We start from the raw sequence: 48,625 nt of genomic DNA, 5'->3' as shown, positions 1-48,625 counted from the left end.
CCGCCAGGTGCGCGACACCGAGTTCGCCGTCGTCCGCGCCGGCCTGAACTACAAGTTCGGCTCGTACTAAGCCGACACTTCGGGTCTCGAGACGGAGAAGCCCGGCCGCAAGGCCGGGCTTCTTTCGTTTGGGGCTTCACCCTGTGAGGCGCTCGCGCGGATGCGGGACTCCCGCCCGCGAAACGAAAAAGCCCGGCTTCGCGCCGGGCCCTTTGCATTTCAGGACCACGCCGCAGCCGCCGAGTCGGCGACCAGGCGAGCCAAGGGCTCAGGCGCTGGCCTGGATCCAGCGGGACAGATCGCCCTTCGGTGCTGCGCCGACCTTCTGGCTCGCGAGCTGGCCGCCCTTGAAGATCAGCAGTGTCGGGATCGAGCGGATGCCGTACTGGGCGGCGATTCCCGGGTTCTCGTCGACGTTGACCTTCGCGATCTTCACTTTGCCCTGGAGATCCGCCGAGATCTCCTCAAGGGCCGGGCCGATCTGGCGGCAGGGGCCGCACCACTCGGCCCAGAAATCCACTACGACCGGCTCCGCGGACTGGAGAACGTCCTGCTCGAAGCTCGCGTCGGTCACTTTCACCGTCGCCATGGGGAAACTTCCTTTCCGGTTCCGCGCCTGCGGACCCACCTCTTCGCCGTCATCGCGCCGCGAGACTGTGCGCTGTCGACCAGACTTGGCGATCGCGCGGGGAACGGTCAAGGCATCCCGCACCGTAAGCAGGGCTGACCTCCATCCGGAACGGGGATTGTCCACGGCCCCCACGCCAGCCCACGCCCAAGCGATCCGCACCGTCCCAACCCTCGTCAAAGCGTGTCCGTCGCCCCATGTCCCTCTCGTCCCTGCCCCGGCGGGCCGATCGGCCCGCCGACGGGGCTCGATCCGAAGCCGGTCCCGGGACCGGCATGGAGGAACATCCGACGTGAAGCGCACCCCGTATCGCCTGCTCGCCACCGCAGCCCTCCTCAGCCTCGGCACAGCCGTCCATGGGCAGGAGCCGGCAGGGACCGAACCCAGGCAGCCCCGGGTGGGCGGCGATGCCTTTGCGGCACCCACCAGCCCGGCGACCGGCAACAGCCCGGCGGAGACGGAAGCACCGAACGCGCCTTACAAACCCCTCCTGCCGAACCAGACCCGGGCCCCGAAGCCCGAGGTCGCCACCAAGGTGAAGACCGAGGTGGTGGCCAAGGGCCTCGACAGCCCCTGGGCGATGGAGTTCCTGCCGGACGGCCGGATGCTCGTGACCGAGAAGGCTGGCAAGCTGCGGATCGTCGCCAAGGACGGCACGCCCGGTCCGGCGATTCCGGGGGTGCCGAAGGTCGACGCGCGGGGTCAGGGCGGTCTGCTGGACGTCGCCCTCAGCCCGAGCTTCCCGGCCGACCGGCGGATCTATCTCAGCTATTCGGAGCCGCGCGAGAAGGGCAACGGCACCAGCGTGCTCCGCGCCAAGCTGATCGAGGAGAACGGCGTCGCCCGTCTCGACGAGGTCAAGGTGATCTTCCGGCAGATGCCGACCTATGACGGCGACAAGCATTTCGGCTCGCGCCTCGTGTTCGCGCCCGACGGCAAGCTGTTCGTCACGGTGGGCGAGCGCTCCGACAAGGCCACCCGTGTCCAGGCGCAGGATCTCACCAGCGGGCTCGGCAAGGTGTTCCGCATCGACACCGACGGGAATGCGCCCAAGGACAACCCGTTCTCGGGCGGCGAGAAGGCCAAGCCCGAGATCTGGTCCTATGGACACCGGAACGTCCAGGCGGCCGCCCTCGACCCGCAGGGCCGGCTCTGGACCGCCGAGCATGGCCCGAAGGGCGGCGACGAGCTCAACCGGCCTCGCCCGGGCGTGAATTACGGCTGGCCCGAGGTCACCTACGGCCTGGAATACAGCGGCGAGAAGATCGGCGAGGGCAGAACCCAGGCAGGCGGGACCGCGCAACCGGTCTATTACTGGGATCCGGTGATCGGGCCCTCGGGGATGGCCCTCTATACCGGTGACGCCTTCCCGGACTGGAAGGATGCCTTCCTCATCGGTGGCCTCGTCAGCGAGGGCCTCGTCGTGGTGAAGCTCGACGGCGACAAGGTCGTGACCGAAGAGCGTATTCCCCTGCAGGCCCGCATTCGGGATGTCCGGGTCGGCAGCGAGGGTGCGGTCTACGCCGTCACCGAGGGAGCGGACGGCAAGATCCTGAAGCTGACTCCCGGCAGCTGAGCCCCCATCTCAGCCCGGCGGCATGGCCGCCGGCCTCAAGGTGACGGGATCAGGCGGAACCGCACCCGCTCCAGGGTCCGCCCGAAAGCAGCGGACTCGTCCAGGGCGCGCGCCAGGACAAGCCCTCCTTGGATCGCCGCGATGGCCTCCTCGGCGAGGTCGGCCGCCGCCTCCGGGCCGCGTCCGCTCCGCCGCAACGCAGCGGCCAGGGCATCGCGCCAGGCCGCGAAGTATCCGGCGATGCGCGCGGCGAACCGATCACGTCCCCCCGTCAGGGCGAAGGCCCCGACGAGGCAGGCCCGGCCGCCGGAGCGAAAATAGGTGTCGGTTTCCGACAGCATCCGGGTGATCGCCGCACGCGGATCGGCCTCTTCGCGCAGCGGCGCGTAGATCCGGGTCTCGAACCATGCCTCGATCGCCGCGAGCACGGCCTCCGCCATCTCCGCCTTCCCCCCCGGGAAGGCGTGATAGAGGCTCCCCTTACCGAGACCGGTGCGTGCCCCGAGAAGCGCAAGGCTGGCGCCGTCGTAGCCGCGCTCCCGGAACACCTCGGCGAGGACCGGGATCGCGGCCGCCCGGGCACCCTCCCCCTGTCCCATGCCGAGATCCCTAGAGACCAAGCTCTGTCAGGCCCGGGTGATCCTCCGGACGCGGCGCGGAGCGGTCCCACCGGAACTTGCGCTCGGATTCGGGGATGGCGAGATCGTTGATGCTGGCATGACGGTCGCGCATCAGGCCGTTCGCGTCGAAGGCCCAGTTCTCGTTGCCGTAGGCGCGGAACCATTGCCCGGACGCATCGCGGAATTCGTAAGCGAACCGCACCGCGATCCGATCGCCGCCGTGAGCCCAGATTTCCTTAATCAGGCGATAATCCAGTTCGCGTGCCCACTTGCGCTGGAGAAAGGCGACGATGGCGGGGCGACCGGAAAAGAACTCCGCCCGGTTCCGCCAGCGGCTGTCCGGCGTGTAGGCGAGCGCGACCCTCTCGGGGTCGCAGCCGTTCCAGCCGTTCTCGGCGGCACGCACCTTCTGGATTGCGGTTTCCCGGGTGAAGGGCGGCAGCGGCGGACGCGCTTCGGACATGACGGCATCTCCCTCGTCCATGATCGACGCCTCGGCATCTGTACCGATCGGTACAAACGCCTGCACGAATCGTCAAGCGTGTCCGAGGATCGTGAGCCAGACGATAGTCGTGACGATCGCCAGCAGGGTCGAGAGCATCACGGCGGCGGCGACCACGCCGGTCTCGGTCTTATAGCGCGAGGCCAGCAGATAGGCGTTGATCCCCACGGGCATGGCCGCGAACAGGGTCGCCACGCCGGCATAGGCCGGCGGCATGGTGAAGACATGGAAGGCCAGCACCCAGACCGCGAGGGGATGAATTACGAGCTTCAGCCCGGTGATGACCATGGCGCTGGGCAGGTCGTGCAGGACCCGGTAGCGCACGAGCCCGGCTCCGAGGGCGATGAGCGCGCAGGTCGAGGCTGTCCGCGCCAGGGCGTCGACCAGGGACTTGACCATGCCGGTGGGGGCGAGCCCGAGCCCCTTGAGGGCGAGTCCGGCGATGAGCGCCAGGAAGATCGGATTGCGCAGGAGAACCAGGGCGAGACCGCGCAGGCGCCTCAGGATCGAGGCCTGCCCGTCCGCCTCGATCAGGAAGGTCGCGCAGCCCATCATGAGGGGCAGGTGCACTGCCAGCAGCATGAAGAGTGGGAAAGCCCCCTCCTCGCCATAGGCCTGGAGGATCATGGGCACGCCGATGAAGACGGTGTTCGACTGGCTGGAGGCGAAGCCGTGCAGGATCGCGCCGCGCCGCTCCACGCCCTTGCGGCGCAGGCTGAGGAGGGAGCCGACCAGCCAGGACAGCCCGGCGCCGCCGAAGTAGCTGACCCAGTAGGACGGCGTGATCTCGCCGGTCAGGCCCGGGCGCGTCAGCGTGGAGAGGATGAGGGCCGGAACAGCGATCGAAAAGACGTATTCCGACAGGCCGTCGCTGACCTTGTCGGACAGGAAGCCGGCCAGGGCCGCGATCCAGCCGATCAGGATCAGCCCGAAGATCGGGGCGACGAGCGACAGGATGGTCATCGAAGGCGAGCCGGTGCTCCAACGCGAACGGTCGCCGTACGCGCTGAGCGTGCGGCGACCGTTCGGGAACCTGGACGGAGGCGTTGTGGGGGACCGCCGGCGGTGCGAGCCGGAGTGATTCGATCCCGCCGAAGCCTCAGGCGGCGGCGGGGGCCTCGACTTCGGCGAGCTTCTTGTGCAGCTCGCGCTTGAGGAGGCGGGCCGTCTGCGACAGCTCGATCTCGCGGGCCTTGATCAGGAAGGCGTCGAGACCGCCACGGTGCTCGACCGAGCGCAGGGCGTGAGCGGTGACGCGCAGGCGCACCCGGCGCTTGAGCGCGTCCGACTGCAGCGTGACCTGGCACAGGTTCGGCAGGAACCGGCACTTGGTCTTGCGGTTCGAGTGGCTCACGAGGTGGCCGGTCTGCACGGCTTTGCCCGTGAGTTCGCAACGGCGCGACATTGTTCTATTTCCCGTCTCGTTCCGCATGTCCGACAGGCTGGCGGGAAACCAGAACCGCGTCGCGGCAAACGGCTTCTCGCACGCCAAGCCCGGTGGAGCGGCGTTCTCGTTGAAGGCGCGAGCCTATAGGGGACTGTGCCCCTTGGCGTCAAGGTCCGAGGCGATCTTTCGCGCCGTTCCGCGGACCGGCGGCCCGCGGCGTGCAAGCCTGGCTTTTCCGTGCCCAACGATGTGTTAACCATGAAGACGGACGATGCCGGCGAGATGTCTCCGGTCCGTTCGACCGGAGACCGACAGCCAACCCCGAGTCCCCAGCCATGTGCGGCACCCGCAAGCGCCCCGCCCCGCTCTCCCTCCTCGGCGCCAGCCTGCTGACGCTCGCGGCCCTGCTCGCCGCCCCGGCGGCGGAAGCCCGCGCCAAGGCCGGCCGGGCGGCCTCCAGGACGGCCGCCGCCGTCACCGTGGAGTACGACATCGCTCTGGCCGGCCTCACCATCGGGAACGCCCAGGTGGCCGGCGCCTTCGAGGGGTCCGGCTACCGGATGGACGTCTCGGCGCGCCTCACGGGCCTCGCCGGCGTGGTTACGGGCGGCATGGGCTCGGCCCGCGCCAGCGGCGCCATCGCGGCGGCGCCGCAGCCCAATACCTTCGCGATCGCCACCAAGACCACGAATTCCGGAATCGCCGTGCGCATGGCGCTCGCCCGTGGCACCGTCACCCAGGCGGAGATCACCCCGCCCCTCATCGACATGGGCGACCGGGTTCCGATCACCCCCGCCAACAAGCGCGGCGTCATCGATCCGGCGAGCGCCCTGATGATGCCCGTGCAGGGGCGCGCCGACCCGATGGACCCGGCTAACTGCAACCGGACCCTGCCGATCTTCGACGGTGCGACCCGGTTCGACGTCGTGCTGAGCTACGGCGAGACCCGCAGCGTGGCCAAGCCCGGCTACAGCGGTCCCGTCCTGGTCTGCAACGCGCGCTACACGCCCATCGCCGGCCACCGTCCGGATCGGCCGGGCGTGAAATTCATGGAGGACAACCGCGAGATGTCGGTCTGGCTCGCGCCGGTCGAGGGCACCCGCGTGCTCCTGCCCGTGCGCATCGCGGTCCGAACCACCGTCGGCACCAACATCATCGAGGCGACGCGCTGGACGCGGACCGGCGGACAGCAGGGCAGCACCACGGCGTCGGCGCCGGGCACTCCCGTCACGCAGGCCAGCCTGGCCCAGTGAGACGGTGCGCCGAATCGCGAATCGCCCGGCCCTGCGCGCTGGTCGCGCTGCTTGTCCTGACGGGCGGCGGGGCCTTGGCGCAGGCGAGCCTGTCCACGGGCCCGGATTGCGGCGGCGATGCCTATTCGTCGGCCCAGGTGATCGAGAACCGCCCGCCCCGGCGCGGCCCCCTCACGGCGGTGCCCGACACCCTCTGCCCCGATGTCGCACCGCAGGGGGGCCAGCCCCCCGTCGAGATCGGAATCTACCCGAGTCTCGGCACACCCGGCATGCCGCCACGGGATGGCAGGCGGGGCGATGGCGACCCATATGAGGCGCAGCCGCCACGGCAGCGCCGACCCTGACGGCGCCGCGGCGGTCTCCCCCGTTCCTGAGCCTGCCGGCCTCGCCGAAGGGACCGCCCCCACCTCATGATCCGCCCCTCCCTCTCCCCGCAGGCCCGCGCACGCGGCGTCACGGCGGTGCTCGGGCCGACCAATACCGGCAAGACCCATCTGGCCATCGAGCGCATGCTCGCCCATCCGACCGGCATGATCGGCCTGCCCCTCCGGCTGCTCGCGCGGGAGGTCTACCTGCGGGTCGTCGCCAAGGTGGGGGTCGACAAGGTCGCCCTCGTCACCGGCGAGGAGAAGATCAAGCCGGACCGACCGCGCTACTGGATCTCCACCATCGAGGCGATGCCGCGCGACCTCGACGTCGCCTTCGTGGCGATCGACGAGATCCAACTTGCCGCCGACATGGACCGGGGCCATGTCTTCACCGACCGCCTGCTGCACCAGCGCGGGCGGGAGGAGACCCTGCTCATCGGATCGTCGACGATGCTGCCGCTGGTGCAGTCGTTGATCCCCGGCGTCCACACGACGACGCGACCGCGCCTGTCGCAGCTCACCTTCGCGGGCGAGAAGAAGCTCGGCCGACTGCCCCGCCGCTCGGCCATCGTCGCCTTCTCGGCCGAGGAGGTCTACGCCATCGCGGAGCTGATCCGGCGCCAGCGCGGCGGCGCGGCGGTGGTGCTCGGCGCGCTCTCGCCGCGGACCCGCAACGCGCAGGTGGAGCTCTATCAGTCCGGCGACGTCGACTACCTCATCGCCACCGACGCGGTCGGCATGGGCCTCAACCTCGACGTGGACCACGTCGCGTTCGCGGCGAACTGGAAATACGATGGCACCCGCTTCCGCAAGCTGACCCCGCCCGAGATGGGACAGATCGCCGGCCGCGCCGGGCGCCACCTCTCGGACGGCACCTTCGGCTCGACCGGACGGTGTGCGCCCTTCGAGCCTGAGATGATCGAGGCGCTGGAGACTCACGACTTCGAGCCCCTGCGCGTCCTGCAATGGCGCAATCCCGACCTCGACTTCTCCTCCCTGAAGGCGCTGCAGGAAAGCCTGGACGAGCACCCGCGCGAGAAAGGTCTCACCCGCGCGCCCATGGGCGAGGACCAGTCGGCCCTCGAGATCCTGATGCGCGAGGACGACATCCGCGACCTCGCCAACAGCCCCGCCAACGTGCGCCGGCTCTGGGACGTCTGCGGCGTCCCAGACTACCGGAAGGTGCATCCGCAGACCCATGCCGACCTCGTCGCCCAACTGTTCCGCTTCCTCATGCGCGGCATGGCGGGGCGAATCCCCGACGACTGGTTCGCCAAGCACGTCGCCATGATCGACCGCACCGACGGCGACATCGACGCGCTGTCCCAGCGCATCGCGCAGGGGCGGACATGGACCTTCGTGGCGAACCGTCCGGATTGGCTCGTTGATCCAGTGCATTGGCAGGGCGAGACGCGTCGGGTAGAGGACAGGCTGTCTGACGCCCTGCACGAGCGCCTTGCGAGCCGTTTCGTCGATCGGCGCACCAGCGTCCTGATGCGGCGCCTGAGAGAGAATACGATGTTGGAAGCTGAGATCACCGCCGGCGGGGACGTCACCGTCGAGGGCCAGCATGTCGGCCATCTGCATGGCTTCCAGTTCGTTCCGGATCCCGGTGCGGAAGGACATGAGGCCAAGACTCTGCGCAGCGCGGCCGAGAAGGCGCTCGGCGGCGAGATCGAGGCCCGCGCCGAGCGGTTCTCGTCGGCCGCGGACGCCTCCCTCGTGCTGAGCCACGACGGCGTCATTCGCTGGACCGGCGATCCGGTGGCCAAGCTGACGCCGGGCGACAAGCTGTTCGAGCCGCATGTCCGCCTGCTCGCCGACGAGCAGCTGACCGGCCCGGCCCGCGACAAAGTCGAGGCCCGGCTCGTCGCCTGGCTCAAGGCCACCGTGGTGCGCCTCCTCGGCCCGCTGATGGAGATCGAGACCGCAGCGGACCTCACCGGTCTCGCCAAGGGCATCGGCTTCCAGGTGGTGGAGTCCCTGGGCGTGCTGGAGCGTGCCAAGGTGATGCAGGAAATGCGCACCCTCGACCAGGACGGACGCGGAGCCCTGCGCCGCCACGGCGTCCGCTTCGGCGCCTACCACATCTTCCTGCCGGCCCTGCTGAAGCCGGCGCCCCGGACCCTGGCGGCCCAGCTCTGGGCCCTGAAGAACGGCGGCCTCGACCAGCGCGGCCTCGACGAGATCGCCCATCTGGCAAGCTCCGGCCGGACTTCGATCAAGGTCGATCCCGAGATCGCCAAGGGCCTGTACCGCGCAGCCGGCTTCCGGGTCTGCGGCGAGCGCGCCGTGCGCGTGGACATCCTCGAGCGCCTCGCCGACCTGATCCGGCCGGCCATCGCCTACCGCCCCGGCACAACGCCGGGCGACGCCCCGATGGGCGCAGCCGACGGCGACGCCTTCGTGGCGACGGTGGGCATGACCTCCCTGGTCGGCTGCTCCGGCGAGGATTTCGCCTCGATCCTCAAATCCCTCGGCTACGCACCCGAGACCCGTCCAGGCCCGGCGATCACCGTGCCGCTGCTCCCGGCGGCGGCGACCCAGCCCATCGTTCCTTCCGCCGCGACCGCCAGCACCGACCCTATCGGCCCCGAGACGGCAGCCGACGAGAATGCTCCGGCCGAGGCCGCGGGCGAGATGGCGCCCGAGAGTGGGACCGACACGACTCCGGCCGGCGAGAGCGCGGCATCGGCCGAGATTGCCGAGCCCGAGATCGCCCCCGGCTCGACCGAGGATTCCGTTGTCGCCGACGCTCCCGAAGAGGCCGCCGTGGCCAGCCCGGCCCAGGAGACCTCGTCTCAGGACAGCCCGCCGCGGGACGATGCGGCCGACGCGTCCGCCGAATCTGCCGAATCTGCCGAAGAGGCTGCGCCACAACCCGTCGCCGACGCCGCGGCTGTCGCCGAGGCGACGGAACATCCGCTGGAGAACGCCGACTTCGCCCAGCTTGAGGACGCCTCCGCGGAGGCTCGGGCCGAGACGGCTGACGGCGAGACGCCGTCCGACGTTTCCGCGGCCGAGATCGCGACCGTCGAAGTCTGGCGGCTTCAGCGTCACCAGCGCCATGCCAACCCGCGTCAGAATCGTCCGCGTGGCCAGAGCCGCGACGGCGGCGCCCCGAACCGCGCCGCGGGCGAAGCGCGCCCCGACCATCGCCGTCCGGGCGGTGGAAGTGGCGAGGGCCGCGACCGTCCGCGCAGTGGCGCGCCTGGGGATCGGCCTGAGGGGGGACGCCGCGGCGGCCCCGGCGAGGGGCGTCCGGATGGGGGGCGGCCGCAGCGCCGCGAGCGCTTCGAGCCGGGCCGCACGCGACCCGAGCGTCGTGACGAACCACGGGCGGCGCCCCGCGACGAGCCGCGTCCGCAGCGGCGCGAGCGGGCTCCGGATCCGGATTCGCCGTTCGCCAAGCTCGCCGCCCTGAAGGCGCAGCTTGAGGCTGGGACCGACCGCAAGCGTTGAGGTGGAATGAAGCCGGGACGTCAGCGGCTCGACAAATGGCTGTGGTTCGCGCGCTTCGCGCGAACCCGATCGCTCGCGGCACGCCTCGTCACCGATGGCTATGTCCGGGTGAATGGAAAGCGGGTCGATGCGTCCGCCAGCGCCGTCGCCCTCGGCGATGTGGTGACGGTCGCCGCGGCGCACGCCACGGTGATCGCCCGGATCCTGGATCTCGGCGAGCGGCGCGGCCCGGCGCCGGAGGCCCAGCAACTCTATAGGATCGTGGGGAGCGACCTCGAATAGGCCGCCCGCCCGTGTCGCCCGCGCGACACCGGAGACACGGTGGTGCAGCAGGCCCGCCGACGCGCTTGTCAGCCCCTCGGACAGGGTCTAGAGCCAGCGCGACTCCATCTTGCCCATGCGACCCCGCATCACCGCCACCCCGCATTAAGGCATCCGTGCAACGATCTGCGCGAGCGACCATGCATCGGCATCGGGACGCTCCCGGCGATGCCCGGATCAAGGACTGAAGGCCCCATGACCTACGTCGTCACCGACAACTGCATCAAGTGCAAGTACATGGACTGCGTCGAGGTCTGTCCGGTGGACTGCTTCTACGAAGGCGAGAACATGCTCGTCATCCACCCCGACGAGTGCATCGATTGCGGCGTCTGCGAACCGGAATGCCCCGCTGAGGCGATCAAGCCCGACACCGAGCCGAAGCTCGAGACCTGGCTGAAGGTGAACGCGGACTACGCGCGGACCTGGCCGAACATCACACAGAAGAAGGACGCTCCGGCGGACGCCAAGACCTGGGACGGCGTTGCCGGCAAGTTCGAGGCGCATTTCTCGGCCAATCCCGGCACCGGCGACTGATCGCCGCGCGGGGGTTCGGTGCGGTTCGTCATGGACGACGCGCACCTTACGGAGCGTTCACGAAGAGGCTGTGGAGGGCTGGCCCGCGGTCGCCCATCCCATGGCCTGGCGCCGGCAATCCTTTGATTCGTCGGCTGGTTTGTGTTATGACAGATACCTGCCGTCGTTCGTGCCCGACGTGCTGCCTCCAGCCATCACTTGATGGGTCTCACACTCAGCTGTGGACTGGGGTCGCATGCGATCGATCGCTGAAGGCTCAGGGGCTTTCGGCGAACGCTCTCTCGTTGCGCGATCATCGGCGTGCCCGGGAACCGGCGGCTGTGCGTCACTGATGCAGATCCTTCGGACAAGGGGCTGAAGCCGGGTGACCCACCCCGGATTACAGGGTTCGGCGCGGCGTTCAAGGCCGCGCAATGTTCTGGAGGCGCTTCTCGCATGACCACAGCCAAGAAGACGACGGCAGGCCGCCAAGGCTTCAAGACCGGCGAAGCGGTCGTGTACCCAGCCCACGGTGTCGGTCGCATCACCGCCATCGAGGAGCAAGAGATCGCCGGCTATAAACTTGAGCTGTTCGTTGTGTCCTTCGAGAAGGACAAGATGGTCCTGCGCGTCCCCACCGCCAAGGCTAACAGCGTCGGCATGCGCAAGCTCGCCGAGCCGGATCTTGTGAAGAAGGCCCTGGATCTCCTCACCGGCCGCGCCCGGGTCAAGCGGACCATGTGGTCGCGTCGCGCCCAGGAATACGAGGCCAAGATCAACTCTGGCGACCTCCTCTCGGTCACCGAAGTGGTGCGCGACCTCTATCGCTCCGAGGCTCAGCCCGAGCAGTCCTACAGCGAGCGTCAGCTCTATGAGTCGGCCCTCGACCGGGTCGTGCGCGAGATCTCGTCGGTGAACCGCATCACCGAGACCGAGGCCCTGAAGCTCATCGAGCAGAGCCTTGCCAAGTCCCCGCGCCGCGCCAAGGGCGAGGCCGAGGCGGAAGGCGAAGCCGAGGGCGACGACCTGCAGGAAGAGGCGGCCTGACCACCAGCCCCATCATCCCGGACGCGGTCCGGGACACCTCGTTTCCCGAAGCCCGGCGCGCACGCGCCGGGCTTTTTTCATGGTCGAGACGGCGACGCATCGCACGCTCACGAGACCGTGTGAAGCAAGCCGCCTGCGGAACCATCCCGGCGACCTCGGGTTGTCGCGTTGCCAGGCACAGGTCCTCTGCCCGATTACCATCGGCGACGTCGACTTGTGGTCAGAAGCACACGTTTCATCGAGGCGGAGGCGGGAATGGCGGACATCGCAGGGATACGGCGGCAGTTCATACGCACGGCGATGGAGGCGCCCTTCCTTGCGCGGGATGAGGAACGGGGTCTCGCCGTCCGGTGGAAGGACGAGCGCGACGAGCGAGCCCTGCATGGGCTGATCTCGGCGCATATGCGTCTCGTCATCGCGATCGCCGGGCGCTTCCGGCACTACGGCCTTCCTATGGCCGACCTTGTCCAAGAGGGCCATGTGGGCCTGATGGAGGCGGCGGCCCGCTTCGAGCCCGAGCGCGAAGTTCGCTTCTCCACCTACGCCACGTGGTGGATCCGGGCCTCGATCCAGGACTACATCCTCCGCAACTGGTCCATCGTTCGCGGTGGCACGAGTTCCGCCCAGAAGGCGTTGTTCTTCAACCTGCGTCGCCTGCGCGCTCGCCTGATGCAGTCGACCGAAGAGCATGTCGGCGACGAGATCCACCGCCGCATCGCGACGGCCATCGGCGTGTCCCGGGAGGACGTGGCCCTGATGGACGCCCGGCTCTCGGGCCCCGACATGTCCCTGAACGCGCCGGTTGGCGAGGAGAGCGAAGCCTCCTCCGAGCGCATGGACTTCCTCGTCGACGGAGCCGCGCTTCCGGATGAGACGGTCTCCGCGACGGTGGACGGCGAGCGCCGTCTGATCTGGCTGAACGAGGCCCTGACTGTTCTGTCCGAACGCGAGCTGCGCATCCTCAAGGAGCGCCGTCTCGCCGAGGACCAAGCGACCCTCGAGGCCCTTGGTCATCGGCTCGGCATCTCGAAGGAGCGGGTCCGTCAGATCGAGAATCGCGCTCTTGAGAAGTTGCGACGCGCCCTGGCCGAGCGCTTTCCCCAGACTGGTGGCAACGTCTACGCTTGAGACGTTGTCGGCGCTTCGCGAAGCCCCGCGAAACGTGGGCTTTCGCGGGATGCGCGGACCAGCTTAAAGCACTGTCCACGCTCACCATGCGGGCCTGACTGGGGCAATGACCGCAGTTGGACGGATCGACTCATCGTGAATGATGTGGCGCACGGTGTCGCGGAGGCGGCGACGCCCGCCGCCCGGGATTGGAATAATGCCGTGCCTTGCCCCGGTGCCGGTACGGCAGTCTGGCGGATCGACCTCGCACTTCGCATGTCCCTTCCTCCCGAACAATCCGCTTGGCTCTCGCAGGAGGAGCAGGACCGCGCCGACCGTTTCCTGCGGGCCGAGGATCGTGCGCGCTTCGTCGAAAGCCACGCGGCGCTTCGCTTGATCCTCGCGGGATATGGGGATCGGCGGCCTCAGGACCTGATCTTCGCGCAGGAACCCGGCGGACGGCCGGTCCTGGCGTCACATCCTCGGGCAGGCCTCCACTTCAACCTGTCGCATTCGGGATCTCTTGCACTGGTGGGCATCTCCACGGCCACCCCGATCGGTGTCGACGTGGAGGCGATCAGGCCGGTTGGCGACCCGCTCACGATCGCGCGCGCTCATTTCCATCGGAACGAGATCGCGGCCCTGACACAGGTGCCGCAGTCCCGCCAGGGGCCGACGTTCTTTCGGCTCTGGACGCGGAAGGAGGCCGTGGTGAAGGCACTGGGCACCGGCCTGATGGGCGCGCTCGACGGCTTTGACGTCAGCGCCGGTGATCCTTCCGGCCCTGCCATCGCCTGGGAGGATATGGACCCCGTGGCCTCCGGATGGTCGCTCTCCGACCTCGACCTTGGACCGGAGGCGGCCGGTGCCGTCGCTATCCCGCTGCCCGGCCAGTCCTGCCACCGATACCACCTCCCGAAGGACTGGGCCGCGCGGGCTTGAGAACGGCCTCGTCCGACAATTTCCCGCAAGGAAGCGCTTGCGGCCCGGAGGAGGGCTCGCTATACGTCCGCTCGCCGGCCCACCAAGCCGGCGTTGTCGGAGTGTAGCGCAGTCTGGTAGCGCACCACGTTCGGGACGTGGGGGTCGCAGGTTCAAATCCTGCCACTCCGACCAAGTTTCCCCTCTGCAGGATGCCTTCCCGGGGCGCAGAGGTTTTCCCCGACCAAACATTCGACCAAACAATGGTCGCGTTCGCGCGCCCCGGCCTATGCCTCGCGGGCGGCCGGAACGTCGACGAGACGGCGGGTGTTCGGGGCGATGATCGACGGCCAATAGCCTTGTCCGGGCTGGCCCGTCATGGCGTGCGTGATGAAGCCCCGCAGCCGATCCACCTTCTCCTCGGGCCGAAGGCGAAGCTGCCCGGGGCGGACGCGCTCGGCCTCCTCGGGCCGGACGACGCGGCCGTCGAGCCTCTCCAGGATGGCGGTGACCTCGGCGTCGGTGGCGCGAGGCAGGGCCTCGCGGACGAAGGGCTCGATGGCGGTGGCGTCGACGGTGCGCATGGCGTGGTTCCTTGCCCGGCGCCTGGCGCCGGTGCGATGGGAGGAACCCGCTGGGGGTGCGTGAGGCTGACCGGCCGGAGCCGGTCCCCTATGCCCTCAATGTGCGCCCCGGCCCTGCAGGGGACAAGCCCCGGGTGTGTGCGGTTTTCGCACACACCTCCTCACGCCACCTTCTTCCGACCGCCGCGACCGCCCAGCGCCGCCCGCGCGCCCTCCATGTGGCTCGACGAATGGTGGCCGTACCGGCGCTCGATCATCTCGACTGTCATCCCGCAATAGCCCGCAAGCTCCCAGATATCGACGCCGGCCTGCATGCCCCAGGTGACCGCCGTGTGCCTGAGGCTGTGCCGGACGACGTCGTCCCCGAGGCCCTCCTCGTGCACCAGGTTGGCGAAGCTCTTCTTGGTGGAGCCGACCGGGCGCTTCTCGAACTCGACGACGTACCGGTGCCCGAGGACGTGGTGCCAGCGCCAGAGGTGGGCGACGAGGCTGTCCGGCATCCGCACCGTCGGGGCCTTCTTGTTCTCGGCCTCCTTCGTCCCGAGAGCCTTCCGGTGGAACACCGCGACGCGCTTGATCACCGCGACCGTCACCTTCCGCTCGTAGACCTGGCCGTCGACGGTCACGGACTCGGTGCGCTCCTCGGTCGTCGTCTCGGTCTTTAGCTCCATCCAAGGCTTGCCGATCTCGCGGACGAACGAGGCGCCACAAACCGGTCCCGACCGGGTGCCGGTCCGGAGCGCCACCAGGATGAACCTTGCCAGGTGTCTGGCCGGGCGCCGGGGCATGACGTAGGTCTCGCCCTTGCGGGGACCGGACCGGATCGTCTGAACCTCGCGCTTGCGCCACGCCCGGAGGAGGAGCCGTGCCGCCTCGTTCCGGGTCAGCCACCGGTCGCGCTCCTCGCCCTTGGGCGGCAGGGTCACCCGGACGGCGTCGCGCGTCAGGTTGTCGGCGATGCTCACGTTCACGGCCGCGCGCAGGTCCTCAAGCTCGCGCCGGGCGCCGCCGGCGGTGACGACGCGCGCCTTCGTCGGCTTCGAGTAGCCGGTGCGGGCGGGCTTGCCGTCCTTCCCGGTCCCGAGGCGGGCGTGGGTCTTCCATGGCGTCCCGACGCGGCTGGCCACGTAGGCGGCGCACGAGACGGTGTCCACGTCAGCCAGCGTGCTCTCGCCCCACCACTCCAGGAGGGCGTAGATCCGCTGCGCGAGCTCGTGATGGCGGGAGACGCCGCCCTTGAGCTCGCCCGTCACCGGGTCGGGGATGCCCTTCTTCGCGTCGAGGTACCGGCTGAGGACCTCCGCCAGCGTCACCTCGTGCGCCGGCCGGCCCTTCGTCATCGGGACGGCCTCGACGGCCTGGATCGCCAAGCTGTCCTTGTAGTCGGCTAACCGGCGGAGCGCTTCGCGTTCCGGACCTTCGCCAAGGCCGCAGTCAGTGCTAGCGACCTGCTTGCTCCGGTGCATGATGACCCAGACACCGGACCTATCGATGCCGTCGGTTCCGACGCGTCCGGGGCGGTACCACAGGTACGGCTCGCCTCGTCTCCCGACCCCGAGCTTTCGGGGGCCCTTTCGCTTCCTGACTGCCATCCGTCCCTCCAGGCCCGCAACTGCCGGCGGGTCACCTCGATAAGACGACCGCGACGCGTTGCCGGAAGCTCGCCCCGCCGGATCGCACCGCGGAGATCCGCGACGGAGTAGGCGGGGAAGCCCCACAAGCCTGCGCATTCAGGCGCCCAGACCGCCCGGTGGAGCGCCCACGGCACGTCGTCGCCCGAGGCGGCGACGAGCGTCTTGGCGCCCTCCGAGTGATCCGAGGCGACGTCCAGGGATGTGATCAGGGTGTAAGTCGCGGTCATCTCGGAGAGAATCGTCCAATGTTTGGTCGCGGGCAATCGGCATCGGCCGCCAGGGTTAAGATCGTGGCCCTGGCGGTCCCGGCGCCCGATCAGGCTGCCTGCAGGGCGGAGCCGGCGAGGCGCTGGGCGAACGTCCGGAACCGGAGAGCCTCAGGTTCCGAGTTGATGCCGTCCGCCTTCGCGGCGCACCATGTGGCGAGCGCGCCCGGATCGCACCGCAACGATGACCCGTAACCTTCGTGGGGGCATCCCTGGAAAACCCAGGCTCGGGGAACCCAATAGGTTTCGCCGAGGATCTCCGCGATCTGCTGCAGCGGCAGCGCCCTGGGCGTCACCGGGTCGATGGGGCCCATGCCGTCGGCGATGACCCGCGCCCTCAGGATGAGGCTCCCCCGCTCCTCGTCCGAGGCGACGTCCGGAAAGTCGGCGGCGACCTCGACGGCGAAACCATCCCCGCCGATACGGAGGGCGTGGACGAGCGTCGCCACATGGTCCGGCCGGGCGTCCGAGGCGACCTGCTCGGCGATGATGTCGTTTAGCTCGTTGCGTGTCATCACAGGTCCATGTCCTCGAATGCGGCGCTGTCCTCGGTGAGCGCGGCTGCGAGGACGGCCTGGGCGGCGCGCTCCCCCGCCACCCGGCCCCGGGTTTCTGTAAGAGTGACCGCCACCGCGCTGCGCCATCCGTCCTGGCGGTCCCTCGTCCAGTCGCGATGCACGTCGAGGAGCAGGCCGAACGCGTCCTTCAGCTTCGGCCACCGGGCCATGATGTCCGGGGGGACGTAGATCGTCGCCCATGACGCCGGGATGGAGATGCCGAAGTCGGCGTCCAGGATCGCCGACAGGTCGGCTGCGATGGCGGGCGCGAGGCGGTCGGCATGGCGCCGGGCTATCGTGGACGCGCGCTTGGCGGCGGTCCGCAGGCGCTTGTCCATGGTGGCCTGCGCATCCGGGGGCAGGCCGCGGATCTGGACCGCCTTGCCGCCGATGATGCCGTAGCGCGCCTGCCGGTCGGGCATCGTCCAGACTCGTTCGCCGTCAGGGCCGTCGTCCTCCAACAGGAGCCCGAGGTGCAGCCCCCACGCGATGTAGTTGCCGACTTTGTCGGTGGCGAATTCGATACTCCATTCCCGGGGCACGCGCAGGACGTCGGCCGCTGCCATCAGGTCCGCTCGGTTCAGGCCAGCACGGCCCTCGAACAGGTCGATGAGGTACCAGTTGACCTCGACGGGGTAGGCGCGCAGGTCCCGACCGTAGGCGCGGTTCTGGATCGCGCCATCCAGGATGAGGGGGAGCGAGGAACCGATGAGGTGACCGTACTCCGGCCGGGGTTTGAACCGGTTCCAGCGACGCGGCATCAGGCGTCTCCCCGAGCGAGGACGCGCATGCCGGCAACGATGAACTGGGCCTTCGCCAGGAGGGCATCCCTTTCGAAATCCGCGGTGATGTCCGGCATGTCGTTGAACTCCTCGATGGCGACATCCACGCCGTCGGCGAGAATGGCGCGGATGAGCGTCCCGAGGTTGTCCGGGCGCAGGTCGGGCGCCGCCTGTTCGGCGAGGTAGTCGACGACGCCCTGGGCGAGCTCGTCGACATCCATGTCGCGCGGCTCCTCGATGCCCATCATGGCGAACAGGCTGGCGTCGATCTCGCGCAGGGCGGCGGTTGCTTGGGCGGTCATGCGTCAGGTCCTCTCGTGAAGGGATGCGGCCGCGTCGGTTCGGACCCAGGTCAGCGCCTCCATCGGCGCCCGGGCGGCTGACCGGGCGAGGCGCACGGCCAGCACATGCCTGGAGTTGTCGAGGCGAGGGTGAACGGGCGCCGTCGGTGGTCGCGGCGCCATGCGCTGAGCCTTGAGCCGGTTCCGGCGGGCTCGCCCGGACAGGCCCGCGTCGCTCCAGATCCGGCTCACGGTGCTGGGCTGGATGTCATGCTCGGCCGCCAGGGCGTCGACGGCGATGTCCCCATCGTAGGCCGCGATGACGGCTCGCTCGCGCTGGCTGGGCATGGGCGTAGCCGGAGCGAGGCCGGCACAGAGATCCGGGAACACCGTGCCGATGGCGGTCCTAGGCAGCCCGACGAGGGACTCGCGAAGTGCGGTGTCGACCGGGGGGAGGACGTAGCGCCCCGTCGCTGGCTGATCCCCCACGAGGGCGAGGGCGCGGCGCAGGACCCCCCCGACGGCGAGCTCGTGCTCGCGCCGGCGTTCGATGTCCGCCTTGGCGTCCGTGTCGCCGTCCTTGGCCCGGATGCCCATCATCGTGGCCTGGGCACGCTCCTTCGTGGAGATGCGGACGTAGTCGAGGCCCCGCGCTGGAAATAGGCCCCTCGTCGAGTTGTGTGGCACGCCCGAGGCTCGCTCACCGCGGGCCATGCTGCCGAGAGCGTATGAGGCCTCGACGCAGACGGCGGCGTCGAGATCCGAGAATGCCCGGCGCGTCGAGGCCCTTTTGAGGACGACACCTTGAGCGGCGCGACCGGCCTGCGCGAGGCTGCAGAGTGTGCGCTTGTCGAGCCAGAACCATCTTCCGATGGCGGCTTCGAGCGAGTGGCTCTCCACTAGGGCGGCCACCTTCGCGGGAGTGGGGTCCTGGTACACCTTCTGATCGACCGAGCTCACGTGCGGCCTCCCACACGGACGATGCGGCGCTCCAGGCCCAACGCGTTCAGCAGCCGCGGCGAGGCGGGGCGGTTCCCGTTCCGGACGTCGAGCACGTATGCCGCGCTCACGCCGAGGCGGCGGGCGACTGCGCTGGCGGACCCCTCGGCGTCAATGGCCGCTCGCAGGATCTCGACGGGGTCCACCGCAACCTCCCGTCTCACGCGGGGTTGTCTGCAAGTCGTCATATCGGTCTCCAGGCTATCGCGACGAATCCGTCGGCGCTTGCCAAAAGACTCAGCCTACGAGCCCCGTATTGCCATGCGTCTCGATGCCGCGGCGCCAGTATGGGCCACCGTCAAAGACAGGCTCAGGAGGAGAAAAGAAGGATTGCTCATCTAATCCTTCGACTTTCGAAGGATTAAAGGGGCGTCGCACTACTTGCTATCGCGGGCGACTTCGGCATGCTTAGTCGATTGCCAATCGACGAAGGACACCCCCCCGCCGTGCTGACGCTCCTCCTCCTCCTCCTCGGCCTCGCCCTTGTCGCGGCGCAGGCCTACGCGACGGCCGCTCGGCCGCTCCCGGTCGCCGAGGCGATCCCCCTCACGGCGCTGGGCCTGACGTGGCGCCAGCAGCGGTCCGTCAAGACGAAGCATGGCGACCGCGTCCTCTGGCTGGGCCTCGGCGACCCGGCCATCTATCGCCGGGCATACAACTTGGCCCGTGCCCCCCTGCGCGACGCCGGATACTCGTGGGCGGACGACCGCTCGGATGTGCGCGAAGGCGACTGGACGCCCTGCTGCTGGGAGCCGGTTCCGTCCGATGAGGCCGCCGCCGAGCGGGCCATCGCCGCCGCCGAGGCCGCAATTGTCGCCGACGACGAAGGCAAGGCGCGTGTCCAGGCCTATCTGCGCCAGCGGGAGATCGAGGAGGCGGAGGCGAACGGGCCCGGCCGGCAGGCCGCCATCGAGGCCATGAAGGTGTCGCTCAACAAGCTCCATTGGGCTTGGCCCAAGGCGAAGCGGGAACTCGCCGTCGCGGTTCTGCAGCATCCCATGGGCGTCGGCGGGTATCCGCACCCGGACGTGGCGCACATGGCCCGGCAACTCGTCCGCCAGGTCGACAAGGCCATCGAAAAGGTCCGCGAGCGCCTCGCCCGAGATCCGGTCCACGACTGGTTGGCCCGGGCGCAGGAGCCAGGCGTGCTCCAGGCGGTCCACGTCGGCGTCAAGTTGCTCTGCGGCTACGACGAGGACCGCGCCTCGATCCGGAACGACAGCGGGTGGGGCAAGAGCCACACCCACGTGGGCCACGTCCTCGGCTCGCTGAAGGAGCTCTCAATCGTCGAGGGCAGCCAAGCGCTTGCCGCCGTGTGGAGGCACCGGCGCCAGCTTCCCCCCGCCCTGCGCGAGCAGATCTTCGGCACCTCGGAGGCCTGATCGTGTCGCAGTTGTCCATGATGCCCGCCATCGACGCGGCCCTGACGACCGGGTTCCCCTGCGGCTCCTGGTGGTGGCCCGCCTGGAAGGCAGGCGACCCGCTGCCCCCTGGCTGGCGCCCGCCCGTCCCCGGGGCGGACAACCCGAAGCCCCGCCTCCCGGCGGGGTCTCCTCCGGGCATCGCTTGCGATGGCGACGAGATCGACGTCGAGATCGCCAAGGCCCTCGACACGTGGGTGCCGGATGGGTTGGAGAGCCCCTTCATCGGCATCCACCAGACCCGGCGCCTCGCATGCGGAGGGGCATGGGCATGCCTTGAGGCGTTGGACGGCGGGCTGAGCCACGCCACGGTGCGGCACGGAGTCATCGAGTGGGGGCACGTCCCGGGGGCGGGGGCGCTCGTCGCGTGGGAGGGCACGACGGAATGGGCTCGCCTGCCGGCTGGGGAGGCCTGGGACGAGGAGGCCCAGGCCTGGGGGCCGCACTTGCACTGGTCGCTGACGTGGAAGCCGGGTGATGTCGTTCCGCCGGGCTATACTCCTCCCATCGCTGGGGAAGCCCTGCCGGGATGGCAGGCATCGCACGGTGGCACGCTCAATGAGAACATCGTCTCGGACGTCTGGGCGGCCCTCTGGGCGAGTCATCCTCCGGGTGTGCCATTCCCACTAGAAGGCTTCGTCGAGACGCACGTTTTCCCAGACGGGGCCTTGTGGGCCAGCATGGTGGCCATAACCGACGGAGGCCTGTGCCACGTCACGCTCCGGGATGGACAGATCGAGTGGTCGGAGGCGCCGGGGGCCGGCATGCTCGTCTGGAGGGAGGACACCAGCACGTGGGGGCGCCTGCCGGCCAAGGATGCGTGGGACGCCGAGGCTCAGGCGTGGGTGCCAAAGGCCTCCTCGATTGAGGCGGTGTCCGCACCCCCGGACGTGGAAGCCATTGAGACGTCGGCGTCCGCTTCCTCGGACGTCGACCCGAAACCGGTCGCCCCGGTGGCCCTCCCCCTGCCGTCGGGCGGCATCGAGGCGTTCCTGCACGCCCACAACTTGGCGACGAACGCGGGATGGGAGGCCCTAGCGAACAGCCTGTCCCGCACGACTCCCGGCGACGTCCGCAACGCCGTGGCCCGGAACGTCGCCGGGGGGAGCCTGGCGGCGGTTAACGCCGAGGCGCTGCTGGCGCGCCTGGACGCCGCCGAGCCGCCGGCGGAGGTGGTGACGGAGGCCGAGTTTCCTGACGTCGATCCGGTCCACGGGACGCGCCGCGCCCCGCCGCCGCCCCCCGACTTCATGGAGGAACTCGTCCGCAAGCAGGATGAGGCGCGAGCCCGGCGAGAAGAGGCTTGGCGGCCGATGAAAGCGCTCGTCAATGCGGGGCTGGCGAAGATGGGCCAGCTTAACGAGACCCGCGTCCGTCTGCTCCCGCCCGCCTCGGACGGTCTGATGCTGTGGTACGACCCGAGCGTCGGCGACCCCAAGGAAGTGTCACTTTGGATCACCGACCCCAATGTCGACCCCGATATCCTGACGCGGATAGAAGGCATCTTGGGTGTCACGGCGCGAGGGGCGGCGACGTCGATCCGCCTGCTGAAGGCCGATCCGCCGTAGCAGGCGTCAGACGGTAACGTGGCCGCGCGGACACAGACAGGTTCTTTGATCCCGCTGTGAACCCGGCGATCAAGATCACCAACATCATCGCCCTGCTGCTGCTGACGATCTTGGCCCACTCCTGTGACCGCCGACCTTTTGATCCGCGTTCGGACACCAAAGTTCCGCATCAAATCAACCTAGAGTAACACAGGGCTGCCGCGCTTTGTCGAGCGGCAGCCCTCACCACGTCGAGCACGGTGCCCCCGTCAAGCCGCCGCCTTGACCTGGGATGGCAACAGCTGGCTCGGTGTGCCCGACGTGAGGACAAGCAGTCGCTTCTTCGCGCGGGTCGCCGAGACATGCAGGAGCGCCTTGTCCGCATCCACGACGGCTCGCCTGATCGCGGCGTCCGGCGCGGCATCAAGCAGCCACTTCGGCGGCATGATGCCATCGTTGACCTCGACGAGGGCGATAGCCGCGAATTCGAGCCCCTTGGCGCGATGCATGGTGCCGACGCGGACCCCCGGCTTGCTACGGTCGTCGGCCGTCTTCCTCGCCAACGTCACGACCGAATGGCCGCGCCCGCGGAGGGCCTCGGCGGCGTTCCGCACGAGGTCGTTGGTCCGTGCCAGGACGCAGATCTCGCCGTCCTCGATCCCCTGCTCCCGGCACCGCTCGATCCACGTCGACAACTCCGCCATGCCCGCGGCGGACGAGGATGCCGAGATCATCTCCGGCTCCGGACCGTGGAACAGGCTGCGGTAGCCCTTCAGGTCGTCGGTGGCCTCGTCGAGGTCGTCCACGGGCACGCCCTGGACGATGGCTTCCGCGAACCGCCGGATCTCGTCCGAGGTGCGGTAGCAGATCCGAAGCTTCCTGCTGCGCCCGCGAACGTTGATGCCGCACTTGGTCATCGACGCGCGGCGGCCGTAGATGCGCTGGTGCGCGTCGCCGACGATGAAGATGCTTCCCGGCGCCGCCGCACCCTCGACCTTCGGCGCCAGCTCGGCGACGAGCTGGAAGGCCTGCATGCCGAGGTCTTGCGCCTCGTCGACCACGACCGCCCGGTACGGTAGCAGCGCGGGCTTGTTCTGGAGGATCTCACGGGCGTCCCGATAGGCGTCCTCGGGTTCGGAAAGGCCTTCCGCGTCGAGGCGGGCCCGGTAGGCCGCGAAGATCGCCCAGACCCTTTCCTTGGTGCGGCGGTCGATGGGGGTACCCCGCCCAGCCCGCTGTACCCGGAGGTAGGACGCTAGGTCCTTGATGCCGTTCGCCTGGACGACCTGCCGCCACTCGTCCCTCAGGAACTCGAAGCCGAGACCGATGTCCTTGCCCTTGGCAAGGATGGCGTGATCCCAGGCCTCCTTCTGGCGCACGTCCTCGGCGTAGAGGATCTCCCGTGCGTAGCCTTGCTTCCGCAGGAAGTCGGTGACCCATCCATCAAGGTGGGTGACCTCGATCCGGGTCATCTGGTCCGCCGAGCACAAGTTTCTGAGGTCCGCCCGGACGTCCGCGGCCAGGTTCGACGTGAAGGTCGTGAAGAGGACGCGCCCGTTCGCGTCGCCCCTGTCCACGAGGCTCTGGGCGACATGACGGGCGCGATGCATCGCGACCACCGTCTTGCCCGTGCCCGCGCCACCCCGAACGAGCACCGGGCCGCTCCATGCCTGCTCGACCAGCCGGCGCTGGGACGGATGCAGGAAGATGCGCCAGAACTCCAACGGCTCGTCCAGCATGCGCTGCAACTCGTCGTCGTCCTCGACGAGCCAGAAGGACCGGCGGCTCTCGTCGGTGCGCAGGGCGGCGGCGAAATCATCGTCCGAGACGGGCTTGGTCTTACCGCGCTCCAGCTCCTCCAAAGTCTCGTCGACCGAGAAGTCTGCCGCGAGGCAAATGAGGACGTCGTACACGTCGGCGGGGATGCCCTTGCCGGCGTCCTCCAACTCCGCGTCGGATCGGATGGCCCGGATGGCGGGGATCAGGGCTTCCGGGATACCGAGCCGAGCGAGGTCGGCATCCTTGATGGCCGCGAAGAGCGGGCTGGCCTCCGGAATGGCTGGGCTCGCCGTGCGCGGCTCGGCGGCGGCCTCCACCAGGGTCATGTCGGTGACCTGGACCGCCGAGGTCACGGGATTGACGTCGACGACCCGGTTGATCGCCCATTTATAGGCGGCGTCGTGCTCGTCCATCCACATCACAACGAGCGCGCCGCCGCGGTCGTAGATGATGGCGCGGTGGTTCTGGTCTATGCGCGCCGACCTCATGTGCCGGTCGCGGGCGTTCACAACCTTCTCGAAGTTGATGCCGTTGGCGCCGGGATCGTTTTTGAGCTGCAGGATCAGCTTGGCGGCCTTGTCCTGCACGGCCCTCGGCAGCCGATTCTGGGCCATGAGGGCGTCGATCATGATGTGGACGTCGCGCTTCCTGGCGGTCATGCCGCAACCCCCATCACGTCGGTGAGCACGTCTTCCTGGCCGGTGTAGACGACCACGTCCCAACCCGGGAACACGTCGGCGAGCGCGGGGTCGATCACGACGCCGCGCCGGATGTCCGGCCATGCCAGTTCGAGGGTGCCATGCACGAGCCCGTCCTCCGACGCGACCTCGTAAAGCGCCTCAGGAACGGGCACCGTTGGCGTGCGCAGGCGCAGGGAGCCGATGAGCCCCTTGAGCTCGGGAAGCGCCAGTTCCTCGACCTCCGCCCAGGCCGCATCCGCCGTGGCCGGGCCGGGCTTGGGCGACGGCTGCTCCATGGCGGGTAGATCAAGCCCCTCCGCGCAACCGACGTAGAACGACGGCAGGAACTGAAGCAGGTTGAGGAGGCGAAGTCCCCCGTTCCATGCCGCGTGCCCGTGTGGCGATATCGTTGTCCGCCGCTCGAAGCCGGCGACCACGGTCACCTCGTCGGCCCGGGGCCACGCGGGCGGCTTCCACGCCTGCGCAATGGCGACGGCGACGGCCCCCACGGCCGCTTCCTCGACCTTGCCGAGGAGGTGGTTCCCGACGAGATCCTCCAACGTGGCCCGACCGCCATCGCCGGCCATCGCCTCCACGGCATCGAACAGCGCAACGGGTTCCCGGCCGCTCGCCCGACCGAGGAGCATCAGGCCGGCGGCGACGGATTCCGCCCTCCTCGTCCATCTGGAGGGGTCGGCCTCCCGGACCAGTCGAAGGAACTGGAGGAATGGCGGCTCATCCACCGCCGCCCGCATCTCGGTGACCCGCTCCGGGCCGCCGGCCAACTTCGCCAGGGCGTCATGGGGCAGCTTCGCCAGGGGGTCCCAGAAATGCGACGATGGCGAGCTCGCGCCCTGCTCGACGTCGTTCTTCGAGGCGGACCAGACGTGGACCCTGCCGCTCCTGATAAGCCGCTGCCGCAGCGTCAGGTCGTAAGGGACGATGTCGGCATGGTGGGTCCAACCGTCGACATAGATGGCGACGGGCCTGAGCCCCTCCTGCGGCACCGCGGGCCAGAGCACGAAATCGGCCCGCGTCTTCGGGACGTCCGGATAGAAACTGTGAAGGTCGACCTGCGGTTCGAGACGCCACTCGCCGCTCCCGTACGTGACGGCGTAGCCTGGCTTGCCCGAGATGACGATCTTGGCGAATTTGCCGCCCTCCGAGGCCTTCACGTCATGCTCGAAACGCAGCAGGAACCGGTATTCCAGGTTGCTCTCGATCAGCATGTTGAACTTGATCTCGTTGACGGTGGCGATGGGCTTGAGGCTGTCCCAGCCGGCGATGATGTCGGCCAGGATGCGCATAGCCGCATCGCGGGAGATCTCGCCCCGCCCGAAGGTCGCGGCGTGCGAGCGGATACATCGTGGGCACCCGTCCTTCGCCGGGTCGTCGCTGCAGACGCAGGTCCGCATGTGCTCGAAGGCGTGCGCGAAGACCGACCGGAGTTCCTCCGGCTTCGTCGCGAGCTGCTTGAGGTATCCGGTGCCACCCGGGACGGTGTCGTAGACGTAGAGATGGCGCCGGCTGAGGGGCCCTTCCTTCGTCTCGACTAGTGATGAGCGCAGGTGATCCACCTTGCCCCTGAAATGCAGGCGGAGGCCGAGGTCGATGGCGGCGCGCAGCGACTTGACGGCGTCGGCATCGTCCGCGGCCGCGAGGGGCAGCAGCATCCTGATCGCCTCGGAGGTGAACTCCCGGTAGAGATAGACGACGGACACGTAGGTGTCGGCGCTCTCGGACTTCACCTCCTGGCAGCGAGGCACGTGGACGCCGAGCTTCGATCCTTCGCGCTTCCTCTTCCAGAACTCGTCACCGGCCTGGACCTTGCCGCAGCTCCGACAGATCGAGAACCCGTGACCGTACCGCTTCTCCCCAGCAACCTTCTGGCCGGTCGGTGCGTCGCCGCGCTCTCCGAAGTTGACCTCCCGGAAGGTGCAGCGGCGAAGGTGTTCGTAGGCGAAGGGGGCCTCGCCGTTGTCGATGGCATAGGCATCACCGACCTGGTCCCGTTCGAATGCGGGCAGGTAGTCCCGGTCGAAGTAGTGGCGGTCGCGCTCGTCGGCGTCGTCCCCGATCCGTGACTTCCGGTCGCTGCCGATCGCGAGCACCTGCTTCAGGCGGATCATCGGCCGTCGCGAGCCGGTGTCGGCCCACATCGGCGAGGCGCAGCACGGGCATGGCGCCTCGGTCGTCCCGACCTGGTCGAGCTCAATGTGCGTGCATTCCGGGCAGACCCGCCACTGCTCGACGGGCGAGGCGGAGAGGTCGATCTGGTCGATCCTCATCTTCCGGCCCTGCGCGTAGAAGACCGCGTTCGGCGCGAAGTCGGACAGCGCCGCCGCCGCCGGCCGCATGTACTCGGTGACCGCCGGCTCGTTGTTCGCGTCGTCCGAGGGCTCGGAACGATAGAGGACGGACTTGAGGGTCACCCCCTGCTCGGGGAAGGCATAGTTGGGAAGGATGCCGCGGTCGGTCAGGAAGCCCAGGTTGTCGCCCTGCTCGATCCCCTGCTTGATGCGACGCAGCGCGCTCCTCTCCGCCTTCAGGGCGTCGACCTGCTGGTCGACGTCCAGGGGCGGCGGGACCATCGCGCCGAGGCGCTTGATCAGGTTGCCGCAGTCGTTGACCCGCTTGAGGACCGATGCGATCTCCTTGCCGGCATCCACGTACTCGGACGCCACGAGGTGGGTCAGCCCTGCGTCCTCACCCCCGACCGCGAAGGCCCGCAGCGTCTCCGCCGTCTCGCTGTCGTCCCGGATCCGCGGGAACAGGCCGCAGAAGCCATCGAAGAGCGCCTCCGCCTTCCCGGATCCGGCGAGGTACTCGAACCACGAGAGCGGGAACGACGCGCGGTCCCTCGTCTGGATCGCCCCCAAGGCGCCGCCGATCTTGCCGTAGCCCTTCGACGCCGCACCTTCCTTGACCCAGCAATCGAGGGTGTAGGCGGCGAACTGGCGCTTCAGGATGGCCACGGCCTTGAGATGGACGCCGGGCGTGCGGACCTTGCCGGAGATCATCTCCTGGGGGTCCGTCCAGTACCACATGTCGTGGGGCCGGCCGTTGGCCACCGTCACGTTCAGGGAGTTCCCGTCGCGACGCCCCGTGCGGCCTATGCGCTGGACGTAGTTCTGTTGCTCGGGGGGGACGGAGCAGAGGATCAGGGTCGAGAGGTCGCCGATGTTGATGCCCATCTCAAGGGTGGGCGTCGCCGAGAGGAGGTTCGGATACCAGGTGCGAGGCGTGGAGGACATGAACCGCTCCTCGACCCGCTGGCGCTCCTCGCGGTCGAGCAGGCTCGTGTGCTCCGCGGAGAGAACGCGCTTGACCCGCCCCCTGGTCATCACGCGGGTGCGGATGGCGGTCCTCGTGCCGTTCTCGGCCAGTTCGAGGCTGCCGTTGCATCCGACGCGGGTGCACGGCATCCCGACCCAGGACGCGGTCGCCGAGGCCGGGACGTTGTGGTCCGACCCGCAGGCGTCGCAGCGGACCTGTTGGGTATCCGTGTGGACCTGGATCGCTTCGGGCAGCAGCCCCCAGGCCGCGTTCGTGACGGGGTCGCGCCCCAGGCCCACCGTGATGCGCTCGGCGATGCCTTGCCGCTCCATGATCCTGAAGAGGAGCTGGTAGGCGTCCCTGAAGAGCGTCCCCGTCAGCGTGAGGGCGTGGTCGAAGCATTTGTGGAACCAGGGCACGTACCAGCCGCCCACGCCGTCGCTCGCGACGGTCTCGAAGCCCTTCAGGATGCGGTTGGACGGGAAGACCGGCTTCGGCGACGCCGGCGCGTACTGCGGCAGGGACTTCCCGGACGGATGTCCCTTGGTCACCGCGAACCATCGGGCCTCGTGCCCGACGTAGATCCGGGTGACGTCCGTGACGACCGCTCCCCTGGCCCTCATGTGGTCGAGCACGCCGACCACGAAGTGCACGATGTCCCGCGGCTCGATGGCGTCCGCCGCGCTCCCGAGGGTCTCGGGCATCCGTAGGCCGAACTCGTTCACCACCCGCTCGATGGCTTCCACGCTCACGTGGGTCGCGACGATGCCGAGCCGTTCGACGGTCGCGCCCAGGCGGGACCTGAACGTCAGCTCCGCGAAGGTGTCCCACGCGAGGCGCTCGCGCAGGTAATCGGGAAGCTTGCTCCTGGCCGGGAGCTCGTCGGCCCCGAGGAGCTTCCGGTAATCGTCGCGCCATTCCATGTCGGGGGGCAGGTACGTGGCGACGAAGTCGGCGTCGTCGGCGCCGGGTCCGAGCGCGGCCTTCATCGCGTCCGGGGCGCGCCCGGAGACGGTCCCGAGGTCGGCGACCACCTCCTCGCACACGAAGCGCGAGAGCGCCGCGCGGAACACGCTTGAGGCGTTCCTCGCCTGCAGGACGGCACCCCGGTGCGCGGCGTCCTGTACCGAGTCCGAGAAGGTCAAAATCTTGGGGTCGTCGTTGTGATCCGAGGCGAAGAGGGTTCCGACCATCCCTGAGACCATGGTGACCGACTGCGCCCCCAGGATGCCCATCCCGCTCGGGCTGCCGCAGAACGGGCAGTCGTGATCGACCCGGAAGCGCTCGTCGGCGAGATGGCCGGGCTTATGGACGAAGACCTCGATGAGCGAGGTGGGCTCCGCCTTGCAGGAGCTGCAGCCCTTCTCGGGCTTCCCGTCGTAGTGCGGCACCAGGCACCGCGTGCAAAGCCAAGCCCCGAGGGTCTGCTTGGAGAGCTTCCTCTTGGTCCTTGGCACCGGTTCCTCGGGCAGGAGGAACCTCAACCGGTCGGAGTACCCGAAGTACGCCTGGTAGACGTCCTTGGGTTCGGCGCAGAGCGCGCGCCGTTCGTCGGCCGGCATCACCGTCGCCCAGCCCGCGCCCCCGCAGCCACGGCAATGGATGACCGGGAGGGCCCGCCTCTGCTCGTCCTGCCCGAGGTCGTCGTGGTGCCTTAGCCAGGGCGATGCCTCGACGGTCGCGACCATGCGGCGCATCTCGCGAAGCCAGAGCTGGTTGCGGACGTTGAAGAACGGCAACGCCATCGGCCGTCCATGCTCGTCCCGCACGTCCGGATCGGCGCGTCGCGCATGGGCGATCAACGCCGTGAGGGTGTCGAGCAATGCATCCAGATGGACATCGGTGAAGACGCGGTAGAGCCGGTTGCCGCGAAGCTCCTCACGGAGGGTGGCATACGAGGTCGGACGCCCTTTCATGACCTTCAGGAGGTTCTGGAAGAAGAGGTTCGCGTCGATCATCCTCCCCAGCGCGAAACGACCGTCGATCTCGGAAAGATCACCCGGAGGTTGGTCGAACCACAGCCTGAAGGCCCGGCGCACGAGCTCGTCGGGTAGGATATCGTCGATGGCCTCGACAACCGACCGCGCGTCGGCCTCGGTGGGCACGTCGAAATATTCGACCTGGAGGGGTTGGAGGTACTCCATGACCGAATGCCGGTCCTCCAGGACGATCGAGTCCTTGTCGAACGGCTCGTCGAAGATCTCCGCCGCGTATGCGATCAGGTCGTCGACTGCTTCGGGACCACCCAGCGTGGCCGATGTCCCGACGCAGCAAAGGTCTCCGCGGCTTATGGCGAGACGGGCCTTCAATCGACGGACGAGGCTCGCTAGGTCGGTGCCCTGCGCCCCGTCGAAGGTGTGGAGTTCGTCGACGACCAGATATCGGAGCGGCGCGGGTTTCCCCTCCCCGCCCCAGATCGAGCGCTCGTCCGGTCGGACGAGCATGTAATCCAGCATCTTGTAGTTCGTGAGCAGGATGTCCGGCGGGTTTCCGATCAAGGTCGTCCGGTCATCGATCACGCTGTGATCGGTCATTCCGTTCGTAGGATGCTTCGAACGTTCGTCGGCGTAGAGGCCGACCCTCAAACCCTTCAGTCCCGGCGTCTTCGCGATCAACCTGGCGATGCGGCGTGCTTGGTCCGCTGCCAGGGCGTTCATCGGGTAGACGAAGATTGCCTTGATGCCCCCCTCCGACCTGGCCTTGCGGCAGGCGTCCAGGATGGGCAGCAGGAAGCATTCCGTCTTGCCCGAACCGGTACCGGTCGCGACCAGCGTGGACCTGGGGCGGTCCGACGAGAGACGCTGGAACGCCAGTTCCTGATGCTTGTACGGCTTGAAGCCCATCGGGATGGCCGGGAAGAACTCCCCGACCCGTCCGCTGCGCCTGAAGGGCATGTCCAGGGACAGCCAGGGGCCTTTGACCAAGCTGTCGCGCTCGCCCACGAAGCGTTCGATGAGATCGTGGAACCCCGGCGACGACGGGGCGAACGTGGCGCGAAGCTGGTCCTCCACGCCGTTCCGGACCTGACGTGCCAGGATCGAAGGAAGCATGGTCAGGCAGCCTTCTTCATGTTCTGGGCGGAGAAGAAGGCCCATGCGCGCCGATAGTCGGCCTCGCGATCACAGGTGACGAACGGCGCCGGATAGCTGCGCGTGATCGTGGTCGGTCCTTCGGGAAGGAAGTCGACCGTCAACTCGCAGTCGAGGGACTCGCCCTCAGGCTTGTCGGCATAGAATTCGACCCACTCACGGGCGCTCGGCTTCTTTCCGTCCGGCTTGCGCCATCCGAGGCCACTCAGTCCCTTCGAGCAGGTCCAGACGATGCGGCCGTTGAGATCGTACCAGGTCCCGCGCTCGTTCTCGTCGAGGACATGGAACTGGGTCCGGTACATCTCGATGAGTTGTTCGAGCGTGAGGCCAAGCGCCTGCGCGACCAGCACGTCGATCTCGACTAGGGCCAAACGTCTGGCAAAGTCGGACCGGAGACCAACCCCTTGGTTCCAAGATGCATCGTTCTTGAAAATATGCGGAGTTTCAACTGACAGCCGAGGATCGCTAGAACTCCAAGACATCACATTGAGAGATCCAATGTGTCTATCCCAGAGGCTTGCGTAGTGGCTGCTTAGGCAATTTAATCGTAGAGCGCGATGCTTAGCAGTATCAGCAACATTCGCCCAGGGGAAAAAACGGAGACTTGACTCTCTAAAATCAGTTTGCCCAGTTGCCTTAACAATAAAATCAAAAGGTAGCGACATCCATAGCGGCGCCGCATCAACGAGTGTCTGATCATCACCGAACGCAAGGCTTTCTACGGTATCGACATGCGCTACGCCCGGGGGAATGAGTGCGCAGATAAGGGTGCGCTCTGTTGGTGGGCTCATCATACGCCTGAAAGCAAGTCGAAATGCGTCGATGTGCCTCTTCGTGGTGTCCCACTGAAGGGCAGGGAGGCCACGAAGATAAATTTCTTTGCTTGCTATTCGCCTATAATAGTTTCTTTGTAAGTATTCACTATTGACATCACAAAGTTCGATTTCATTTTCTCTGCGCCCTTTGATATCGGGGCATTTGTACATGGGGTTACCGACGTAGATAAGGGATCCGGTAAGAACTACCTCATTAGCGGCGCTTGGGAACCAGACCGTCTGTTCAAGGGTATGTGTACGTTTCGTGGCGGTGCTTTCGTCCCATAGACGACGCATCTGAAACGGGCGCGCCGCTTCAGTAAATGATATTCGCGAACTCGAAAATGCATCGAATATAGAAAGCGTTTCAGTCGAGAACGGAAATAGAAAACGGGTCATATCTGCTGATGTGCGCTCGTCCTCGATCACTGCGGCGAAGGATTTGAGGGTCGCGAGATCGACACGAACTATTCGTTTGCGATGTCCACGTGTGTCCCAACCGCCCTCGGGACGCTTCATGCTTGGGACGGGTCCGACGGCGTCGTGTTCGTAGCTGTCATCCACCATGTTGGGCAGAAGCAACGAGGCGATATGATCGAAGCCGACTTCCTGCTCAAAACCGGCGTAAACGTTAAGACTGAATGTCTTGCGGTCGCTTACTTCTGCGAACATTCTCCGGGTGATGGCATTTCTGAAATGATAGTGTCGCCGGATGCGCCTATACCACGTCCGCCGGAGCAAGCCGCCATCCGGGTCGGACAAATGATTATCCTGGTGGATCAGGGCCGCGTAGCCGCCTCGCGCCGTCACGCGGAAGGCTAGGTCCATGAAGCACTTGTAAAGGTTGGGTTGCCCCTGGGCCAGGAACGGGTAGCACGTCGGCGAGGAGATGAACGCCTGCAGGCCGCCGGTCCCCGTGTAGTCCTCCAGGTAGGCGGCGCGGGCCAAGGGATCGGATAGCAGGGCGGGCTTTCGCTTATCGACCTCGGCGGCCGACACCTCGGTGATGCCGAAGATCGGCTCGACCTCGCTGAGCACGTGCGCGTCGATCCACGCGGGCTTCAGCCAGGGCGGGTTCCCGATGACGAGGTCGAAGCCGCCCCGCTCGCGCATCACGTCCGCGAACTCAAGGTCGAAATGCATGAAGCGCTGGCGGCCAGCCACGCGCATCGCGGTCGGCATCCAGGGCGAGGCCTCGATCAGGTGCTCGACGTTCACGTCGCCGAACAGGTCGTCCTTACGGATCTCGACGACGCGTTCCTCCGCGCGGAAGAGGCTGTCACCCCCCTTCCCGGCGGGCACGGCAACCGTCTCGAACAGGCGCCCCTGGGCGGAGCCCGTGGCGAACGCGTGGGTCGTCACGCTCTGCCCGTCCGCCCCCTGCGTGAGGACGAGGTCGAGGCCCTGCAGGAAGGTCGCCCTGGACGGCAGGAGGTCGGCCTTGTCGATGGGCCAGAACCAGAGGGAACACCATGCGTCCATGGCCGCACGGAGGCGCCGCCACGGGACGGAGTTCCGGACGCCGTCGCCATGGAATTTCGCCAGCCGGCGCATCTTCTCCTGGAAGTCGACGTGCCGCTCTCCCTCTTGGCTTGCGGCCGGCCAGATCGAGATGTCGTCGTTCACCTCCGCGCGCATCTCGCGCAGGCGGTCGGCGACCTCCTCGAAGAGGACGTCCACGGCGGCGGAGAGGCGCACGACCGTCTGTACCTCGTCGGTGGTCAACGGCTGGACGAAGTCCTTGCGCCACCGCGTCAGGGTCTCCCAGTTCTCCTTCACGGCCAGCGGCGCGACGGTCTTCGCGTCGTAGCCGCACATGCCGGGATCGGGCAGGAGGAAGTGCCAGACCTCGTCGGCGGCACGGGCCTCGCCCGACCACCCGATCTCGCGCGGCCGTTGCCGATACCAGCGCTCGTCCTCCTTGCGACGCATGAGCGACCCGACCGGGAAGACGGCGCGCCGGGCACCGACGAGGGAGTTCCCGGCGTGGACCTGATCCTCGAACCAAGGCGCGAAGCCGCCGGCATGCAGGCAGTTGAGCCAGAGCGACACCTGGCCCAGCTCAACCGCGATGGGGTTGAGGTCGACGCCGAAGACGTTGCGGTCGGCGAGGTAGGCGCGGACCTTCTGCCGCTCGTAGCCGAAGGACTCGTGCGGGATGCGTGTGCCGACCTCGGCCTGCTTCATTTCGAGGTATCGGTCGGCGAGCTGGTTGACAACCTCGACCAGGAAGGCCGCGGAGCCCATCGCCGGCTCCACGATCCTGAGGGTCAGGATGTCGTCGGCCGTCTTGCCGGCCAGGAGGTCCTTCAGGGCGTACTTCACAAGCACCCGGGCTAAGGGCTCCGGCGTGTAGTAGGAGGCGGAGTTCTCGCGGTTGCGGCCGCCGAGGCGGTAGATGAAGGTCCCGCGCGGATGGACCTGGGGCAGGTTGCCCGCGTAGACGATCTGCCCGTCCTTCGGGTCGGCCGCCTGTAGGAACTCCCCCGCTCGCGACAGGGGGGCGAAGAAGGCCGCCTCCAGGGGGCCGGGCGCGGGCTTGCCGGCTGGCTTGAGCTCGATCAGGTCCTCGGTCGCGAAGAAGCCCGAGAATGAGAGCAGGCTTTCGTAAACGGCACCAAGCTGCGAGATGCCGAGCTGCGCGTACGAGATGCGTCCGCGCCTCCTGCCCCGGTCGCCCTTCGAGAGCGACAGGAGGCGGATCACCGCCTGCAGGGGCTCGTTCCGGAAGCGCAGGCCGCCGAGGTAGGTCGCGACCGCATCGGGGTCGAAGAGCCGCGCACGGACGGCGTGGAAGGTGAAGGCCTCGCCCGCGTTCCCGGCGGCCGGCGTTCCGTCGAACACCAGCGCGAACAGGGCGTCCAGGGTATCCGAGATGTAGTGGCCGTCGCGGTCCTCGTCGGTCTCAAGCGGCACGAGCTCAAGCTCGCGCAGGCTCTCCAGGCTGTATCCGGTCCGGTAGGCCTTGGCCCTCATCGGTGCGAACCCGAGCTCGGGACGGGCCTCGATGAAGAACAGGAACAGCAGGCGGTACATGTACCGCAGGCACTCGGTCGAGAGCCTGCCGGCGTCGAGCATGTTCTCGCCCGAGAAGACGGCTTCCTTGCCCGCGCGCCGCTTCGCGACGACGAGCTCGGCGGCTTCCCTTCCCAGTATCTCGATGGCTTCCCGGAGCGCGAACTTCAGGTCCTGCGAGACGCCGAAGGCGTGGCGGTGGCTCTCCTCGTCGATCCGGTCGATCAGGGGCGTCCCGGACCCGGGTGCCAGCGAGTCCGCGAGGAGCAGCGCGGCGGTCACGTCGAGCGTCGTGCCCTCGGAACGCCCGAAGATCTCGGTGAACCGGAAGCGAAGCAGGCGGCTGTCCGCCCACTTGCGCCGGTCGATCAGCACGGCCTGCGACATGCTCAGGAGGATGACGAAGCGCGGCGGCGCGGCCAGCCCGAACACGCCCCGCGTCACCGCCGTCTCGGCCGTGTCCTTGCGACGGCGAGTGATGTCCTGCGCGCTCTCGATGTTCTCGAACTGCTCGCAGCGAAACCTCACCTGGAGCGGGTCGGTCTCGAAATCGTCGCCGGAAGGCGCCGGAACCTCGACGACCCAGACCTGATCCTCGTCGCCGAAGCTGCGACGCGCCAGGACCGGGATGAGCTTGCCTTCCGCGTCGAGGATCAGCTCCGATCGGCGCTCGTACCCGAGGGCATCCAGGAACTGGTGCGCGAACTCCCTTCCGATGAGGAGCCGCTTCTCGTGGGCGCGTTCGGCGGCGTAGTCGGCCTGCAGCCGTCCCCAGGCCTTGGCGACCTTCTCCAGGCTGCGCCGGGGGGACGGGAGGCCGTCCCTCTCGGCCGCGCGCCAGGCGGCGCGCGTCTCCTCGATGTCCCCCTCGAACACCGTCGTGAGGTAGTGCTCCGAGTAGAACTCGTTCTCGTTCGATATGCCGGCGAGCTCGATGGGCATGGCCTATCCCCTGAAGACAGCGACGAGGCGCACGTACGGATCGGGATTGTCGGGCGTCTCGCGGGTCTGGCGCACCCAGTCCCACCAGCCGTCGAACATCCGCTTGAGGCCGGCCTCCTCGTCCGCCTTCCGCTTCCGTTGCGGGGCGAGCTCGTCCATCCCGTCGAAGCGCAGCTGGAGCACCTCAACGTGGCGGGCGCGGAGGGCGTCGCGACGCTCGGACAGGCGAAGCACCTCGGTGTCCATCTCGCCCTGGTAGCGCTTGCGCGCCTCGTGGACGAAGGTCTGGGCCCGTTGCACGGCCTCCGGCACCAGGGCGCGCAGATCCTCGACGGCCGTGGTGCCGACGTTCGGGATCTCGTCGGTCCCCAGGCCGGTCCGTGAGATGAAGGCGCGGATCGGCTCGACCCCGACGACCTCGCCGGCGCGGAAGACCACGACCGGCCACTCGTCGACCAGGGGATGCCCCTTCAGGTTCGGCACGGTGCCGTTGAAGACGAAGGCCGCCTCGTCCTTGGCGAGCCGACCGACGAGGCGCCCGACCGGCGCGGACCTGCGGCCGAAGACGGTCGTCACCTTGTCCGCGAGCCAATCGACCGCCGGGTGCACGTCCCAGAGGTATTGGAGGTCGGGCCAGCCGCCGCCGGTGCCCTGCCGGGACGTCCTGATCCGGTCGCTGATGAGGGAGCGGTCGTCGGTCAGCCGCAGCATCCCGTCCTCCGGCTCGGCCTCGGGCGGCATGAAGCGCGCGTTGATGACCCCGGTGGCGTGCCCGCCGGTCTCGGACCGCTCCCGGAAGTCCTTCGGGATCGGCAGCGTGATGACCCTCTCGCCCTCGGCGACCTTGGTCTTGAACGACGTGCCCGGGACGTCCAGGCGTTGGAGCGCGGCGACGGCGAAGGCGAAGGTGTCGGGGAAGAGCGTCGGGCGTCCCTCGCCACGACCGTCCATGCCCGGGGTGAGGACGGGCGTCTCGTCCTGGGCGAGGCCGAAGAAGGCCTCCAGCGACGCGTAGGGATCGTCGCCGGGGTTGTCGTTCGCCGCGGCGCGCGCGTCCATCTGGGCGTCGAAGGCCTCGGCCGACACGCCATTCTCGATGGCGCTCGCGACGACGTCCTCCTGGTCCAGCTCGTCGTTGGTCCCGAGGAAGGCCGAGGGATCGCCGATGTTCTCGCCGGCCGCCGCGTCCTTCTCGATGAGCTTCTCAAGGACGCGGAGGTCACCGCGGATCTTCGGTTGCGCCGGTTGCGCCACGAGGTACCAGACCTGGGGCTGCCGCTCCTGGCCGTACCGGTCGATGCGCCCGTTTCGCTGCTGGAAGGTCAGGAGAGCCCAGGGCAGGTCGAAGTGGACCAGCTTGTGGGAGAGGTAGTGGAGGTTCAGGCCCTCGGACGCCATGTCCGAGGCCAGCATGATGCGGACGGGCGACTTCTCCAGGCCGAAGTCCCGCACCAGCGCCTGGGCCTTCGCGTCGGCGTCGGGACCCGACGCGTGGAGCGTGCGGACCTGATCCTCGGTGAGGCCGAGGTCGCGGCGCAGATGCTCGCCGAGCCATTCGAGGGTGGCGATGCGCTCGGAGAAGACGACGATCCGGTCGTCCTTCCTGCGAGCCTGCCACTTGATGTCCGCGAGGAGACGGACGAGGCGCGCGTACTTCGTGAAGTCGTCGCCACCGATGGCCTGCACCGCATGGAGCAGTTCTGTCAGGGCGGCGCGATCCGCCTGGGAACCGGGCGAGGCCTCGCCTTCGAGTTTGGCCAGTCGCTTCGTGAGCGTCTCGGCGCAGGCGGCCGGGCTGGAGAACAGGGCCTTCTCCAGGATGGTCTTGAACAGCCTCTGGCCTTTGTTGCGGGCGGTCTCGTCCTCGGCGAGCGTGAGCTCCGCCAGGATCCCGTACGCCGCCTCCTCCGCGCCGGACGGGCTGAACGTGAGCTTCTCCGTGGCGCGGGGCCTCACCTTGGTCTTGATCGCCTCCCGGACGGCGGGGTTCGTGCGGAAGCGGCGCACGAACAGGCCCTTGATGTCGTCGGGGCCGTAGCGCTCGGGGTCGGCGATGGACGTCGGGTCGAGCATCCGCATGAGGCTGGCGAAGCTTCGGCGCGATCCGTCGTGCGGGGTGGCCGAGAGCAGGACGAGTCCGTCGGATCGCGATGCGAGCCGTTCGGCCAGCTGGTTGCGCTGGCTGACGCCGCCTGCGCCTTTCCTCTCGGCGACGTTGTGGGCCTCGTCGATGATGATGAGGTCCCACCACGCCGTCTCCAGCGCCGTGCGGTACTGGCGGTCGTTCTTCAGGGTGTCGATCGAGATGATCGCCTTGTCGAACTGGTCGAACGGGTTGTGGTTGAGCGGGATGCGCGTGCGGATCTGACGGATGCGGGCACTGTCGATCCGGACCAGCGGGATAGAGAACCGGGTCCAGAACTCCTGCTGGAACTGGGTGAGCATCGCCTTGGTCGCGACGACCAGGATGCGCTTGGCCCGCCGCCGCAGGATGAGCTCGGACGCGAGCAAGCCGGCTTCGAGGGTCTTGCCGAGGCCGACGTCGTCGCCGACGAGGATGCGCGTCCTGGGCGCCTTCAGCGCGAGCCGGACCGGATCGAGCTGGAAGTCCAGGTCGTCGATGGCCGCCTTGCCCGCGACCTGGATCGCCTCGCCGGTCGGCGCGGATTTCCTCAGGGCGGCCTCGACGTGGAGAAGGGTGTCGAGGTAGCCGGACGAGGCATCGGCGACCAGGGCGACGTCGGCCGGGTCGACGACCTCGATCCCGCGACCCCGCTTGCGCTCCACGTCCTCGACGAAGATCGCCTCCTTGTCGCGGACGATGCCCGAGAGGCCGGTGGCGTGCACCAGCGATCCGGAGACCGCGTTGCGCTCGACGTGGCTGATCACCCATTCGGTATCGCGCACGCGGATGCGCGCACCGGCGACCAAGGACGCCTTAGGCAAGCTCATGCGAACCACGCCATCGAGGCGACCTCGGCTGGTCCGGGAGCATCCGTCGCGTGACGCGCAGGAGCTTCGTTTATCCTCGGTCTCGCCACGTGCCCCCCGCCTCGCGCCCGGCTCGTTGTCTATCGCGCCATGGCCCTCTCGTTAGGAGCTGGATTCGTCAAAACTTTGCAACCTCAGGCTTGCCCTTGTTCCTGGGCGACGCACCGGTCGAAGCCCCCGGAAGGCATCGAGCCCGCCGCTTCCGTTGATCTCGCCTGATGATCCAGGCGAGCGACCATCCGGACCTGCTCCGACACCAAGCCGTTCGATGCGGCCAAAATCGACATCTGTTCACGCGGCCCAGGGACAAGTGGACGACTGGTCTTGCGCCGGCCCGCCGTCCAGGCGATCGATGCGCCTCGATCAGGAGAGATCATCATGAAAGCTGTGGCCGCACACCCGTTCGATTGACCCCGGAGTGCCGCGCCGAGTGCCATGCCTCCGAAATCTTTTGGAGGCCGAGATGGCCATTTTCTTCGTCGCGGATACCCACGTGGGCCATCCGTTCGTCATCAGCGAGAAGGCCGCGAGGCCTCGCCCGTTCGCCTCGATCCAGGAACACGACGAGACCCTGGTCGCGCTCTGGAACGCCGTAGTGCGCCCCGAGGACACGGTCTGGCATCTGGGCGATTTCGCCCATAAGTGCTCCGAGCAATACGCCCTCAAGATCTTCCGACGCCTCAATGGCCGGAAGTTGCTCATCCGCGGCAACCACGACGGCGTGAGCGAGCGCCTGCCCTGGGCGGAGCCGGTGCGCGACGTGGCGAGGATCCATGTCCCCGATCCGGCAGGTGGCACGGTCGGGATCTGGCTGAGCCACTATGCCCATCGGGTCTGGGACCACTCGCACCGCGGAGACATCCATCTCTACGGGCATTCGCACGGCAGCCTGCCGGGGACAGCGGCGAGCACCGACGTCGGCGTCGACTGCTGGGGCTACGCCCCGGTGACCCTGGAACGGATCCGCGAGCGCCTTGCCGAGAACGCCCTGGCCGAGGCCGAGCGAACCGGGGGCGCTTCCTGAGCGCTCCCGGACCGCGCCCATCGATGTTCCCACCCGCTCGCCATGACCGGTGGCGGGCGGGCAAACAGTGTCCGACAGGTCGAAAACAGACACGGCCGCCCCCATTTGAGATCCGATCCAGTTCACATCGGGCGGTCCTCTACGGGGTCGAGCGAAAACGGACCGTCGAGAGACAAAGGGAATGCAGCTCAGGATCCTCGTCGCGGTCGCGATCTACCTTGGGTCCTACCTGCCGCTCGGCGTGATCCTGCTCGCCCAGGACATCGACGTCGAGGCCGTGAGGCGGGGGACCTGCCCCATGGCGTCGATGGTCGCCCTGGAGTGCGCGAGTCCGCTCAAGAACCCCATCTGGTCGCTGTCGGCGGTGGCGATCTGCGCGACCGGCATGGCGGTCACCTTCCTCGCCCTTCGCCTCGTGCGAACCCCGCACCGCGTGAGGGTGACAGAAAGCAAGCACATCCCCGCCGACCTCATCAATTACGTGATCCCCTACGTCGTCTCCTTCATCAGCCTCGAATACGACCAGCCCCTCAAGCTGATAGGGTTTGCCGTGTTCCTGATCTGGATCTTCTGGATCACCTACAGGTCCGGGCAGATCGTCCTCAATCCCGTCCTCGCCGCGTTCGGCTGGAAGTTGTTCGAGGTCAAGTACATATACGATGGCGGCAGCAACACCTACGTCGGGCGTATGCTCTCGAAGGTCGATGTCGAGCCAGAGCGGAGCTACCACCAAGGTGGCCTGCAGGACGTGATGATCGTGAGAGACGACGGGGGGGACGACCGGGGATGACCACGCTCGCGGACCTGAAGGCGTTCGACCTGGCCTCGGCGGGGGTCTCCATCTGGTTGTTCAAGACGGCTCCCGGCGGGGACGGACACCCCAGGTATTCGGGACGATGGGTCGGTATCACCGACGATCTCGCGACCAGGTTGCGGGGCGCCGTCGGCACGTGCCTCGAACCGATCGCCGAGACCATCGAGTACGACATCCTCGCCCAGAACAACGAGGGCAGCGCACTCACGCTCCAGGCCGACGAGACCCATGCGCACCTGATCTCCGCCGCGGTCGCCGATCCTACGCCGGCCCGCAAGGTCCGTGGGATACGGGATCTCGCCAACAGCGTCTTCTGCGTGGCCAAGTTCGTCCACGAGGGCAAGACGCTGCTGGCCGTGCGCAAGACCGACGCCTCTTGGTCCACGCGCAGGACGACAGGCGTCATCAAGATGTTCTTCAACGACGAGGAACTGGACCTCGAAGAGAAACCGGGCTTCTCGATCCGTCCGGACTTCGACTTCTTCATCCTCGACGACCGGGTCTTCGTCAGGAGCAAGCCCCATTTCGAGTCGGTGCTGTCCTATAAGGCGGGCCATGAGGTCGCGTTCGCCAGGCTGAAGAAGGAACCCGATTTCGTCGGCATCTTCTCCGAACTCGGGCCCCTCGACGAGTACGTCGGCACCAACAAGATCCACCTCCGCCGCGCCGTCGCGATCCAGCAGAAAGGTCACTACAAAGACGCGGAGTTCATGAGGAGGCTGCTCGCCGAGCATGCGAGGATGAACCTTTCCATCACCTTCGACGACGCCGGTCGGATCGTACCCACCGTGGAAAGCGGGCGGGACATCTTCCAGGCGCTCCTCAACCATCGCCTGGACTCCCGTCTCACCCTTGAGATCTTCGACGTGCCCAGCACGGAGCGGGTGGGATGAGCATGGCCAGGAACCTGGTGATCTTCTCGGACGGCACCGGCCAGGACGGCGGTGTCCGTCCCGAGCAGAGGGTGAGCAACGTCTACAAGATGTACCGGCTCGCGAGGACGGGGCCGGAGAACTCCATCGACCCGGCCGACCAAGTCTCGTTCTACGACCCGGGCCTCGGCACCGACATCGGGGCCACCGCCATCACCGCCCCGGTCCGCTTCGTCCAGAAGCTCCTGGCATCGGTCACGGGCCGAGGCATCAACGTGAACATCGTCGATTGCTACGAGTTCATCATCAACCATCACCGACCCGGGGATCGCATCTTCCTGATCGGGTTCAGCCGAGGCGCCTACACCGCCCGGTGCGTGGCGAACGTCCTGAGGCTCTGCGGCGTCCCGACCCGGATGCCGGACGGCTCTCCCGTCCCGCAATTCCGGAAGGCCGCCCGCGACATCGCGCAAGAGGCGGTCGACACGGTGTTCGAGCACGGCGCCGGTCACAAGCGCGAGCTCTACGAGGACGAGCGAGAGGAACTCGCACGGCGCTTCCGAGACCGCTACGGCTCGGCGCATGACATCGGAGAGGCCGGCCGTTCGAACGCCGCCCCTCACTTCGTCGGGGTCTTCGACACCGTGGCCGCCCTCGGTGCGCGGGGCGTGCGGCGGTTTCTCATCCAGTCGGGCCTATCCGTCGGAGCCGCGCTCGGCACCGCCGTCTTGGGCATCCTCCCGGCCGCGGCCGTCGCCGGGCTACTCCACCTCTATCCGGGCGTCCGGTTCAGTTCGACCTTCGCCTGGCTTCTCCTTGCCTTCGTCCTCGCCGGCGGCGCCTACCTGTGGCGGCGTGACTGGCTCACACGCCGGAAGGTCATTCGCGATTTCCCGAACCCCGGCGACGTTCGCACCCACATGGCCGAGTGGAAGGGGGAGAACTTCGACCGCCTCTTGAGCCGCTTCGTACCCTACGCGCGCTCCGCCAACGCTATCGACGAGACCCGCAAGGACTTCGACCGGGTGGGATGGGGCGGATTGCAGCCCGGCGCATCAGCGCATCCCCAAGGGCCGCCCCGACTGATCCAACTCTGGTTCGCGGGCAATCATTCGGACATCGGGGGGAGCTATCCCGAGACGGAGTCCCGCCTGTCCGACATCCCCCTGAAGTGGATGATCGAGGAAGCGACCAGGGTCCCGGACGGCCTGAGGCTGGAAGGGCTTCGGGCGCCCGGCGACGCCACCGGCAACCCCAAGCTACACCTCTACCCGTCCGCCGATGGCGTGCAGCACTGCGAGATCGCCGGCATGCACGACACCATCGAGCGGTCGATCCCGAAGTTCCTTCGACCGTTCTCGGGTTCGTGGAATTGGGCTACCCAGATCCGAACGATCGTACACGACGCACCGGTGCATCCGACGGTGGTCGAACGCTTCGGGCTCGCCTCCGTGGTCCAGTGCGCGGGATCCGGCCCCTACCGGCCGAAAGCCCTGGAGAACCACGACAGCTTCAAGTACCTCTACGGCTCGCCAGGCGGGGCAGCGACGCTGTCACCGCATACCGACCGGCAGCCGGAGGGCGCTCTCCCGCCGACGACGTAGGCGCGGTCGGCTCCAGTCCTTCGGCATCCTCTGTCCCGTGGACAGGTCCGGAGGTCTCGGTCGGCAGGTGACCTCAGCCCGGGGCGCGACGGTACCGCTTGCCGCCGCCCTCGATCTCGTCGACCTCGAAGTATTTCCCGTGCGTGACACGGACCCCCATCTTGCCGTTCAGCCCCTTCGTCACCGGCCTCAATCGTCCGGTCGAGGCCGCCGCGCTCAACGTCGGCATCGGTCAGGGGGGCGCCTTCGTCGACAACAGCCTTGAGGACGAGTTCAAGCTCATCGCCATCAACATCACCGGCACCGTCCACCTCGCCAAGCGCGTCGTGCAGCACATGGTCCCGAACAAGCGGGGTCGGATCCTGATCACGTCCTCGGTCTCGGCAACCCTGCCGACGCCCTACGAGACCGTTTACGGCCCCTCGAAGGCATTCGGCTTCATGTTCGCCGAGAGCCTGCGGGAGGAGCTTCGCGAGACCGGCGTCACGGTGACGGCCCTGCTTCCCGGCGCAACGGACAGCCAGTTCCACAAGAACGCCGGCATGGGCACCAGCGCCATCGACGGCGGCAAGAAGAACGACAAGACCGAGGTCGCCCGGCAGGGCTTCGGGGCCTTGATGAACGACGTCGACCATGTCGTCGGCGGCGATGCGGAGACCAAGCAGCAGGTCGTCGACAACCGCAGGACGCCGGAGCCGGAGAAGGCGGCGCGCCACGCCAAGCTCACCCGCCTGCAGGGTTGAGGAGCAGCGTCATGGGCAATCTTACCAACGCGGTGACCATCGTCACCAGCGCCTCCTCCGGCATCGGCGCTGCCACCGCCAAGCGGCTTGCGGCCTCCGGGGCCAGGATCGTCCTGGCCGCCCGCAACGAAGACAAGCTGAAGGGCCTCGTCTCGGACATCACGGAGGCCGGCGGCACGGCGACCCATCGGGTCACCGACGTCACCGACCCGGACGACCTGAAGGCACTCGTCGGACTCGCGGAGGAGACCTACGGCCCGGTCGACATCCTCGTGAACAACGCCGGCTTGATGCTCTTTTCCAAGTGGGAGGACACCGCGGTCGGCGACTGGGATCGAATGATCGACACCAACCTGCGGGGCTACCTCCACGCCATCGCGGCGGTGCTGCCCTCCATGCTGGAGCGCAAGTCCGGCCGCATCCTGAACATGAGCTCGGTCGCCGGCATCCATGTCGGCGACGGGGCCGGGGTGTACGGCGCGACCAAGTTTTTCATTCGGGGCATCACCGAGAGCCTCCGGCAGGAGGTCGGCGTCGGGAGCGGCATACAGGTCTCGATGGTCAGCCCCGGCGTGATCGACACGGGCTGGGCCGACAAAGTCTCGGACGCCGAGGGACGGAAGGCGGCGAACGAGCTGAACAAGGGCGCCATCCCGCCCGAGGACATCGCCGACGCGGTGGCCTACGCCCTCGACCAGCCGACGAGCATCACGGTCAACGATGTCGTCATCCATCCGACAAATTAAACTTGGTGACCCCGATGCCGGTGCGCGAACATACGGGTTCGGGGCCATCGTCTTGAGGCGTCGGCATCCTACGTCCTAGAGAGGACGCATCCCCTGATCCTTCCGGATATCAGGAAGGTGCGCTTCCCTGCGAAATCGCCAGCCGCGTTGCACGCCTGGAGCCATTTCATGCCGCACGAACAAGTGACCGTTCGGACCCGCGACGGTGAATGTCCCACGCATGTTCTCACGCCCGATGGCGCGGGTCCGTGGCCGGCGGCGATCATGTACTTGGATGCCGGTGGGATCCGGCCCGCCATGGTCGAGATGGCGCAGCGTCTCGCGGACGCCGGTCACGTCGTGCTGCTGCCGGACCTGTTCTACCGCTACGGGCCCTACGAGCCGTTCGTGCCCGCAGAGGTGTTCAAGGGCGACTTTCGAGCCATCCTTGGCCCGCTGATGGCCACGACCGGGAACGACAAGGCCGTGGAGGATACAGGCGCACTCCTCGCCTACCTCGACTCGCGCAGCGACGTCGTGGACCGCCGGGTCGGCGCTGTCGGCTTCTGCATGGGCGGCGGCATGGCGCTCGCCGCGGCGGCTGCGTTCCCTGACGGCTTCGCCGCCGCGGCGAGCTTCCACGGCGGAAACCTCGCCACCGAGGCGCCGACCAGCCCGCACCGGGGAGCGCCGCATATCAAGGCGGAGGTCTACGTCGCGGCGGCGGAGAACGACCGGAGCTACCCGCCCGAGATGGCCGCCAAGCTTGAGGGAGCGCTCACCGGCGCCGGCGTGACGTTCCGTGCCGAGACCTACCCGGCCGAGCACGGCTGGATGATGCCGGACTTTCCCGTGTACGACCGTGAGGCCGCCGAGCGTGGCTGGAGCGAGCTGAGGGCGATGTACCAGCGCACGCTCCGTTGACCTTCGGAGCGGCGGTCGGTCGACCTTTGGAGGGAAGGCATGGTCACCCACGTCATGATCGGCAGCAACGACCTTGAGCGGGCCAGGGTCTTCTACGACGCCACGTTCGCCGCGTTGGGCGGCCAGCCTGGCGAGATGGATGCCAGGGGCAGGTTGATCTACGTCCACGAGGGCGGTCGCCTGATGATCACCAAGCCGATCAACGGCCAAGCCGCGACCTCGGCCAACGGTGGCACCATCGGCATCGCCGCCGCGAGCCCGGACCATGTTCTCGCCTGGCACAGGGCAGGCACCAAGTACGGCGGCAACGCGGTCGAGAGCCCACTCGCCGAGCGTCCGAACGGTGCCTTCGTCGCCTACCTCCGTGATCCGGACGGAAACAAGCTGACCGCGCGATCCAAGCCGACGGAATGACCTACGTCCAGACCTCGGTGGGTTCACTAAAATCTCATCCGGAGATCAGGCCCACACAGGCCCACACTCGCCTGCGACGGGCGCGGGCCAACGACGAGGGCGATGACGGGCCTCGAAGAAAGATGCTGCGTGACCCGGCATCGGTACCTGGCTGGAGGAATCCGTTAAACATTCGAAACCGTCGGAGAGACCGGATCCGGCTCAGGTTGCGAGACGAAAGGCCGGACTGGCATGCGACGCCGACAGGAACGCCTCCGGGGAAGTCCTGTTGGGTCGGCATCCCCTTCGGAGAAATGCCATGACGACAGATCCCCTGCACAAGTATCCCCGGCCGCCGTTCGAGGCTGAGCCCCAGGGCTTTCCCGGCAAGACCGGGAAGATGACCCCCGAGCCCGATCACGGCGAGGAGAGCTACAAGGGCTCGGGCAAACTTTCCGGTAAGGCGGCACTGATCACCGGCGGCGACAGCGGCATCGAACGAGCGGTCGCCATCGCCTTCGCCCGCGAGGGGGCGGACGTGGCCATCTCCTACCTGCCCGAGGAGCAGGCGGACGCCGAGGCGGTGCAGGCCTGGATCGAGAAGGCCGGGCGGCGGGCGCTGCTCCTGCCGGGCGATCTCAAGGACCCGGTCTACGGGCGCGAGATCGTGGCACGCACTGCCGAGACGTTCGGCCGCCTGGATCTCCTCGTGAACAACGGCGCCTTCCAGCAGCCGAACGAGGGGTTGGACAGCATCGAGGACACGGTCTTCGAGGACCACTTCCGCACGAACGTCTTCGGCCCGTTCTACGTGACGAAGGCGGCCATGGCCCACATGAAGCCCGGCGGCTCGGTGATCTTCACCTCCTCGGTGAACTCGAAGCACCCGATGCCGTCGCTGCTCGCCTACAGCGCTACCAAGGGCGCCCTGAGCAACATGGTGCTGAGCCTCGCTCAGTTGCTGGCCGAGAAGGGCATCCGGGTGAACGGCGTCCTGCCGGGGCCGATCTGGACACCCTTCATCCCCTCCGGCATGGAGCAGGACTCGGTGAAGTCGTTCGGTTCGAAGGTGCCGTTCGGCCGCCCGGGCCAGCCGGCGGAGCTCGCCTCGGCCTACGTGATGCTGGCCTCCGACGAGAGCAGCTACACCTCGGGGGGCCTGGTCACCGTGGCCGGTGGAATGCCCGTTCTCTGACCGAGCCGTATCGCGGCCGTCGGCCTTTCCGGCGGCTCGGCGTGATTGAGGGAGGCCATGCGACATGGCACGGCCTCCCGAGTGCCACCTCAGGCGACCTCAGGCCTCGACCCGGACCGGCAGCGTCCAGTTCGGCCTGACGAAGTGGCAGGTGTACCCGTCGGGCCGGCGCTCCAGATAGTCCTGGTGCTCCGGCTCGGCCTCCCAGAACGGCCCCACCGGCGCGACCTCGGTGACCACCTTCCCGGGCCAGAGCCCGGACGCGTCGACGTCCGCGATGGTGTCCTCGGCGACGCGACGCTGGTCTTCGTCGACGTAGAAGATCGCCGAACGATAGCCCGTGCCGCGGTCGTTGCCCTGGCGGTTCGGGGTCGTCGGATCGTGGATCTGGAAGAAGAACTCCAGCATCCTTCGAAAGCTCGTCCGTGAAGGATCGAAGGTGATCTCGATGGCCTCGGCGTGGATGCCATGATTGCGATAGGTCGCGTTGGGAACGTCGCCGCCCGAGTACCCGACGCGTGTCGCTACGACGCCCTCCTGACGCCGGATCAAGTCCTGCATGCCCCAGAAGCACCCGCCGGCCAGCACGGCCCTTTGATTGCTCATCGCTCGATCCTTCGCGCTTTCCGATGGCCAGAAGGTGGTTGGCGACCTTCGTTTTGCCCAGTGCCATGCCCTGCAGGCAACGGTGCGGCTTCGTGGCGGGGTTCCGCCGTACGACTGAAGGCTCCGCCCGAGCCGACACGCATCACCTCATGCACCGGAACGCAGGTTGCCTTGGCCTCAGTGGCTCACGTGCGAGCACTTTCCGTGATCGGACAACGTCTCGATCACCCGGCATTCGCCGACGCGGCCCTGGCCGCATTCCGAGATCATCCGGTCGAGCTCGCCCCGCAGCGCCATGAGCCGCTCGATCCGCCGGTCGACCTCGGAAAGGTGGCGGCGGGCGATCTGGTCGACGTCGGCGCATGACCGGTCGGGGTGCGCGTTCATCGTCAGCAACTCCCGGATGGCGTCGATCTCGAAGCCGAGCTCGCGGGAGTGGCGAATGAAGTTCAGCCGCGCGACATCGGCCTCGCCGTAGCGGCGCTGCGACCCGGCCGACCGGGGCGGTACCGGCATGAGCCCAACCTGCTCGTAGTACCGGATCGTGGGTACCTTCACGCCGGTCCGCCGGGACAGCTCCCCGATTGCGATGTCCATGATTTTCCGCTTGCACCTCTAGCCGCTAGAGGTTGTAGCGTCGCCTCCGACCGATGGGAAGGAGACGTGATGAGCGAGCATTGCTGCGGGACGACCAAGGCCGCCGCCTGCTGTTCCCCTCCCGAGCTCGCGTTCCCCGGGACCCCCACGCAAACGCCGGTGCACGACAAGGCCGGCGGCTCATGCTGCTCGGGAGGCGTGCCGGTCTTCGACGGCGTCGACCCACGCTACAAGGCCGTCCTCTGGACGGTGATCGGCATCAACGGCGCGATGTTCGTGACCGAGATGGCGGCAGGCCAGCTCGCCGGCTCGCAGGCGCTCAAGGCCGACGCCCTCGACTTCCTCGCCGACACCGTCACCTACGGGCTGAGCCTCGCCGTGATCGGCGCATCGCTGGCAGTCCGCTCGAAGGCGGCCCTGTTCAAGGGCGCTTCGCTGTTCCTGTTGGCGCTCTGGGTGTTCGGCAGCACCGTCTACCAGACGATGGTCCTCGGCGTGCCCAGGGCGGAGGTCATGGGCGTCATCGGGGTCTTGGCGCTGGCTGCGAACCTCGGATCGGTACTCCTCTTGCGTCGCTACAAGGACGGCGATGCGAACGTGCGCTCGGTCTGGCTGTGCTCGCGCAACGACGCCATCGGCAACGTCGTGGTCATGGTCGCCGCGCTCGGGGTGTGGGGTTCCTCGTCCGCCTGGCCCGACCTCGCCGTAGCGGCGGTGATGGCGGGGATCTTCCTGACCTCGTCTGTCCAGATCCTGCGGCAGGCA

General features: G+C 67.9%; 40 protein-coding genes and 1 tRNA gene. 22 read left to right on the top strand and 19 right to left on the bottom strand.

Annotated elements, in window-relative coordinates:
* Positions 1-268: 268 nt before the first annotated feature.
* The gene (trxA, locus tag ASF20_RS22930; RefSeq protein WP_056278427.1) at positions 269-589 is read right to left on the bottom strand and encodes a thioredoxin; all 321 of its coding nucleotides are present in this window, start codon (positions 587-589) and stop codon (positions 269-271) included.
* A gap of 436 nt (positions 590-1,025) precedes the next feature.
* On the opposite strand from trxA, the gene ASF20_RS22925 reads away from it, so the two are divergent.
* The gene (locus ASF20_RS22925) at positions 1,026-2,204 is read left to right on the top strand and encodes a PQQ-dependent sugar dehydrogenase (protein ID WP_244476535.1); all 1,179 of its coding nucleotides are present in this window, start codon (positions 1,026-1,028) and stop codon (positions 2,202-2,204) included.
* A 35-nt stretch (positions 2,205-2,239) separates the two neighbouring features.
* Here the strand turns inward: ASF20_RS22925 and ASF20_RS22920 are convergent, their stop codons facing one another.
* From ASF20_RS22920 to rpmB, 4 genes are all read right to left on the bottom strand, one after another.
* The gene (locus tag ASF20_RS22920) at positions 2,240-2,803 is read right to left on the bottom strand and encodes a TetR/AcrR family transcriptional regulator (RefSeq protein WP_056278420.1); all 564 of its coding nucleotides are present in this window, start codon (positions 2,801-2,803) and stop codon (positions 2,240-2,242) included.
* A gap of 10 nt (positions 2,804-2,813) precedes the next feature.
* Complete coding sequence (locus ASF20_RS22915) at positions 2,814-3,287, bottom strand: nuclear transport factor 2 family protein (RefSeq protein ID WP_056212347.1); 474 nt, start codon at positions 3,285-3,287, stop codon at positions 2,814-2,816.
* A 72-nt stretch (positions 3,288-3,359) separates the two neighbouring features.
* Positions 3,360-4,289: an AEC family transporter gene (locus tag ASF20_RS22910; protein ID WP_056278418.1), complete on the bottom strand. Its 930-nt coding sequence runs from the start codon at positions 4,287-4,289 to the stop codon at positions 3,360-3,362.
* Between the two features lie 136 nt (positions 4,290-4,425).
* A complete protein-coding gene (rpmB, locus tag ASF20_RS22905) occupies positions 4,426-4,731 on the bottom strand; it encodes a 50S ribosomal protein L28 (protein ID WP_056278414.1) in 306 nt (101 codons plus the stop codon).
* A gap of 317 nt (positions 4,732-5,048) precedes the next feature.
* Between rpmB and ASF20_RS22900 the strand changes: the two genes are divergently transcribed.
* From ASF20_RS22900 to ASF20_RS22865, 9 genes are all read left to right on the top strand, one after another.
* On the top strand, positions 5,049-5,966 hold the full coding sequence (locus tag ASF20_RS22900) for a DUF3108 domain-containing protein (RefSeq protein WP_056278411.1): 918 nt from the start codon (positions 5,049-5,051) through the stop codon (positions 5,964-5,966).
* 47 nt (positions 5,967-6,013) lie between these two features.
* Positions 6,014-6,310 carry a hypothetical protein gene (locus ASF20_RS25190; RefSeq protein ID WP_244476534.1) on the top strand — a complete coding sequence of 99 codons (297 nt, stop codon included), beginning with the start codon at positions 6,014-6,016 and terminating at the stop codon, positions 6,308-6,310.
* Between the two features lie 66 nt (positions 6,311-6,376).
* On the top strand, positions 6,377-9,796 hold the full coding sequence (locus ASF20_RS22895) for a helicase-related protein (RefSeq protein ID WP_056278409.1): 3,420 nt from the start codon (positions 6,377-6,379) through the stop codon (positions 9,794-9,796).
* Positions 9,797-9,802: 6 nt separating this feature from the next.
* Positions 9,803-10,078 carry an RNA-binding S4 domain-containing protein gene (locus ASF20_RS22890; RefSeq protein ID WP_056278405.1) on the top strand — a complete coding sequence of 92 codons (276 nt, stop codon included), beginning with the start codon at positions 9,803-9,805 and terminating at the stop codon, positions 10,076-10,078.
* A 234-nt stretch (positions 10,079-10,312) separates the two neighbouring features.
* A complete protein-coding gene (gene fdxA, locus ASF20_RS22885; RefSeq protein ID WP_056212150.1) occupies positions 10,313-10,651 on the top strand; it encodes a ferredoxin FdxA in 339 nt (112 codons plus the stop codon).
* Between the two features lie 435 nt (positions 10,652-11,086).
* A complete protein-coding gene (locus ASF20_RS22880) occupies positions 11,087-11,677 on the top strand; it encodes a CarD family transcriptional regulator (protein ID WP_056212152.1) in 591 nt (196 codons plus the stop codon).
* A 255-nt stretch (positions 11,678-11,932) separates the two neighbouring features.
* Positions 11,933-12,805, top strand: a complete 873-nt coding sequence (locus ASF20_RS22875) for an RNA polymerase factor sigma-32 (RefSeq protein ID WP_055956812.1) — start codon at positions 11,933-11,935, stop codon at positions 12,803-12,805.
* Positions 12,806-12,940: 135 nt separating this feature from the next.
* Entirely contained in the window at positions 12,941-13,726 is a 786-nt protein-coding gene (locus tag ASF20_RS22870) for a 4'-phosphopantetheinyl transferase superfamily protein (protein WP_156648168.1), read from the top strand.
* A gap of 97 nt (positions 13,727-13,823) precedes the next feature.
* Positions 13,824-13,900, top strand: a tRNA-Pro gene (locus ASF20_RS22865).
* A 92-nt stretch (positions 13,901-13,992) separates the two neighbouring features.
* Here the strand turns inward: ASF20_RS22865 and ASF20_RS22860 are convergent.
* The 7 genes from ASF20_RS22860 to ASF20_RS22830 form a co-directional block, all read right to left on the bottom strand.
* Positions 13,993-14,289: a hypothetical protein gene (locus ASF20_RS22860; protein ID WP_056278402.1), complete on the bottom strand. Its 297-nt coding sequence runs from the start codon at positions 14,287-14,289 to the stop codon at positions 13,993-13,995.
* 161 nt (positions 14,290-14,450) lie between these two features.
* Positions 14,451-15,659, bottom strand: coding sequence for a hypothetical protein (locus ASF20_RS22855; protein ID WP_056278400.1), 1,209 nt, complete (start codon positions 15,657-15,659; stop codon positions 14,451-14,453).
* A 580-nt stretch (positions 15,660-16,239) separates the two neighbouring features.
* Positions 16,240-16,704, bottom strand: coding sequence for a hypothetical protein (locus ASF20_RS22850; protein WP_056278398.1), 465 nt, complete (start codon positions 16,702-16,704; stop codon positions 16,240-16,242).
* The gene (locus ASF20_RS22845) at positions 16,704-17,507 is read right to left on the bottom strand and encodes a hypothetical protein (protein ID WP_056278395.1); all 804 of its coding nucleotides are present in this window, start codon (positions 17,505-17,507) and stop codon (positions 16,704-16,706) included. The genes ASF20_RS22850 and ASF20_RS22845 overlap by 1 nt, the downstream gene beginning before the upstream one ends.
* Positions 17,507-17,830 carry a hypothetical protein gene (locus ASF20_RS22840; RefSeq protein ID WP_056278393.1) on the bottom strand — a complete coding sequence of 108 codons (324 nt, stop codon included), beginning with the start codon at positions 17,828-17,830 and terminating at the stop codon, positions 17,507-17,509. The genes ASF20_RS22845 and ASF20_RS22840 overlap by 1 nt, the downstream gene beginning before the upstream one ends.
* 3 nt (positions 17,831-17,833) lie before the next feature.
* Complete coding sequence (locus tag ASF20_RS22835; protein WP_056278390.1) at positions 17,834-18,769, bottom strand: hypothetical protein; 936 nt, start codon at positions 18,767-18,769, stop codon at positions 17,834-17,836.
* Positions 18,766-18,954 (bottom strand): hypothetical protein, encoded by a 189-nt coding sequence (locus ASF20_RS22830; protein ID WP_156648167.1) that lies wholly within the window; start codon positions 18,952-18,954, stop codon positions 18,766-18,768. The genes ASF20_RS22835 and ASF20_RS22830 overlap by 4 nt, the downstream gene beginning before the upstream one ends.
* Before the next feature lie 300 nt (positions 18,955-19,254).
* Here ASF20_RS22830 and ASF20_RS22825 point away from each other — a divergent pair, with 300 nt between their 5' ends.
* Both ASF20_RS22825 and ASF20_RS22820 read left to right on the top strand, forming a co-directional pair.
* Positions 19,255-20,190, top strand: coding sequence for a hypothetical protein (locus ASF20_RS22825; RefSeq protein ID WP_056278383.1), 936 nt, complete (start codon positions 19,255-19,257; stop codon positions 20,188-20,190).
* 2 nt (positions 20,191-20,192) lie between these two features.
* Positions 20,193-21,797 carry a hypothetical protein gene (locus ASF20_RS22820; protein WP_056278380.1) on the top strand — a complete coding sequence of 535 codons (1,605 nt, stop codon included), beginning with the start codon at positions 20,193-20,195 and terminating at the stop codon, positions 21,795-21,797.
* A 248-nt stretch (positions 21,798-22,045) separates the two neighbouring features.
* On the opposite strand, the gene ASF20_RS24375 is transcribed toward ASF20_RS22820, so the two are convergent.
* The 5 genes from ASF20_RS24375 to ASF20_RS24750 form a co-directional block, all read right to left on the bottom strand.
* Complete coding sequence (locus ASF20_RS24375) at positions 22,046-24,214, bottom strand: UvrD-helicase domain-containing protein (RefSeq protein ID WP_056278377.1); 2,169 nt, start codon at positions 24,212-24,214, stop codon at positions 22,046-22,048.
* The gene (locus tag ASF20_RS22810) at positions 24,211-30,561 is read right to left on the bottom strand and encodes a DEAD/DEAH box helicase (RefSeq protein WP_056278373.1); all 6,351 of its coding nucleotides are present in this window, start codon (positions 30,559-30,561) and stop codon (positions 24,211-24,213) included. The genes ASF20_RS24375 and ASF20_RS22810 overlap by 4 nt, the downstream gene beginning before the upstream one ends.
* A gap of 2 nt (positions 30,562-30,563) precedes the next feature.
* Positions 30,564-35,372: a hypothetical protein gene (locus ASF20_RS22805; protein ID WP_056278370.1), complete on the bottom strand. Its 4,809-nt coding sequence runs from the start codon at positions 35,370-35,372 to the stop codon at positions 30,564-30,566.
* Between the two features lie 3 nt (positions 35,373-35,375).
* Positions 35,376-38,324: a DEAD/DEAH box helicase gene (locus ASF20_RS22800; protein WP_056278366.1), complete on the bottom strand. Its 2,949-nt coding sequence runs from the start codon at positions 38,322-38,324 to the stop codon at positions 35,376-35,378.
* Positions 38,325-38,497: 173 nt separating this feature from the next.
* Positions 38,498-38,800, bottom strand: a complete 303-nt coding sequence (locus tag ASF20_RS24750; RefSeq protein ID WP_210166851.1) for a hypothetical protein — start codon at positions 38,798-38,800, stop codon at positions 38,498-38,500.
* 26 nt (positions 38,801-38,826) lie between these two features.
* Between ASF20_RS24750 and ASF20_RS22795 the strand changes: the two genes are divergently transcribed.
* The 9 genes from ASF20_RS22795 to ASF20_RS22755 all read left to right on the top strand — a co-directional run bounded on the left by ASF20_RS22795 (position 38,827) and on the right by ASF20_RS22755 (position 46,657).
* Entirely contained in the window at positions 38,827-39,387 is a 561-nt protein-coding gene (locus ASF20_RS22795; protein ID WP_056278508.1) for a metallophosphoesterase, read from the top strand.
* A gap of 181 nt (positions 39,388-39,568) precedes the next feature.
* On the top strand, positions 39,569-40,177 hold the full coding sequence (locus tag ASF20_RS22790) for a hypothetical protein (protein ID WP_056278364.1): 609 nt from the start codon (positions 39,569-39,571) through the stop codon (positions 40,175-40,177).
* A complete protein-coding gene (locus ASF20_RS22785) occupies positions 40,174-41,094 on the top strand; it encodes a Kiwa anti-phage protein KwaB-like domain-containing protein (RefSeq protein ID WP_056278361.1) in 921 nt (306 codons plus the stop codon). The genes ASF20_RS22790 and ASF20_RS22785 overlap by 4 nt, the downstream gene beginning before the upstream one ends.
* Positions 41,095-41,096: 2 nt before the next feature.
* Positions 41,097-42,677 carry a DUF2235 domain-containing protein gene (locus tag ASF20_RS22780; protein ID WP_056278359.1) on the top strand — a complete coding sequence of 527 codons (1,581 nt, stop codon included), beginning with the start codon at positions 41,097-41,099 and terminating at the stop codon, positions 42,675-42,677.
* Between the two features lie 161 nt (positions 42,678-42,838).
* Positions 42,839-43,420, top strand: a complete 582-nt coding sequence (locus ASF20_RS22775; RefSeq protein WP_244476530.1) for an SDR family NAD(P)-dependent oxidoreductase — start codon at positions 42,839-42,841, stop codon at positions 43,418-43,420.
* A gap of 11 nt (positions 43,421-43,431) precedes the next feature.
* Positions 43,432-44,166 carry an SDR family oxidoreductase gene (locus ASF20_RS22770; protein WP_056278356.1) on the top strand — a complete coding sequence of 245 codons (735 nt, stop codon included), beginning with the start codon at positions 43,432-43,434 and terminating at the stop codon, positions 44,164-44,166.
* A gap of 168 nt (positions 44,167-44,334) precedes the next feature.
* Positions 44,335-45,069, top strand: a complete 735-nt coding sequence (locus ASF20_RS22765; RefSeq protein WP_056278353.1) for a dienelactone hydrolase family protein — start codon at positions 44,335-44,337, stop codon at positions 45,067-45,069.
* Between the two features lie 39 nt (positions 45,070-45,108).
* Positions 45,109-45,483 (top strand): VOC family protein, encoded by a 375-nt coding sequence (locus ASF20_RS22760; protein WP_056278351.1) that lies wholly within the window; start codon positions 45,109-45,111, stop codon positions 45,481-45,483.
* A gap of 298 nt (positions 45,484-45,781) precedes the next feature.
* Positions 45,782-46,657 carry an SDR family oxidoreductase gene (locus ASF20_RS22755; protein ID WP_056278347.1) on the top strand — a complete coding sequence of 292 codons (876 nt, stop codon included), beginning with the start codon at positions 45,782-45,784 and terminating at the stop codon, positions 46,655-46,657.
* 99 nt (positions 46,658-46,756) lie between these two features.
* Here the strand turns inward: ASF20_RS22755 and msrA are convergent, their stop codons facing one another.
* Positions 46,757-47,263, bottom strand: coding sequence for a peptide-methionine (S)-S-oxide reductase MsrA (gene msrA / locus ASF20_RS22750; protein WP_056278344.1), 507 nt, complete (start codon positions 47,261-47,263; stop codon positions 46,757-46,759).
* A 177-nt stretch (positions 47,264-47,440) separates the two neighbouring features.
* Entirely contained in the window at positions 47,441-47,860 is a 420-nt protein-coding gene (locus ASF20_RS22745; protein ID WP_056278340.1) for a helix-turn-helix domain-containing protein, read from the bottom strand.
* Between the two features lie 69 nt (positions 47,861-47,929).
* Here ASF20_RS22745 and ASF20_RS22740 point away from each other — a divergent pair.
* On the top strand, positions 47,930-48,625 hold a 696-nt coding region (locus ASF20_RS22740; RefSeq protein WP_056278337.1), incomplete at its 3' end, for a cation transporter.

The organism is Methylobacterium sp. Leaf88 (genome assembly GCF_001422795.1).
In the GTDB taxonomy this organism is placed as follows: domain Bacteria; phylum Pseudomonadota; class Alphaproteobacteria; order Rhizobiales; family Beijerinckiaceae; genus Methylobacterium.
Note: the sequence above shows the minus strand (reverse complement) of the source record. Positions and strands in the feature narration are given on the sequence as shown.

What these genes read in the sequence shown, in the direction of transcription:
- ASF20_RS22900 (WP_056278411.1), top strand. Translation starts at nt 5,049, where the DNA reads ATGTGCGGCACCCGCAAGCGCCCCGCCCCGCTCTCCCTCCTCGGCGCC.
- ASF20_RS22795 (WP_056278508.1), top strand. Translation starts at nt 38,827, where the DNA reads ATGGCCATTTTCTTCGTCGCGGATACCCACGTGGGCCATCCGTTCGTC.
- ASF20_RS22880 (WP_056212152.1), top strand. Translation starts at nt 11,087, where the DNA reads ATGACCACAGCCAAGAAGACGACGGCAGGCCGCCAAGGCTTCAAGACC.
- ASF20_RS22915 (WP_056212347.1), bottom strand. Translation starts at nt 3,287, where the DNA reads ATGTCCGAAGCGCGTCCGCCGCTGCCGCCCTTCACCCGGGAAACCGCA.
- ASF20_RS22860 (WP_056278402.1), bottom strand. Translation starts at nt 14,289, where the DNA reads ATGCGCACCGTCGACGCCACCGCCATCGAGCCCTTCGTCCGCGAGGCC.
- ASF20_RS24750 (WP_210166851.1), bottom strand. Translation starts at nt 38,800, where the DNA reads ATGGCACTCGGCGCGGCACTCCGGGGTCAATCGAACGGGTGTGCGGCC.
- msrA (WP_056278344.1), bottom strand. Translation starts at nt 47,263, where the DNA reads ATGAGCAATCAAAGGGCCGTGCTGGCCGGCGGGTGCTTCTGGGGCATG.
- ASF20_RS24375 (WP_056278377.1), bottom strand. Translation starts at nt 24,214, where the DNA reads ATGACCGCCAGGAAGCGCGACGTCCACATCATGATCGACGCCCTCATG.
- ASF20_RS22850 (WP_056278398.1), bottom strand. Translation starts at nt 16,704, where the DNA reads ATGACACGCAACGAGCTAAACGACATCATCGCCGAGCAGGTCGCCTCG.
- ASF20_RS22770 (WP_056278356.1), top strand. Translation starts at nt 43,432, where the DNA reads ATGGGCAATCTTACCAACGCGGTGACCATCGTCACCAGCGCCTCCTCC.
- ASF20_RS22780 (WP_056278359.1), top strand. Translation starts at nt 41,097, where the DNA reads ATGGCCAGGAACCTGGTGATCTTCTCGGACGGCACCGGCCAGGACGGC.
- ASF20_RS22895 (WP_056278409.1), top strand. Translation starts at nt 6,377, where the DNA reads ATGATCCGCCCCTCCCTCTCCCCGCAGGCCCGCGCACGCGGCGTCACG.
- ASF20_RS22845 (WP_056278395.1), bottom strand. Translation starts at nt 17,507, where the DNA reads ATGCCGCGTCGCTGGAACCGGTTCAAACCCCGGCCGGAGTACGGTCAC.
- ASF20_RS22840 (WP_056278393.1), bottom strand. Translation starts at nt 17,830, where the DNA reads ATGACCGCCCAAGCAACCGCCGCCCTGCGCGAGATCGACGCCAGCCTG.
- ASF20_RS22755 (WP_056278347.1), top strand. Translation starts at nt 45,782, where the DNA reads ATGACGACAGATCCCCTGCACAAGTATCCCCGGCCGCCGTTCGAGGCT.
- fdxA (WP_056212150.1), top strand. Translation starts at nt 10,313, where the DNA reads ATGACCTACGTCGTCACCGACAACTGCATCAAGTGCAAGTACATGGAC.
- ASF20_RS22810 (WP_056278373.1), bottom strand. Translation starts at nt 30,561, where the DNA reads ATGCTTCCTTCGATCCTGGCACGTCAGGTCCGGAACGGCGTGGAGGAC.
- ASF20_RS22765 (WP_056278353.1), top strand. Translation starts at nt 44,335, where the DNA reads ATGCCGCACGAACAAGTGACCGTTCGGACCCGCGACGGTGAATGTCCC.
- rpmB (WP_056278414.1), bottom strand. Translation starts at nt 4,731, where the DNA reads ATGTCGCGCCGTTGCGAACTCACGGGCAAAGCCGTGCAGACCGGCCAC.
- ASF20_RS22790 (WP_056278364.1), top strand. Translation starts at nt 39,569, where the DNA reads ATGCAGCTCAGGATCCTCGTCGCGGTCGCGATCTACCTTGGGTCCTAC.
- ASF20_RS22920 (WP_056278420.1), bottom strand. Translation starts at nt 2,803, where the DNA reads ATGGGACAGGGGGAGGGTGCCCGGGCGGCCGCGATCCCGGTCCTCGCC.
- ASF20_RS22760 (WP_056278351.1), top strand. Translation starts at nt 45,109, where the DNA reads ATGGTCACCCACGTCATGATCGGCAGCAACGACCTTGAGCGGGCCAGG.
- ASF20_RS22875 (WP_055956812.1), top strand. Translation starts at nt 11,933, where the DNA reads ATGGCGGACATCGCAGGGATACGGCGGCAGTTCATACGCACGGCGATG.
- ASF20_RS22910 (WP_056278418.1), bottom strand. Translation starts at nt 4,289, where the DNA reads ATGACCATCCTGTCGCTCGTCGCCCCGATCTTCGGGCTGATCCTGATC.
- ASF20_RS22805 (WP_056278370.1), bottom strand. Translation starts at nt 35,372, where the DNA reads ATGCCCATCGAGCTCGCCGGCATATCGAACGAGAACGAGTTCTACTCG.
- ASF20_RS22800 (WP_056278366.1), bottom strand. Translation starts at nt 38,324, where the DNA reads ATGAGCTTGCCTAAGGCGTCCTTGGTCGCCGGTGCGCGCATCCGCGTG.
- ASF20_RS22785 (WP_056278361.1), top strand. Translation starts at nt 40,174, where the DNA reads ATGACCACGCTCGCGGACCTGAAGGCGTTCGACCTGGCCTCGGCGGGG.
- ASF20_RS22890 (WP_056278405.1), top strand. Translation starts at nt 9,803, where the DNA reads ATGAAGCCGGGACGTCAGCGGCTCGACAAATGGCTGTGGTTCGCGCGC.
- trxA (WP_056278427.1), bottom strand. Translation starts at nt 589, where the DNA reads ATGGCGACGGTGAAAGTGACCGACGCGAGCTTCGAGCAGGACGTTCTC.
- ASF20_RS22745 (WP_056278340.1), bottom strand. Translation starts at nt 47,860, where the DNA reads ATGGACATCGCAATCGGGGAGCTGTCCCGGCGGACCGGCGTGAAGGTA.